A 57,671-nucleotide genomic window follows, 5' to 3' on the forward strand; every position below is an offset into this window, starting at 1 on the left:
CGCCGGTAGCCAGGACTACCGGAAGGCGCTGCCCGACGGTCCCTACAAGGGCGATCACCTGCCCGACTCGGTGTTGGAGACCCCGGACGACAAGACCATCGTCTTCCACTTCAAGGAACCGCAGAACGACCTGCCGTACGCACTGGCGATGGCGGGCTACAGCGTGGTCTCCGAGAAGGCCGACACCAAGGAGAAGTACGCCCAGAACCCGCTGACGACCGGACCGTACAAGATCCAGTCGTTCAAGAGCGGCAAGTCGATGACACTGGTGCGCAACACCGAGTGGGACCCGAAGACGGACGCCTCGCGCCACCAGTACCCGGACAAGTTCGAGATCACCTTCAACCACCAGTACGAGGACTCCAGCAAGCGGATCCTCTCCGACACCGGTGAGAACGCCCGGGCCGTCTCCTTCACCAACGGTGTGGACGCCGGCACGATGCCGCAGGTGCTCGGCGACTCGAAGGTCAAGGAGCGGGTTCGCACCGGCTACCAGATCTACGTCGCCCAGTACGCCATCAACATGGACCGGATCAAGGACAAGAAGGTCCGGGAGGCGATCGTCCACGCGATGCCGATCAAGTCGGTGCTGGCCCCGTACGGCGGTTCGGCCAGCGGCACCCTCGCCGCGGGCGTGCTGAGCCCGCTGCTCCCCGGCTTCGAGAAGGACTACGACCCGTTCGGCAAGCTGAAGAAGCCGCTGGGCGACCCGGAGAAGGCCCGGAAGCTGCTGAAGGAGGCCGGCAAGGAGGGCATGAAGCTCACCTACGCCTTCAACAACAGCAGTGAGGACCAGAAGGTCTCGGTCGCCGTGGCGGACGCCCTCAAGGCCGCCGGCTTCGACGTCCAGCGCAAGGAGCTGCCCGCCGACACCTACTACGACCTGGTCGGGAAGGTGGACAACGGCTTCGACATCTACCGCAACAACTGGGGCCACGACTGGGTCAGCGCCTCCACGGTGATCCCGCCGCTCTTCGACGGCCGGACGATCCAGGACGGCTCCTCCAACTACTCCCACACCAACGACGAGAAGGTGAACTCCGAGATCGACCGCATCAGCGCGATCGCCGACCCGGAGAAGGCCGCCAAGGAGTGGTGGAAGCTCCAGAAGTACATCATCGAGGACGTCACTTCGATCGTGCCCGCCTACTACTACAAGCAGGTCCAGATCCAGGGATCCAAGATCGGTGGCGCGGTCTACAACGACGACCTCAGCGGCGTCGACCCGACGAAGCTCTACGTCAAGCAGTAGCGGCCGACCAGGGCCGTGGGGGTGCCCGCTCCGCGCGGGCACCCCCACGGCGCACCCAGGCCACCGCCGTCCCGGCCGTTTTCCGGCCATCCCCGAAAGCTGCCACCGACATGCTGCGATTCCTGATCCGCCGGTCGCTGGGCGCCGTCGTCATCCTCCTGATCATCAGCGCCCTCACCTTCTTCCTCTTCTACAGCATCCCGCGGGACCCCGCCCTGCTGGCCTGCGGGAAGAACTGCACGCCTGACGCGCTCAAGGTCATCCGGGAGAACATGGGCATCGACAAGCCCGTGCCCGCCCAGTACTGGGAGTACATGATCGGGATCTTCACCGGTCGGGACTTCGCCGTCGGCCCCTGCCCGGCACCCTGCCTGGGCTACTCGTTCGTGGACGACTCGCCGGTGTGGGAGACCATCCTGGACCGCTTCCCGACCACCCTCTCGCTCGCCCTGGGCGGCTCCGTCGTCTTCCTCGTCGTCGGCCTGGGCAGCGGTATGCTCGCGGCCGCCAAGCGCGGCACCCTGGTGGACAAGGTCTTCAGCGCCGGGTCGCTGGTGCTCAGTTCGATGCAGATCTACTTCATCGGGCCGTTGGTGATCGCCCTCTTCGTCTACCAGTTGGAATGGCTCCAGCAACCCAGGTACGTGGAGTTCACCAGCGATCCGGTCGGCTGGTTCTCCGGGCTCTTCCTACCGTGGTGCGTGCTGTCGATCATCTTCACCGCCGAGTACACCCGGATGTCCCGGTCCACGATGATCGAACAGCTCCAGGAGGACCACGTCAGAACCGCCAGGGCCAAGGGGTTGTCGCGGCGGACGGTCTTCTTCCGGTACGCCTGGCGGGGCTCGCTGATCCCCATCGTCACCATCTTCGGGATCCACCTGGGCTCGCTGTTCGGCGGAGCGATGATCACCGAATTCACCTTCACCCTGCCGGGCCTCGGCCGCCTCGCCGTGCAGTCGGTGCTCAACACCGATCTCCCGATGCTGATGGGCGTGATGCTCTTCGCGGCCTCGGCGATCATCGTCTGCAACGTGGTCGTGGACGCCGTGTACGCGTTCATCGACCCGCGGGTGCGACTGTCCTAGGAGACCGCAAGTGACCACCAAGACCAAGCAGGCCTCCGGCCCGGAGGCCACCGGCTCCGAGGCCTTCCTCTCGGTACGCGACCTGTACGTGCGCTTCGCCACCGAGGACGGCACCGTCCAGGCGGTGGACGGCCTCTCCTTCGACCTCGAACGCGGCCGGACCCTGGGCATCGTCGGCGAGTCCGGTTCCGGGAAGTCCGTCACCAACCTCAGCATCCTCGGGCTCCACGACTCCCGGAGCACGACGATCTCCGGTGAGATCATGCTCGACGGCCAGGAGTTGACCGGCGCCCCCGAGCGGACGCTGGAGCGGTTGCGCGGCAACAAGATGGCCATGATCTTCCAGGATCCGCTCACCGCCCTCTCGCCGTACTACACCGTCGGCCGGCAGATCGCCGAGCCCTACCGCAAGCACACCGGCGCCTCCAAGCAGGAGGCCCGGCTGCGGGCCGTGGAGATGCTGGGCAAGGTCGGCATCCCCAACCCGAAGCTGCGGGTGGACGACTACCCGCACCAGTTCTCCGGCGGTATGCGGCAGCGCGCGATGATCGCCATGGCCCTGGCCTGCAACCCCGACCTGCTGATCGCGGACGAGCCGACCACCGCGCTGGACGTCACGGTCCAGGCTCAGATCCTGGACCTGCTCCGCGACCTCCAGCAGGAGTTCGGCTCCGCGATCATCCTGATCACCCATGACCTCGGCGTCGTCGCCCAGACCGCCGACGACATCCTGGTGATGTACGCCGGCCGCGCCGTCGAGCGGGGCAGCGTGGCGGAGGTGCTCAGCAACCCGCAACATCCGTACACCTGGGGCCTGCTGAGCTCGATGCCACGGCTGTCGGCCTCCGTGGACGAGGCCCTGACCCCGATCCCCGGCACCCCGCCGAGCCTGCTGGCACCGCCTTCGGGCTGCCCCTTCCACCCGCGCTGCGCCTACGTCGCCGAGGTCGGCGCCTCCCGGTGCACCGGCGAACGCCCCGCATTGCCGCCCGGCCGGAGCGCCGCCTGCCACCTCACCGCCGAACAGCGACAGACCATCCTCGCCGAGCAGATCAAGCCCCGGCTGGGCTGAGGGGAGAAGAACGTGACGGACGACCCCACCCTGCTCGCGCCGAGCGACCAGGCCCCGGCCACCGCGACGGCCACCGGCGAGCCCCTGCTCGTCGCCGAGCAGCTCACCAAGCACTTCCCGATCATGGGTGGCTTCCCGTTCAGACGGCAGGTCGGCGCCGTACAGGCGGTGGACGGCATCGACCTGACCGTCCATGCCGGCGAGAGCTTCGGCCTGGTCGGCGAATCGGGCTGCGGGAAGTCGACCACCGGACGGCTGCTGACCCGGCTGCTGGAGCCGACCGGCGGCACGATCTCCTACCGGGGTCGGGACATCACCCGCGCCGGCCGCAAGGAGCTCGCCCCGATCCGCTCCGAGATCCAGATGATCTTCCAGGACCCGTACTCCTCGCTGAACCCGCGGCAGACGGTCGGCACCATCATCGGCGGCCCGATGGAGATCAACAACGTCAACCCGCCGGGCGGACGCGAGAAGCGGGTACGGGAGCTGCTGGAGATCGTCGGTCTCAACCCCGAGCACTACAACCGCTTCCCACACGAGTTCTCCGGTGGCCAGCGGCAGCGGATCGGGGTGGCCCGCGCATTGGGGCTGGAGCCGAGGCTCATCGTCGCCGACGAACCGGTCTCCGCTCTCGACGTCTCCATCCAGGCGCAGGTGATCAATCTCCTCCAGGAGCTCCAACGCGAACTCGGTATCGCCTTCCTGTTCATCGCCCACGACCTCGCGGTGGTGCGGCACTTCTCGCAGCGGCTCGCGGTGATGTACCTCGGCAGGATCGTGGAGGTCGGTGACCGCCAGTCGATCTACCAGCGGCCCCGGCACCCCTACACCCACGCCCTGCTGTCGGCGGTGCCGGAGGCGGTGGTCCCGGAGGACAGCGAAGCGGAGAGCGGGCGGATCCGGCTCACCGGGGACGTGCCCTCGCCGATCGATCCGCCCTCCGGCTGCCGCTTCCGCACCCGCTGTTGGAAGGCGCAGGAGAAGTGCGCCGTGGAGCTGCCGCCACTGGTCCAGCTGCCCGGCAACGACTCGGGGCACCTGACCGCCTGTCACTTCCCGGAAGCCGCCCCAGCCGGGGAGACCGCCTCTCCCGCCGCCTCGGCCTGAGCGTCCCTCAGGGCCGCGCGGCGGGCACCGCCGTGCGGCCCGCCGGGCCCGTAGCACCGGGTCTGTGGCACCGGGTCTGTGGCACCGGCGTGGGCAGACCGCTCAGCGGCTACTCCGTGGCGACCCCGGAGGCCGGCCGTTCCGGGTGGTCCACCAGCGCGGACAGTTGTTCCGGGCGTTCTTCGACGACGAGGTGCCCGGTCCCGGGCACCACGCCGAGTTCGAGGCCCAGCCTGTCGCGCACCGCCGGGGCGAGCCGCCGTGGCGGTAGGAAGACGTCCTGTTCACCGGTGACGACCAGCCGGGGGACCGGCCGCGGAGGCAGGGTGGCGAGGCCGGGCACCCCGCTGGAGCGCGCGTGCCGGGCGACCAGGGTCATCCACTCCACCAGTTCCCCGCGGGGTTGCCGGCCGGGCGCGAGCATCGCCCGCAGCAGCCGGGCGCTGCGGCTCGGCGTGGGCAGCAGGAACCAGGCGGTCGAGGCGGCCACCACACCGGGGGACAACCGCAGCCGGCTCAGCCCGCCGGGGCACACCAGGACGAGCCGATCGATCCGGGGAGAGCCGCTGGACAGGGCGATGGCCGCTCCGAAGGAGTGGCCCATCACCACCACCGGCTCGGTCGAGGTCTTCTCGAGCACTTCGCTCAGCCAGGCCCCGTACCAGGGCAACCGGCCGCCGGAGGGGGCGCGCTCGCCCGAGCTGAGACCGGGCTGGCCCGGGACGTCCAGCAGCACGACCCGGTGGCCGGCGGCGACCAGCGCCGTGGCCAGCGGGAGGGAGGCGGCGGCGTTGAAGTTGGTGCCCGGCACGAACACGACCGTCGTCTCGCCGGACCCGGCCAGGACCACATGGGTCTCCGCGCCGTTGGCGGTCAGCGTCCTCCGCTCGTGCGGCACCGACCACGCGGCGAGTTGGTCGAGGCACCAGCTTCGGATGAGCTCCTGGCCCGCAGCGCTGCGGTAGATCGAGTCCACGGGTCGAGTGTGCTGCCTTCCGGCCGCCGCGGCAGGCGATCGACCGTACCGGTCCGGTGAGTTGCGCCACTCGGAAGCTGCTGTCCAACCCGGTTCGGATCAGGCCGAGGTGTCTGGGGCTGTCGAATCCAGGGCGGGGGAGGGAGTCGGCGCGGAGCGTCGGCGACCGACGACGACGCCGGAGGGGCGGGGCCAGACACCTCGGGCCCGGGCCGGGGTCGGACAGCAGCTTCTCAGCCGGCCGGGGGCACTGCGCGGCTCAGCCGCCGTCCACCGCGAGGAGCGGCCGCGGTTCCGGGAAGTGGCAGGCCGAGGCGTGAACCGCCGCCTCCGTCGGCCCGGCCGGGGCCAGCGCTCTCAGCGGTGGGGTCTCCTGGGCGCACTTCGGCTGGGCCTTCCAACAACGCGTACGGAACCGGCAACCCGACGGCGGATCCGCCGGCGAAGGCACATCCCCGGTCAGCAGGATCCGATCCCGACCCTCCCGCGCCTCCGGATCAGGCACCGGCACCGCGGACAACAACGCCTGCGTATACGGATGCGTCGGATGCTCGTACACCTGGGTGTCCGTACCGATCTCCGCCATCTTCCCCAGATACATCACCCCCACCCGATCCGAAATATGCCGCACCACCGAAAGATCATGCGCGATGAACAGATACGAGAGCCCGAACTCGTCCTGCAACCGCTCCATCAGGTTGATCACCTGAGCCTGCACCGACACATCCAACGCCGAAACCGGCTCATCACAGATGATGATCTCCGGATTCAACGCCAGCCCCCGAGCAATCCCGATCCGCTGCCGCTGACCACCCGAGAACTGATGCGGATAACGATGGATGTACTCCGGGTTCAACCCCACCACATCCAACAACTCCCGCACCCGCTGCTGCCGATCCCCCTTCGGCGCCACCTCCGGATGAATATCAAACGGCTCACCGATGATGTCACCCACCGTCATCCGCGGATTCAACGACGTGTACGGATCCTGGAACACCATCTGAATGTTCCGCCGCACCGCCTTCAAAGCCCGCCCCGACAACCGCGTGATGTCCTCACCCTTGTAGAACACCTGCCCGGAAGTGGGTCGTTCGAGATGGACGAGGGTCTTGGCGACCGTCGACTTACCGCAGCCGGACTCCCCCACGATCCCCAGCGTCTCCCCCGGATACAGCTCGAAGGAGATCCCGTCCACCGCCTTGACCGCACCGATCTGCCGCTTGAACAGGATCCCCCGCGTCAACGGGAAGTGCTTGACCAGGTCACGAACGACCAGGATCGGCTCAGGCATCGGTCAACTCGGCCTTCCAGTAGTGGCAGGCGCTGGCGCGCCCGGGCAGTTCACGGCCGTCGACGGCGCTGAGCTGGTGGAGCGGCGGCCGGTCGGTGCGGCACCGGCTCCGGACCCGAGGACAGCGCGGGTTGAACTCGCAACCGAGCGGTACCGCCCTGAGGTCGGGCGGCAGGCCCCGGATCGCTTCGAGTCGGCGGAGCCGGCGGTCGAGGCGGGGAATGGAGTCCAGCAGACCCCGGGTGTACGGATGCGCCGGCCGCCGGTACAGCTCCCCCACCGGAGCGGTCTCCACGATCCGCCCCGCGTACATCACCGCGATCTTGTCCGCCACATCCGCCACCACACCCAGATCGTGGGTGATCAGGATCAGCCCCATGTTGTACTCACGCTGAAGCTCCGCCAGCAGATCCATCACCTGGGCCTGCACCGTCACATCCAGCGCCGTCGTCGGCTCGTCCGCGATGATCAGATCCGGCTCCAACGCCAACGCCATCGCGATCATGATCCGCTGACGCATACCACCCGAGAACTGATGCGGATAATCCCCCACCCGCTGCCTCGCCGCCGGAATCCGCACCCGATCCATCAACTCCACCGCCTTCGCGGTGGCAGCCTTCTTCGACAGCCCCTGATGCACCCGGAACATCTCACCCAGCTGATAACCCACCGTCAGCACCGGGTTCAACGCCGACAACGCGTCCTGGAAGATCATCGCGATCTTCCGACCACGAATCCGACGCCGCTCCTCATTCGACAGCGTCAGCATGTCCCGCCCCCGGAAGAGGACCTGGCCTCCGGTGACGAAACCGGGTGGTGAGTCGAGGATGCCCATGATCGCCTGGGCCGTCACGGACTTCCCGCAGCCGGACTCACCGAGCACGGCGAGCGTCTCCCCGGCCGCCACCTCGTAGTTGACGCCGTTGACCGCGTTCACCACGCCGTCCCTGCTCCGGAACTCCACGTGCAGGTCCCGGACCTCCAGCAGCGGCTGCTCGTCGGTTGGCATGGCCCTCCCTCAACGGAGCTTCGGGTCCAGGGCGTCGCGTACCGCGTCGCCGAGCATGATGAACGCCAGCACCGTGAGGCTCAGCGCACCCGCCGGCCAGAGCAGCATGTGCGGGGCGTTCCGGATCTGGGCGGCGGCGTTGGAGATGTCGATGCCCCAGGAGACGGTGGGGGGCCGCAGCCCCACCCCGAGGAAGGAGAGGGTGGCCTCCAGGGAGATGTAGGTACCCAGGGCGATGGTGGCGACCACGATGACCGGGGCGAGGGCGTTCGGCGCCACATGCCTGAGCAGCGTCCGCCCGCTGCCGGCCCCGAGGGCGCGGGCGGCCTGCACGTAGTCGTGCTGCCTGGCGGTGAGCACCGCGCCGCGGGCGATCCGGAAGACCTGGGGCCAGCCGAGCAGCACGATGAACCCGACGACCGGCCAGACGGTGCTGCTGGAGACCACCGAGAGCAGTACCAGGCCGCCGAGGATGATCGGGATGCCGAAGAAGACGTCCGCCAGCCGGGAGAGCAGCGCGTCTGCCCAGCCCCCGAAGAATCCGGCCAGACCGCCGAGGAGGCTGCCGAGGAGGGCGGCTCCGAGGGTGGCACAGACCCCGACGGTCACCGACGCCCGGGTGCCGTGCACGGTCCGGCTGAACACGTCGCACCCCTGGCTGTCGAAGCCGAAGGGATGGCCGGCGGTCGGCCCGTCCTGGGAGCGGGAGAGGTCGCACTGGAGCGGGTCGGTGCCGGTCACCAGCTGGGGCCAGGCGGAGATCAGCAGCAGGAAGACGATCAGCAATCCGGAGACCAGGAAGACGGGGTTGCGGCACAGCTCGCGCCAGGCGTCGGACCACAGGCTGCGGGAGCGCCCGACGACAGCGCCGGCCGGGTCGTGTTCGGGCTCCCGGTCCAGGGTGCCGGCCCCACCGGGCACGATGTCCGCGCCGCCGCCGCTGCCGGCGGCGATCGGGTGCTGTTCTGGAGCCTCAGGCATAGCGGATCCTCGGGTCGAGCACCGCGTAGACCAGATCGACCAGGAGGCTGGCCAGCAGGAAGACGATGACCAGGGCGGTGACGAAGCCGACGACGGTGGGCGCGTTGTTGCGGAGCACCCCCTGGTAGAGCTGGAAGCCGACACCGTGGATGTTGAAGATCCGCTCGGTGACGATGGCTCCGCCCATCAGGGTGCCGATGTCCGTTCCGATGAAGGTGACCACCGGGATCAGCGAGTTCCGCAGCAGGTGGCGGGTGATGACCCGGCGGCGCGGGAGCCCCTTGGCGACGGCCGTGCGGACGTAGTCCCCGCGGACGTTCTCGGCGATCGAGGTCCGGGTCAACCGGGTGACGTAGGCGAGGGACACCAGGGCGAGCACGGTGCCCGGCAGCAGCAGTTCCCCGAGGCCGGCGCTGGGTGAGACCGACGGTCTGACGAGCCCCCAGCGGACTCCGAGGAGGAACTGGAGCAGGTAGCCGGTGACGAAGGTGGGCACCGAGACGACGACCAGGGTGAGGAGCAGGAGGCCGGTGTCGAGCGAGCGGCCACGGCGGAGTCCGCTGACGACGCCGAGGGCGACGCCGACGGCCACCTCGATGGCCACGGCGACCAGGGTCAGCCGGAGGGTGACCGGGAAGGCGGTGGCCATCAGCTCGGTGACCTTCTGGCCGTTGAAGGCGGTGCCGAAGTCGCCGCGGAAGATCTGCTCCATGTAGTGGAGGTACTGCCGCCACAACGGCTGGTCGAGGTAGAGCTCGGCCCGGATGCGGGCAGCGGTCGCCGGGTCCGGCGCCTTGTCGCCGAAGAGGGCCGCGACCGGGTCGCCGAGCGCGTACACCATGAGGAAGATCAGGAACATGGTGCCGAGGAACACCGGGATCATCTGGAGCAGTCGCCGGATCACGTAGCGTCCCATGGGGGCTCCGGGGTTGCAGGGGCGTGGCCGATCCGGTCAGCTGACCCGGATCTCGTCGTAGACCGGGACGCTGAACGGGTTGAGCCGCACGTGGGAGAGGCGTTCGGAGTAGCCGCCGTTGCCGTTCTGGTACCAGAGCGGAATGGCGGGCAACTGGTCGGCGAGGACCTGCTCGGCTTCCTGGAACCGGCCCACCGCCTGGGTCGCGCTGGGGGCGGCGTTCGCCTTGTCGACGAGCTCGTCGAACTTCTTGTCGCTCCACTTGCCGTCGTTGGAGGAGGCGTCGGTGTAGTAGAGCGGCTGGAGGAAGTTCTGGATCAGCGGGTAGTCCATCTGCCAGCCGGCGCGGAAGGGGCCGGGCATCTTCTCGTCCGCGAGCCTGTTCCGGTAGTCGGCGAAGGTGCCGATCGGGTTGACCACGCACGCCTTGCGCTTGCCGAGTGTGTTGTTGATGCTGTGGCAGACCGCGTCCAGCCACTCCCGGTGCGAACCGGTGTCGACGTTGGAGGTCAGCGTCACCTTCCCGCCGGGCAGTCCGCCGGCCTCCTTGATCAGTTTCTTCGCCTTCTTCGGGTCGTAGTGGCAGGCGTCGCCGCAGATGCCGGCCTTGTAGCCGCCCTTGGCGCCGAGCACCGGTGAGGTCCAGTCGCTGGCCGGGGTACGGGTCCTGTGGTAGATGCGCTCGGTGATCTGCTTCCGGTCGATCGCCATCGAGATCCCGCGCCGGAGCTTCTCCCTGCCCTTGCCCCAGTCCTTGTCGTAGAAGGGGAAGGCCAGCGTCTGGATGATGCCCGCCGGCTGGTTGATGTAGCGGCTGCCCAGGTCCTTCTTGGCGTTCTTCAGCTGGGTCGCCGGCACGTCGTCGAGCAGGTCGAGGTTGCCGGCCAGCAGGTCAGTGTAGGCGGCGTTGTTGTCGGTGTAGACCTTGAGGTCCACCCCGCCGTTCTTCGCCTTGTCCGGCCCTGGGTAACCGTCCCATCTGCGAAGTTTCATCTGCGAGCCCTTGGCGTAGGACTCCACGCGGTACGGGCCGTTGCCGATCGGCTTCTTGATCCAGGCCTCGTGGTCGGTGAAGAACGCCTTCGGCAGCGGGGCGTAGGCGGCGTACCCCAGGGTGTCCGGCCAGGTGGAGAACTTCTGGTTGAGCCTGACGGTGAAGGTGCGGTCGTTCTTGATCTTCAGACCGGAGAGGGTCTTGGCGCTGGGATCGCCGTGCTCCGGGTGCACCTTGTCGTAGCCGTCGATGTACTCGAAGAAGTAGGCGTTCTTCTGGCCGTTGTCGAGGAGCGCCCCGTAGTTCCAGGCGTCGACGAAGGATTTGGCGGTGACCTTCTCACCGTTGCTGAACTTCCACCCCTTCTTGACGGTGATGGTGAAGTTCCGGGAGTCGGAGGTGCTGATCTTCTCGGCGAGCATGTCCTTCGCCTCGCCGGTCTTCGGGTCGTACTTCTTGAGCCCGCGGGTGATCATGTCCAGCACCTTGCCGCCCTGCACCTCGTTGGTGTTGGCCGGCTCCAGCGGGTTCTGCGGGTCGCCCCAGGAGGAACTGAGCACACCGGAGGAGCCACCGGGGTCGCCGCCGGCACCGCAGGCCGTGGCCGAGACGGTGACCACCAGCGCGCACACGGCCGACTTCGCGTGCCTGGCTCCGCGCATGAGGCGCCTCCTCGCAGTCCGTCGAACCACCCCTGTCGGAATTTAGGATCTTCGGTAATACGGATTTATCTCCGCTGTACACGCCCCCTGGACGGAGAACCGCCCGGATGCCCGAAGGGACGTAGGGATGCGTCGCTTGGCGGAGGGTGTTGTGGTAAGGGCTGCGAAGGTCAGGGTTGCCCGGGGGAGCCGTCCGTGCGACCGGGCTCGGCCGCTGCGTCCCGGGCGTTGCCGACCCTTCCGTCCTGGGCGTTGGCCCCGGAGACGATCGGGGACTTCGCCAGCCACAGACTGCCGAAGGCGATCAGCAGCAGGGCCGCCACCTCGGGCAGCACCCGGTAGCCGAGCCTGATCCGCTCGTCGAAGAGCACGATCCCGAGCACCACGCTCAGCAGCGCGTCCCCGAGTGTCAGCGCCGGCTGGGAGGCCGCCAGCGGACCGGCCCGCAGGGCCTCCTGGAGCAGCAGGAAACCCACCAGTCCGGCGGCCGCCACACCATAGAGCTGCCAGGTCGCCAGTACGGCGTGGATCCCGTCCGGGAACCGGCTGACCGCGTCCTTCATCAGGGCCGCGGTGCAGGAGAAGCCGATGGCGGCGGCGGTCCCCAGAACGGCCGCCCTGGCCGAAGGACGGAGGTGCCGGGCCACCGCGACCAGCCCGCCGACCACGGCGAGCAGCGGAACGGCGGCCAGCACCCACCTGTCGTCGGGCACCGCGGACCGGCCCTTCGAGGGGCTGGCCACCGCCAGGAAGACCGCGAGCCCGACCGCCATCACGACGAACGCCCAGCAGGTGCGCCGGTCTGGCTTCCGGTGCAGCGCCAGGCTTCCGACCAGCAGGGTGAAGAGCAGTTCGGTGGTCATCACCGGCTGCACCACCGACATCGGCGCGGCGGAGAGCGCCGAGGCCTGGAACACTCCGGCGAGCACCAGGGCACCGATTCCGCAGAGCCACAGCGGCCGGCGTACCAGTTGACTCCACCAGGACAGCCGTCGCCCGGTGGGGGCGGTGCGCTGGGCGGAGGCCTCCCGGTACTGCAGCACCGAAGCGGTGGCGTTGCTCAGGCCGGCGCCGAGCGCCAGCAGCACAGCGATCACGACCACCAGCGGCACCTGTTCACCGTGATCGCTCCGATCCACCGCCCGACGCCGACACTCCCGGTCCACGGTCGGTCGCCGCCACCGGCCGCCGCGGGGTGCCACGCCGGAGCGGCGTCGGGAGCACCCGATCAGCGCACCGGCCGACCGCCCCCGCCACGCTCTCCTCGACCGGCGGAACGGCGAGGGGCGTGCCGCGGCACCAGCCGTGGCACGCCCCTCGTACGGGCCTCCGTCGCGCCTACGCGGCGCCGACCACGTCCTTCTCCTCCGCGAAGTGGCAGGCGGACTCGTGGGCGGCGCCCGAGTCACTGCCCACGAAACGCTCGGGGATGGCCAGGAGGGGGGTCTCCTGGGCGCACTTCGGCTGGGCCTTCCAACAACGCGTACGGAACCGGCAACCCGACGGCGGATCCGCCGGCGAAGGCACATCCCCGGTCAGCAGGATCCGATCCCGACCCTCCCGCGCCTCCGGATCAGGCACCGGCACCGCGGACAACAACGCCTGCGTATACGGATGCGTCGGATGCTCGTACACCTGGGTGTCCGTACCGATCTCCGCCATCTTCCCCAGATACATCACCCCCACCCGATCCGAAATATGCCGCACCACCGAAAGATCATGCGCGATGAACAGATACGAGAGCCCGAACTCGTCCTGCAACCGCTCCATCAGGTTGATCACCTGAGCCTGCACCGACACATCCAACGCCGAAACCGGCTCATCACAGATGATGATCTCCGGATTCAACGCCAGCCCCCGAGCAATCCCGATCCGCTGCCGCTGACCACCCGAGAACTGATGCGGATAACGATGGATGTACTCCGGGTTCAACCCCACCACATCCAACAACTCCCGCACCCGCTGCTGCCGATCCCCCTTCGGCGCCACCTCCGGATGAATATCAAACGGCTCACCGATGATGTCACCCACCGTCATCCGCGGATTCAACGACGTGTACGGATCCTGGAACACCATCTGAATGTTCCGCCGCACCGCCTTCAAAGCCCGCCCCGACAACCGCGTGATGTCCTCACCCTTGTAGAACACCTGGCCCGAGGTGACCGTCTCCAGGTTCATCAACAGCTTCGCCACCGTCGACTTACCGCAGCCGGACTCCCCCACGATCCCCAGCGTCTCCCCCGGATACAGCTCGAAGGAGATCCCGTCCACCGCCTTGACCGCACCGATCTGCCGCTTGAACAGGATCCCCTGCGTCAACGGGAAGTGCTTGACCAGGTCACGAACCACGAGAATCGGCTCACCCCGGTCGGACCCGGCCGGGCTGGTCTCCCCGGTCGGGGCGGCCTGCTTGGTCAGCTCAGCCATGGATCGTCTCCTTCCAGAAGTGGCAGGCGCTGGTGCGGCCCTCGAGCACGCCGCCGTCCGCCTCGGTGACCTGGTGCAGCTCGGGGAGGTCGGTGCGGCAGACGTCCTGCGCCTTGGGGCAGCGCGGGCTGAACGGGCAGCCGGCGGGGATGCGGGTCAGGTTGGGCGGCAGACCCTTGATCGCGTAGAGCTCCTGCCCCTTCTGGTCGAGGCGGGGGATGGAGTCCAGCAGACCCCGGGTGTACGGATGCGCCGGCCGCCGGTACAGCTCCCCCACCGGAGCGGTCTCCACGATCCGCCCCGCGTACATCACCGCGATCTTGTCCGCCACATCCGCCACCACACCCAGATCGTGGGTGATCAGGATCAGCCCCATGTTGTACTCACGCTGAAGCTCCGCCAGCAGATCCATCACCTGGGCCTGCACCGTCACATCCAGCGCCGTCGTCGGCTCGTCCGCGATGATCAGATCCGGCTCCAAAGCCAACGCCATCGCGATCATGATCCGCTGACGCATACCACCCGAGAACTGATGCGGATAATCCCCCACCCGCTGCCTCGCCGCCGGAATCCGCACCCGATCCATCAACTCCACCGCCTTCGCGGTGGCAGCCTTCTTCGACAGCCCCTGATGCACCCGGAACATCTCACCCAGCTGATAACCCACCGTCAGCACCGGGTTCAACGCCGACAACGCGTCCTGGAAGATCATCGCGATCTTCCGACCACGAATCCGACGCCGCTCCTCATTCGACAGCGTCAGCATGTCCCGCCCCCGGAAGAGGATCTCCCCCTTCGGGATCCTGCCCGGCGGCATGTCGAGGATGCCCATGATCGCCTGGGCCGTCACGGACTTGCCGGACCCCGACTCACCGAGCACGGCGAGGGTCTCCCCGGCCGCCACCTCGTAGTTGACGCCGTTGACCGCGTTCACCACGCCGTCCCTGGTCGCGAACTCCACGTGCAGGTCGCGGACCTGCAGCAGCGGCTGGCCGCTGTCGTCCCCGCCCCGCGCGACCGGGGCGTTCTCCGTCTTGTCGATGATGGTCACGTACGCCTCCCTCAGCGCAGCTTGGGGTCGAGGGCGTTGCGGACCGCATCGCCGAGCATGATGAAGGCAAGGATGGTGAAGCTCAGCATCAGCGAGGGGAACAACAGGACGTGCGGGGCGACGCGCAGCGCGTCCTTGCCCGAGGAGACGTCGATGCCCCAGGAGATGGTCGGGTCCGAAAGGCCGATTCCAAGGTACGACAGCGTGGCCTCGGCCGAGATGTAGCCACCGAGGTTGATCATCGCCACCACGATCACCGGGGCGATCGCGTTCGGCAGGATGTGCCGCGTCAGGATGCGCCGGGTACCGGCTCCCAGCGCCTTGGCGGCCGTCACGTAGTCGGACTGCTTCGTGGTGATCACCGAACCGCGCATCACCCGGGTGATGGACGTCCAGCCCAGGAAGGCGAGCGCCGCCACCACCACCCAGACCTGGCGCTTCTCGAAGGTGGTGAGCACCACCATCGCGCCGAGCAGGAAGGGGATGCCGAAGAAGATGTCGGTGACGCGGGAGATGAGGGTGTCGATCCAGCCGCCGAAGTATCCGGCGAGCAGGCCGAAGATCGTGCCGGTGACGAGCACGATGGCCGTCACCGTGACACCCACGATCACCGAGGCGCGGGTGCCGTAGATGATCCGGGTGTAGATGCTGCGGCCCTGGCCGTCGTAGCCCAGCCACTCGGGCGAGAACCAGTGGGAGAACTGCGGCCCCTGGAGGAAGTGGTTCTGCAGGTCGCCGTCGCGCGGGTTGACGCTGGTGAACATCCCCGGGAAGGCGACGATCACCAGCAGGAACAGGATCAGCGCGGCGGAGACCAGGAACATCGGGTTGCGCCGCAGGTCGTGCCAGGCGTCGCTCCACAGGCTGCGCGGTTTGCCGGGCGCCGGACCGGACTCCAGCTGCTTCTCCGGCGCGGGCGCCGGCCCCGTGCTGGCGGCCGGCTCGGTCGTCGCGAGGGCACCGCCGGAGGCGGCCGCGGTGCTACGCGGTTCGGAGAGCTCAGGCATAGCGAATCCTCGGGTCCAATACGGCGTACAGCAGGTCGACGATGAGGTTGACGACGAGGTAGATCAGGACGATCAGGGTGACGATGCCGACCACGGTCGACCCCTCACGTCGCTGGAGCGCCTCGAAGATCTCCCGGCCGATGCCCTGCACGTTGAAGATGCCCTCGGTGACGACGGCGCCGGCCATGAGGTTGCCGATGTCCACGCCGAGGAAGGTGACCACCGGGATCAGGGAGTTGCGCATCAGGTGCATCGAGATGATGCGGCGCCTCGGCAGACCCTTGGCCACGGCGGTGCGCATGTAGTCGGCCCGCATGTTCTCCGCGATCGAGGTCCGGGTGAGCCGGGCGACGTACGCCAGGGAGAGCGCGGCCAGCACGATGGCCGGCATCAGCAGCTGCCCGATGTTCATGGAGTCCTGGACGGTCGGGGTGATCCACCCCAACTGGTTCGCGAAGATCCACTGGAACAGGTAGCCGAGCACGAACGACGGCACCGAGATGAACAGCAGCGTCAGGAGGAGGACGACGGTGTCCGTCTTGCGGCCCGCCCGCAGGCCGGCGACGAGGCCGAGGCCGATGCCCATGACCACCGTGAAGCCGAACGCCAGCACGGTGAGCCGGATGGTCACCGGGAGGGCCTGCGAGATCACTTCCGCGACCGGCCGTTGGCTCGCGATCTGCTGGCCGAAGTCACCGTGCAGCAGACCCACGAGATAGTCGAAATACTGCACGAAAATGGGCTTGTCGAGCCCCAGTTCCCCTCTGATCTTGGCGATCTGGGCGGGGTCGATGGTCTGTTCCCCCCAGAGTGCGCGCACGGGGTCGCCGGGCAGCACGTACATCATGAGAAAGACCATCAGCGTGGTCCCGATGAACACCGGGATCATCTGGAGCAGTCGCCGAGCGACATATCGCCCCATCGTTCCTCCATGTCGGTCGCAGCCAGGGACCGACGGGCCGGCCCCCGGGTCCGGAGGTGGCCCGTCAGCCCCCACTGGCGCACGGGTGCGGACGGCCGATTCGGCTCAGCCGCACCCGTGCGCTGTCTGCTCGGTGATTACTTGGTGATCTCGATGTCCGTGTAGACCGGGTCGCCCTGGAAGTTGATCCCGAAGTTCTTCACGTTCTCGCCGATCCCGGAGTTCGTCTTGTAGTACCACAGCGGGATCGCGGGCATCTTCTCGACCATGGCCTTCTCCGCCTCCTGGTACGCCTTCACCGCGGCGTCCAGGTCCGTGGCGTTGTCGCCCTGCTTGAAGAGGTCGTCGATCTCCTTGTCGGCGAAGCCGCTGGTGTTGCCGGCGGCCTTGGAGCCGTACAGGTCACGCATGAAGTTGATGTTCAGCGGGTAGTCGGCGACCCAGCCACCGCGGTACATCGACTTGACCTTGTTGGCGTCGCGGGTGTCCAGGTCGGTCTGGAAGTCCGGCTTCGCGTCACCGACGCAGTCGACACCGGTGGCCTTGCGGATGCTGTTGCAGACCGCGTCGACCCACTCCTTGTGGCCGCCGTCGCTGTTGTACTGGATCATGATCTTGTTACCCGGGATGCCGCCACCCTCCTTGATGAGGGACTTGGCCTTCTTCGGGTCGTAGCTGAAGACGTCGCTGAGGTCCTTCTGCTCACCCTTGACGCCCTCGGCCACGAAGCCGGAGGCGGGGTCACGGGTCTCGTTCAGCACGGTCTTGGTGATCGTGTCGCGGTCGATCGCCATCGACAGGCCCTGGAGGACCTTGGGGTCGATGTCCTTGAACGTGTCGCTGTAGAAGGCCGGGACGATCGACTGCACCGCGGCGTAGGGCTGGTCGATGGAGCGGTCGCCCAGGTCGGCCTGGCGCTTGGGCAGGTCCTTCGGGCCGATCTGCCGGATGATGTCCAGGTTGCCGGAGAGCAGGTCCTGGTAGGCGGCCTCGACCGTGCCGTAGTTCTTGAAGACGACACCGCCGTTCTTCGGCTTGTCGTCACCCTTGTAGTCGTCGAAGGCGACGACCTCGATCTGCTTCTTGTGGGTCCACGACTTGAACTTGTACGGACCGTTGCCGACCGGCTTCTCACCGGCGGCCTTCGGGTCCTCGTAGAAGCTCTCGGGCAGCGGCGACCACACGTCGTAGCCCAGCTTGTAGTCGAAGTACGGGATCGAGTCGGAGAGCTCGATGGTGAAGGTCATGTCGTCGACGACCTTCAGGCCCTCCATGGCGTCCTTGGTGGGCTTGCCCTTCTCCGGGTGGACGTCGTCGAAGCCCTTGATGTCGGAGAACCAGTAGCTGTTCGTCTGGTTGTTGTCGATGTTGGCAGCCCAGTTCCACGCCTTGACGTAGGACTCGGCGGTCACCGGGGTGCCGTCGTGGAACTTCCAGCCGTCCTTGAGCTTGACCGTCCAGGTCTTGCTGTCGTCGCTGGTCACCGACTCGGCGTTGGCCATCACGACGTCGCCGTTGTCGTCGAAGCCGACGAGCGGGGTGAACAGCGCCTGTATGACCTGCGAGCCGTTGGACTCCTTGGCGTTGGCGGGCTGCAGCGGGTTCTGCGGCTCACCGACGTCCACGGACACCGACGCCTTGGGGTCGACCTTGCCGCTCGCACCGTCGCTCTTCTTGTCCCCGCCACCACCGCAGGCGGTCGCGGCCATGGCCACGACGATCGCGCTGACGACCCACTTCGCGCTTCTGGCACCGCGCATGAGTGTGCCTCCTCAGGAGTCCTTAGTCATTACCTGGAAGGGCGCCAGTTGCGCGCTGACACCCCTGACAGCAACGGCCGGCCCCCAGTGCTCGAGAGTCGGCGCCCCACAGCGCGTGACCCATAGACCGAGCTCAATGGACCCCACTATCGGTCAAGTTCGCCCAGTAAAACCACACGTAAGGGATCTCGGTTTGGTCACATCAACCGCGCCCCGCATGTCGAAATCTGGACATATCAAGCCCATACAGACAGGCGCGAAACGGACTGTTGTGACCACTTCCGGAGAAGAGGCACCGCTATCCGGACAGTCAACAGAGAAAACCGTTTGACCGCCGAAGCTCCCGCATGAGTCAGCACCGCACCCTCCGGCGACCCGACGGACAGCGGCCGCTCGCACACTGCTTCGCGAGTGGCCGTGACTGCCGCCGGACACCTCACCGGAGGTTCCGGTCCAGCTCCCGGTAACCGGCCGGGCCGTTCCCCGACGTCCCGGGCCGAGAAGGAGTCTACGCGCATTGCGCGAGGATCGGGAGGGCGGGCCCGGACAAGCCGGGGCCCGCCCTCCGGACTACTGCCGCTTGGCTCGGGAGGCCGCCCGGCCCCGCTCCTTCTGGTCCAGCACGACCTTGCGGATCCGCACCGTCTCCGGAGTCACCTCGACGCACTCGTCTTCCCGGCAGAACTCCAGCGCCTGCTCCAGGGAGAGCTTCCGCGGCGGCACCAGGTTCTCGGTGACGTCGGCGGCCGCCGCACGCATGTTGGTGAGCTTCTTCTCCTTGGTGATGTTGACGTCCATGTCGTCGCTGCGGGAGTTCTCGCCGATGATCATGCCCTCGTAGACCTCGGTCCCCGGCTCGACGAAGATCACACCGCGCTCCTGCAGGTTGATCATGGCGAACGGTGTCGCCACCCCGGCCCGGTCGGCCACCAGCGAGCCGTTGTTGCGGGTGCGCAGCTCACCGTGCCAGGGCTCGTGGCCCTCGGAGATGCTGTGCGCGATCCCGGTGCCCCGGGTGTCGGTGAGGAACTCGGTACGGAAACCGATCAGCCCGCGGGAGGGCACCAGGAACTCCATCCGCACCCAGCCAGAGCCGTGGTTGGTCATGGTCTCCATCCGCCCCTTGCGGGAGGCCAGCAGCTGGGTGATGGCGCCCAGGTGCTCCTCGGGGGCGTCGATGGTCATGCGCTCCACCGGCTCGTGGAGCTTGCCGTCGACCGTCCGGGTGACCACCTCCGGCTTGCCGACCGTCAGCTCGAAGCCCTCCCGGCGCATGGTCTCCACCAGGATCGCCAGCGCCAGCTCGCCCCGGCCCTGCACCTCCCAGGCGTCCGGCCGCTCGGTGGGGAGCACCCGGAGCGAGACGTTGCCGATCAGCTCCCGGTCGAGGCGCTCCTTGACCATCCGGGCGGTGACCTTGTGGCCCTTGCCGCCCTTCCCGACCAGCGGGGAGGTGTTGGTGCCGATCGTCATGGAGATGGCCGGCTCGTCGACGGTGATCAGCGGCAGCGCGATCGGGTTCTCCGGGTCGGCGAGCGTCTCGCCGATCATGATGTCCGGGATGCCGGCGACGGCGCAGATGTCACCCGGGCCGGCCACCTCGGCCGACTGCCGGGTGAGCGCCTCGGTCATCAGCAGCTCGGTGATCTTGACGGTCTGCTGGGAGCCGTCCCGCTTGATCCAGGCGACCTGCTGGCCCTTCCTCAGGTGGCCCTGCTGGACCCGGCAGAGCGCGATCCGGCCCAGGAAGTTGTCCGCGTCCAGGTTGGTGACGTGCGCCTGGAGGGGCGCCCGCTCGTCGTACTCCGGCGCAGGGACGGTCTCCAGCAGCGTGGTGAAGAGCGGTTCCAGGTTGGCGCTGTCCTCCGGGACGGTGCCGTCCGCCGGCTGGGTCAGCGAGGCCACCCCGACGCGCGCGCAGGTGTAGACGATCGGGAACTCGATCTGCTCCTCGGTCGCGTCCAGGTCCAGGAAGAGGTCGTAGGTCTCGTCGACCACCTCGGCGATCCGGGCGTCCGGCCGGTCGGTCTTGTTGACGCAGAGGACCACCGGCAGCTTCGCCTGGAGCGCCTTGCGCAGCACGAAACGGGTCTGCGGCAGCGGGCCCTCGGAGGCGTCCACCAGCAGCACCACGGCGTCGACCATCGACAGACCGCGCTCCACCTCGCCGCCGAAGTCGGCGTGGCCCGGGGTGTCGATGATGTTGATGGTGACCGGGTCGCCGCCGTCGGAGGGGTGGTAGGTGACCGCGGTGTTCTTCGCGAGAATGGTGATGCCCTTCTCGCGCTCGAGGTCGCCGGAGTCCATCATGCGCTCGTCGAGCTGCTGGTGGGCGGCGAACGAGCCGGCCTGCCGGAGCATGGCGTCGACGAGGGTCGTCTTGCCGTGGTCGACGTGGGCGACGATGGCTACGTTACGGATGTCATGGCGCGTGGACATACTGCGGGGCTACTCCCGATTCGTGAATGACGTCACGTACGGTCCGGCACGCGCGCCCGCCGGGCGGATCCGCCTCGGTCCTTCCCATCGTACGGCCGGGAGGGGCGGCCGGTTTCCGGCAGGGGAGGGGGCGCCCCGCTTCCGCGGGGCGCGGTTGCCGACGGCTGCGCGACGGCGAGCGGGCTCCTGGCGCCACCCGACCCCGCCTCGGGTTGTCACCGGCCGACGACGCACCGTGTCACCGCCCCTCCTGCGTCCTGGTCCCGAAGCCGCAGGAGGCCCCTCGCTGATCCCCTCGCCATGGCGCAGTCGTTACTTGCGGAAGCCGATGTCCTGGTAGCGGGGCGTGGCGTAGCCGAAGGCGCCGGCGTTCACCAGGCTCTTCCGCGCCACCACCAACTGCGGCCGCTGGTAGAGGGGGATCGAGCCGGCCACCGCCCAGATCCTGGCGTCCGCGCGTCTCATCAGGTCACCCGCCGCGCCCTCGTCCAACTGGCCGGCCGCCTCCTCGAAGAGCTGGTCGATCCGGTCGGTGCCGACCCGGGTGTAGTTCTGGCCGACCAGCAGCGAGCCGTCGGCGCCCGCCTCCGGCTTGCCGTAGATCGCGCGGGCGTCGGTGGCCGGGAAGGGCGTCGCCGGCCAGGAGTAGAGGGCGAGGTCGTAGTCGCCGCCGGCGATGCGGTCCCGGAGGTAGCTGCCGTCGTCCACCTGCTCCAGCTCGGTGCGGATACCGACGGCCGAGAGCATCTCGGAGATCTGCCGGGCCACCGAGCGCAGCGGCTCGGTGCCCGGACTCGACGGCAGCACGAACCGCAGGGCGAGCGGGTCGCCCGCCTTAGTCAGCGGCCTCCGGTCGTACTCGGACCTGCCCTGTGCGGTGTCGGCCCGCGCGGGGCCGGGCCGGCCACCGTCCGACCGCTCCGGATCGGTGCCCGAGCGGGAGTCCTCGCGGCCCTCGCCGTCCGCCTCGACCGTCCCCCTGCCCTGGTGCCAGCCGGCGTCGGAGAGCAGCGCCCGCGCCGCGTCGGTGTCGTGTCGGCCGAGCACACCGCTGTTGTCCTGGTAGCCCTGTTGTCCGACCACCCGCAGGTGGTTGCCGAGCGGTCTGGCCGGCAGGCCGTACGGCTTCAGCGCGGCGGAGGCGATCTGCCGCCGGTCGATCGCCCGCGCCACGGCGCGGCGGACCCGCTGGTCCGCCAGTGGGCCGTCGGCGCCGTTGAGCGCCAGCTGGGTGTAGCCGGGCGCCAGCGACTTGCGGAGCTGGTAGTCGCGCAGCTCGGACTTCCTCCCGGATGTCTGGGCGGCCGCCGCCCCGATCCGGCGCGCCGCCGGGCCCGCCACCTCGGCGAGGTCGATCCGCTGCGCTTTGAGCGCCTCCTCCCGGCGGCCGGCGGGCACCGCCTGGAGGACGAGTTCGTCCAGCTTGGCGCGCTCTCCCCACCAGTTCCGGTCCCGAGCGAGGGTGACGGTGCCGGCCCGCGGATCGCGCGCCTTGATGCGGAACGGCCCCGCGCTCGCCGCCAACCGGGTGCGGGAGCCGTCGTTGAACGCCTCCGGGCTGCTCATCACGGACTTCGGGTACAGGGGGGTGAACAACGCCCGCCAGTCGCCGTAGGTCTTCTTGAAGGTCACCCGCACCTCGTGGTCGCCTTCGCCCCGCTCGACCTTCTCGATCCGGTCGTAGCCGGCGTTGTGCGCGCTCCCGAAGGCCGGGTTCCGGCCGCTCAGCGCCTTCCACTGGGCGGTGAAGTCCGCGGCGCCGATCGCCCGGCCGTCGTTCCAGGTCGCCTTCGGGTTCAGCCGGTAGACCACCACCTGGCGCGGTTCCCGCCGGACGACGGTGGCCCCGGCGAGGTAGTCCTCGTTGCGTTCCGGCCGGCCGTGCCGGTCGAGGGTGAAGAGGGCGGGGAGGACGGCCTCGGCGATCCGGTCGCCGGCGGCGTCGCCGTCCGTCTGGAAGGTGTTGAAGGTGCCGGGCATGGCGTCGATCGCCCAGCGGGCGGTGCCACCGTCCCGGACCAGGCCGCGGGGGGTGGCGGCCAGATCCTGCGGAACCGCCGGAACGCCGGCCCCCGCACCGTCGGTCTCGCAGCCGACCAGCAGGGGGAGTGGCAGCAGCGCGCCCGCCGCCAGGAGGACCGGCCAGCGCCGCGGCCGGCGCTGGCCGGGCGGAGCGGTCCGCCGCCGGACGGAGTCGACGCTCATGGTGGTTACCTCCGGGCCATCGCAGCTTCAGCCGTCAAGGCTCGGCACACCCAGACCACGTACGATCGAACACGCGTGCCGAGCGCCCCTCGCGAGGACGTTCTGCCGCTCATCACATGTACGCCGGGCCTCTGAGGGCGATGGCTCCCCCGCCCCCCGGCGCGCCTCCCGCGGCCACTCGGTTTGCCACCCGGAGGGAGCAACGCGCGGAGCGGCCTCGCGGCCGGGTGAGCCGAGGCGGCACCGCCGCAGAGCGCCGCCGAACAGGGGTCGTGCGACCCCCGGAAGGGCGAGCCGGAGCCGGCGCACACCAGTTCACCCGGGCACATCTCGCATGGTCTCTTCACAAGCACATGTGGGACGCGTCACACTCACGGAGTGTCGCCAGCCGCCAGCACGACGGAGTCTGCCTTGGCATCCAGCACTGACACCCCCACCGGCACCGGCGCCTCAGGCGGTGCACGCCGCGGCGTGCACTCCCCCGACCGCGCCGCCGTCTCCGCAGCCCATCTCCGCACCGACCGCTGGTGGCTGGCGCCCGCCGCCACCAGCGCCGGACTGCTCGCCTTCGTCGTCTACTCCACCTGGCGGGCGCTGTCCAACGCCCACTACTACGCGGCGCCGTACGTCTCGCCGTTCTACTCGCCCTGCCTGGCGGAGAGCTGCCAGACGATGCGGTCCGGCCCGAACTGGCCGCTGTTCGGCGACTGGTGGATCGTCTCCCCCGCGCTGATCATCCTCGTCTTCCCGCTCGGCTTCCGGCTGACCTGCTACTACTACCGAAAGGCCTACTACCGGAGCTTCTGGGCCGCGCCTCCCAGCTGCGCGGTCGCCGAACCCCACGCCCGGTACACCGGTGAGACGCGCTTCCCGCTGCTGCTCCAGAACCTGCACCGCTACTTCTTCTACGCGGCGGTGCCGGTGGCCGGGGTCCTGACGTACGACACCGTGCTCGGCTTCCGCGACCATGACTACGAGTGGGGCCACATGGGGCTCGGCACCCTGGTGATGCTCGCCAACATCGGGCTGATCTGGGCGTACACCATCTCCTGCCACTCCTGCCGGCACATCATCGGCGGTCGGCTGCGGCACTTCTCGAAGCATCCGGTGCGCTACCGCCTCTGGAGCTGGGTGGGCAGGCTCAACACCCGCCACATGGAGTTGGCCTGGGCCTCGCTGATCAGCGTGGCGCTCGCCGACTTCTACGTCTACCTGCTCGCCGTCGGCGCCTTCGCCGACCCCAAGCTGTTCTGATCCCAGCCCGAGCCTGAGAGGGACACGAACACAATGACGCAACTCGAACGGCAGGAGTGGGACGTGGTCGTGGTCGGCGCCGGCGGCGCCGGGCTGCGAGCCGCCATCGAGGCCCGGGAACAGGGCGCCCGCGCCGCCGTCATCTGCAAGTCGCTGTTCGGCAAGGCCCATACGGTGATGGCCGAGGGCGGCATCGCGGCCAGCATGGGCAACGTGAACGCCGGGGATGACTGGCAGGTGCACTTCCGCGACACCATGCGCGGCGGGAAGTTCCTCAACGACTGGCGGATGGCCGAACTCCACGCCCGTGAGGCGCCGGACCGGGTGTGGGAGCTGGAGAGCTGGGGAGCCCTCTTCGACCGCACCCCGGACGGCAGGATCTCGCAGCGCAACTTCGGCGGCCACGAGTACCCTCGGCTGGCCCACGTCGGCGACCGCACCGGCCTGGAGCTGATCCGCACCCTCCAGCAGAAGGTCGTCTCACTCCAGCAGGAGGACTTCCGGGAGCACGGCGACCACGAGGCGCGGCTGAAGGTCTTCCAGGAGTGCACCGTCACCCGGATCCTCCAGGACCCCGACGGCCGGGCGGAGGCCGAGGCCGGCCGCGGGGCGGTCTCCGGCGTCTTCTGCTACGAGCGCGAGACCGGCCGCTTCTTCGTACTGGAGGCGCCCGCCGTGGTGCTGGCCACCGGCGGGATCGGCAAGTCCTTCAAGGTGACCTCCAACTCCTGGGAGTACACCGGCGACGGCCACGCGCTGGCGCTGCTCGCCGGCGCCCGGCTGACGAACATGGAGTTCGTGCAGTTCCACCCGACCGGCATGGTCTGGCCGCCCTCCGTCAAGGGGATCCTGGTCACCGAGTCGGTGCGCGGCGACGGCGGGGTGCTGCGCAACAGCGCGGGCGAACGGTTCATGTTCGACTACGTGCCGGAGGTCTTCCGGGAGAAGTACGCCCAGAGCGAGGAGGAGGGCGACCGCTGGTACGTGGACCCGGACAACAACCGGCGACCGCCCGAACTGCTCCCCCGGGACGAGGTGGCCCGCGCCATCAACTCCGAGGTCAAGGCCGGCCGCGGCTCTCCGCACGGCGGCGTCTTCCTCGACGTCTCCACCCGGATGCCCGCCGAGGAGGTCCGCCGCCGGCTGCCGTCGATGTACCACCAGTTCCGGGAGCTGGCCGACGTCGACATCACCGCCGAGCCGATGGAGGTCGGCCCCACCTGCCACTACGTGATGGGCGGGGTCTGGGTGGACCCGGACACCGCGGCGGCCCGCGGCGTGCCCGGACTGTACGCGGCCGGGGAGGTCGCCGGCGGCATGCACGGTTCCAACCGGCTGGGCGGCAACTCCCTCTCCGACCTGCTGGTCTTCGGCCGGCGCGCCGGACTCCACGCCGCCCGTGCCGCTCTCGACCGGACGACCGGGCGCCCGCGGGTACCCGGGACTGCGGTGGACGAGGCGGCCGCGGAGGCGCTCCGCCCGTTCAGCGCCGAGGCGCTGCCGCCCGGTGAACTGCACGACGCCGGCCCCGCGGAGAACCCCTACGCCCTGCACCGGGAACTCCAGCAGACGATGAACGACCTGGTGGGCATCATCCGGCGGGCCGGTGAGATGGAGCGGGCGCTGGACCAGTTGGCGGTGCTTCGGACCCGGGCCCGCCGCGCGGGCGTGGAGGGCCACCGCCAGTACAACCCCGGCTGGCACCTCGCCCTGGACCTGCGGAACATGCTGCTGGTCAGCGAGTGCGTGGCCCGGGCCGCCCTGATGCGCACCGAGAGCCGAGGGGGGCACACCCGCGAGGACCACCCGGAGATGGACCGCGCCTGGCGGAACAGGAACCTGCTGTGCGCGCTCGCCGCTCCGCGGGACGGTTCCGGGGCGGCCGCCGCCGACACGGCGGCGATCGAGATCGTCCCGACCACGGTGCCGCCGATCCGCCGGGATCTGTTGGATCTCTTCGAACGCGATGAACTGACCAAGTACCTGGCCGACGAGGAGCTCTCTTGACGCAGAATGCGCACTTCAAGGTGTGGCGGGGCGATGCGGACGGTGGCGCGCTGGCCGATTACGACGTCGAGTTCGAGGACGGGGAGGTGGTCCTGGACGTCATCCACCGCCTGCAGGCCACCCAGGCCCCGGATCTCGCCGTCCGCTGGAACTGCAAGGCGGGCAAGTGCGGATCCTGCAGCGCGGAGATCAACGGCAGGCCCCGGCTGCTCTGCATGACCCGGATGTCGGTCTTCGAAGCGGGCGAGACGGTCACGATCACCCCGATGCGCACCTTCCCGGTGATCCGGGACCTGGTCACCGACGTCTCCTTCAACTACGAGAAGGCGCGGCAGATCCCGTCCTTCGTGCCACCTCCGGGGCTGGAACCGGGCGAGTACCGGATGCGGCAGGAGGATGTCGGCCGCTCGCAGGAGTTCCGCAAGTGCATCGAGTGCTTCCTGTGCCAGGACGTCTGCCATGTGATCCGCGACCACGAGGAGAACAAGCCCGCCTTCGCCGGCCCGCGCTTCCTGATGCGCATCGCCGAGTTGGACATGCATCCGCTGGACGCGGCGGAGGAGACGGGCACGGACCGCAAGCGCACCGCCCAGGAGGAGCACGGCCTGGGCTACTGCAACATCACCAAGTGCTGCACGGAGGTCTGCCCCGAGAACATCAAGATCACCGACAACGCGCTGATCCCGCTGAAGGAGCGGGCCGTCGACCGGAAGTACGACCCGCTGGTCTGGCTGGGCAGCAGGATCCGCCGCCGGAAGGGCTGAGCGCCCCGCGGAACCGGTGGAGCGGGCTGCCCGGCGCCCTCCGATGGCCGCGGTTGCCCGATGGTGATCGGCCGACCTAGCATGAATGCGCTTTCAGGCCTCCCCGTCGGGCGCGGGCGAGTGCAGCCACCGAACAGGAGCGGACGGTCGGTCGGGTGAGTGCCCCCACGGTGTACGACGTCGCGGAGCAGGCCGGTGTCTCGATCGCGACGGTTTCACGGGTCTACCGGAACCCGGATTCCGTGCGCCCCGGCACCCGCGACCGGGTACTCCAGGCGGCCCGCGGACTCGGCTACGTGCCGAGCGGCAACGCCCGGGGCTTGGCCAGCCGGAGTACCGGGGTGCTGGGGCTCTGCTTCCCCGACTACGCCGATCCGGACGCCGAAGCATCCGCGGAGTCCGACGAGACAGACGCCGCCGAGATGATGCTCTACTCCGACGAGATCATCCGCGGCATGGAGCGGGCTGCCCGACGCCACGGCTACGCCCTGTTGATCGCGGCCTCGCTGGCCGGGGGGCCGGAGAGTCTGGTCGCCAAGGTCGCGGGCCGGGTGGACGGCTTCGCGGTGCTCGCCCGCACCGTCCCGACCGAGGACCTCGAAGTGATATCTCGCCGGCTCCCGGTCGTGATGCTCGCCGGCCCGCGCGAGATCGACCACCTCGACCACATCGAGGTCGACAACGCCGCCGGTCAGCGGGAGCTGACCCGCCACCTCATCGCGGACCACGGCTACCGTCGGCTCGCCTTCGTCGGCGGTGAACCGGACTCACCGGACGCGGAGGCGCGCTTCCGCGGCTACCAGGCCGCCTGCCGCGAGAGCGGACTGCCGGTGCCGGACCAGCCGGACCTGCGGGCGGAGATGACCCAGGCGGAGGGGCGCCGCACCGCGGCCGCACTGCTGGCGCGCGGCGGCGAACCACCGGAGGCCGTCCTCTTCGCCAACGACCAGATGGCGGTGGGCGCGCTCCAGGCCCTGGAGCGGCGGGGGGTACGCGTGCCCGGCGACATCGCGGTGACCGGGTTCGACGGCATCCCGCTCAGCCGGCTGGTGCGCCCGGCGCTGACCACCGTGCGGCAGCCGACGCGCCACCTCGGCGAACAGGCCGTCGAACTGCTGGTACGGCGGCTCGCCGACCGGGAGCGGGAACCGGTCTCCCTGATGCTGCCGGTGACCGTGACCCGCCGCGCCAGTTGCGGCTGCCCCGGCCAGGACTGAGAGCGGAGCCCTCTGGGGCGCCGGAGCTCCTCCCGTCACCGCCTCGCACGAATCCCCGGCCCGCACCGCGCTGAGCCGGCGCCACATCCTGGCCGAGGCAGGGTCCCCCCCCCGCTCCTCCCCGGCGGACGCTTCCTGCTCACCGCCCGAAGGCGACTGCGGGCGGCCCTCGGGGGTGCACAGGAAGCGCCGGAGCGCAGGGTTACGCCGGACCCGTTACCCAAGCGTGATCTGAATGACTCTTGCGCCTTCCGAACGCCTGCAACAGAGTGATGTATGCGCTTACAAGAGCCCGCCAGGCTCAAGCATCCGCCGGACACCGCAGCCGAACGCACCGGCCTCCCGGAGCTCGAGGAGGAGCCCCCCATGCACCGCACCCCCCGACTCACCGCAGCCGTCGCCGCCACCGCGGCGACCCTCGGCCTCTGCTCGTGCGGGGCTTCGAAGGGCGAAGAGGTCGCCGCCGACGCCAAGCAGACGCTCACCGTCTGGGCGATGGGCACCGAGGGGCAGAAGCTCCAGGCGGTCGCCGAGGCCTACGAGAAGAAACACCCCAACATCACGGTGAAGGTCACCCCGATCGGCTGGGACACCGCCCACCAGAAGCTGGTCTCCTCCGCCGCCGCCGGCACCCTCCCGGACGTGGCCCAGATGGGCTCGACCTACATGGGCGAGTTCGCCGACCTGGGTGTCCTCGAACCCGTCGACACCAAGGCGTTCCAGGCCGCCGACTTCTTCCCCGCCTCCTGGGAGAACAACGTCATCGACGACACCGCCTACGGGGTCCCCTGGTACGTCGACACCCGGGCGCTGTTCTACCGCACCGACCTGGCCGAGAAGGCCGGTGTGACCAAGGCCCCGACCGACTGGCGGGAGCTGTCCGCTCTCGCCACCGCCTACCAGGAGAAGGCCGGCACCAAGTGGGGGATATCCCTCCAACCCCGCGGTCTGGACACCTGGCAGAGCTGGCTGCCCTTCCTCTACTCCACCGGCGGCGAGCTGGTGAAGGACGGTGAACCCGCGCTCGACAGCCCGGCCACGGTCCGGTCCCTCACCGAGTACGGCTCGTACTTCGACAAGGGCCTGGCCAAGAAGAGCGTCTCCCCCGGCTACGACGTGCTGAAGGACTTCAACACCGGCGCGGTGCCGATGTTCCTCTCCGGCCCCTGGCACGTCACCGCCCTGAAAGAGCAGTACCCGCAACTGGACGGCGAGTGGGCGGTAGCCGAGGTGCCGGGCGACACCTCCGGCACCTCCTTCTCCGCCGGCTCCAGCCTGGTCACCTTCCGGGACAGCGCGCACAAGGCGGCGGCCGAGGAGTTCATCTCCTACCTGACCTCCACCGAGCAGCAGACCGATTGGTACCGGCGGACCGGTGACCTCCCCGCCCGGCAGGCCGCCTGGGAGCAGGGCGCACTCGCCGACGACCAGGACCTCAAGGTCTTCGGCGCCCAGATGAAGACGGCCAAGGCAGTGCCCGCCCTGGCCAAGTGGGCCGAGTTCAGCGCCGAGCTGGACACCGCGATCGAGAAGGTCAGCCAAGGCGCGGCCACCCCCGAGAAGGCCGCCGCCCAGGCCCAGTCGGCGGCCTCCGGTCTCGCGGAGTAGGCAGCGGTGAGCTCCGTCGCCCGAATAGCCAGGCGGGGCGGCCGCGGTACGCGCCACCTCGCCGGCTGGCTGTTCTCCACGCCCTTCCTGCTGTTCTTCACCGCCTTCATGGCGCTGCCCATCGTCGCCACCCTGGTGATGAGCTTCACCGACTTCGGGTTGCGCAACGTCACCGACCCGTTCTCCGCCGAGTTCATCGGCCTGGCCAACTACACCCGGCTCTTCTCGGACGAGAAGTTCCTCCGGGCGCTCGGCAACACGGTCTACTTCGTGGCCGTGGGGGTACCGCTGACCGTCCTGCTCGGCATGGGCGTCGCCACCCTGCTCAACTCGGGGGTCGACCGGATGCGCACCGTCTTCCGGATGGGCTTCTACGCCCCGGTGGTCACCAGCATCGTCGCGGTCGCCGTGGTCTGGCGGTTCGTCCTCGACCCCGCCGACGGGCTGATCGCCGGCCTCGCCGCCGAACTGGGCCTGACCGCCCCCGACTTCCTCGGCTCCTCGACTCTCGCGATGCCCTCGCTGATCGCGATGGCCGTCTGGCGGAACCTCGGCACCGTGATGGTGCTCTTCCTCGCCGGGCTCCAGGCGATCCCCGGCGAGGTCCGGGAGGCCGCCCGACTGGACGGGGCCGGCCCCTGGCTGGAGTTCCGCCGCATCACCGTCCCCCTGCTCCGCCCCACCACGCTCTACGCCACCGTCATCACCACGATCGGCTATCTCAACGTCTTCGAGGAGCCGTTCGTCATGACCCAGGGCGGCCCCTCCGACAGCACGCTGACCGTCTCGCTGGCGATGTACCGGGAGGGCTTCGACTTCTTCCACATGGGCTACGCCAGCGCCATGGCCTACGTGCTCTTCGTGATCATCATGGCCGTCACGGTGCTCCAGCTCCGACTGCTCCGGGACAAGACCTCATGAGGGCCCGTGACACGCTGCGCCACGCCGTCGGCTGCGCCGGCCTGCTCGTCATGGCCGCCCCGTTCCTCTGGATGGCCCTCTCTGCCTTCAAGACCGCCCCGGACCTGGCCGCGAGCCCCCCGGTGTGGCTTCCGACGGAGTGGACGCTGGAGAACTTCCGGGAACTGCTGGACCGTCTCGACCTGCCGCTGTACTTCCTCAACTCCACGCTGGTCGCCACCGCGGTGACCCTCTCGAACCTGCTGTTCTGCTCGATGCTGGGCTACGCCCTGGCCAAGCTGGACTTCACCGGCCGCCGCCAACTCTTCGCGCTGGTGCTCGGGGCGCTGATGGTGCCCGGGAACCTGATGCTGCTCCCGCTGTTCGTGCTGATGAGCAAGGCGCGGCTGCTGGACTCCTACGCCGGGCTGGTGCTGCCGTTCGCGGCGGGGGCGTTCGGGGTCTTCCTGATGCGGCAGTTCATGTCGACCATCCCGGACGAGCTGCTGGAGGCGGCCAGGATCGACGGCGCCGGCGAGTGGTTCATCTTCTGGCGGATCGTGCTGCCGCTGGTCAGGCCGGCTCTGGCGACGCTCGCCATCCTCACCTTCCTCCAGTCCTGGAACAACTTCGTCTGGCCGCTGATCGCCACCAACGATCCGGACAAGTACACCCTCCCGGTCGCTCTGGCGACCTTCGCCACCGACCCCCACCGCGCGCACGGCTCCAACGGCGTGCTGATGGCCGGCTCCTTCCTCGTGGTCCTCCCGGTGCTGCTCGTCTTCGCCGTGCTCCAGCGCCACTTCACCCAGAACATCGCGACCGCCGGCCTCAAGTAACCGCCCTTCCACCCGCACGCCCCGAAGAACAGGTCTGCCACACCATGAGTGAGAAGTCCGAAGCCCGGGTCGACTGGGAGCAGCGCATCGGCGCGCCCAGCGACACCCGTCTCACCACCACCGGGGAGCTTCCCCCGCCCCGCGGGCTGGTCGCCCGTGAGGGCACCGGCCATGTGTCGCTCGACTGGTCCGCCGTCCCCGGCGCGCTGGGCTACCTGGTGCACCGGGCCGACTCCGCGGACGGCCCCTTCACCCCGCTGGACCACTTGGGCGGCGACGTCCTGGCCGTACCGCACCCGCCGTACGCGGACACCCTCGCCGAGACCGGCCGACGCTACTGGTACACCGTCGCCAGTTGGTCGGACTCCGGCCCCGGCCCGCAGTCCGCCCCGGTCAGCTGCGCCACCCGGCCGGCGGGCCCCGCACCCGCCGGGGTCGAGGTCGCCGTCGACGCGGGCGCGGAGCCGACCGAGCTGCCCGGCGTCTGGCGGCGGATGATCGGCGCCGAGCACCTCTCGCTGCTCGTCTGGGACGGTCCCGGTCCCGGCGGCTCCGACGTGGCCCGCGAGTACGCCGAGGCGCTGGGCATCGTCCGCGACGAGATCGGGGTGGCATCGGTCCGGGCCCACGGCACCTTCCTGCCGGAGACCGTCACCGTCCGGCCGGACGGCTCCTTCGACTTCTCCGGCCTCGACGCGGTGTACGACCGGTTCCTGGCCACCGGCCTCAAGCCGGTGGTGGAGCTCTCCTTCATGCCCAGGGAGCTGGCCGCCGATCCCGAGTACACCGTCTTCGACTACCGGGCGCTGGTCTCCACCCCCGCCGACTGGGAGCGCTGGGGCGACCTCTGCCGCGAGCTCACCAGCCACCTCTGCGAGCGGTACGGCGCCGACACCGTCGCCGAGTGGGAGTTCGAGGTCTGGAACGAGGCCAACCTGGAGGTCTTCTGGAACGGCACCCAGGCCGACTACCACCGCCTCTACGAGGTGGCCGTCCGGGCGGTGAAGTCGGTGGAGCCCCGCATCCGGGTCGGCGGCCCCTCCTCGGCGGCGGCCGGCTGGGTCGGCGCCCTGCTGGAACACTGCGCCGGCACCGACACCCCGATCGACTTCGTCTCCACCCACACTTACGGAAACGCGCCGCTCGACTTCCGTCCGCTGACCCGGGCCTTCGCGGCCGCGACGGGCCGCGCCGAGCCCGAGATCCTGTGGACCGAGTGGGGGGTGACCCCCACCCATTTCAACCCGATCAGCGACGCGGTCTTCGCCGCCCCCTTCGTACTGCGCGGGATGAAGAGCGCGCTGAGCTCCACCGACTGCCTGGCCTACTGGGTGGCCTCCGACCAGTTCGAGGAGCTCGGCTGGCCGCCGCGGCTCTTCCACGGCGGATTCGGTCTGCTGACCGTCGGCAATCTCCGCAAACCCCGTTTCTGGGCGCTGTACCTGCTCTCCCAGTTGGCCGGTGGCCGGATTCCCGCCCGGGTCACCGGGGACGGTGCCGAGGCGCTGGTGGAGGCGTTGGCCACCCGTGCCGAAGGGACCGTCGACGTACTGCTGTGGAACGGCACCCTCGACCAGTCCAAGCTGGACGGCTCGGCGGTGCTGGACCGGTCCGTCACACTGCGGCTGACGAACCTGGAGCCCGGCACCACCTACTCCGTGCGCTCGCACCGGGTCGACCAGGAGCACGCCAACATCCAGGCGGTCTGGGAGAGGTTGGGGGGCGGTGCCTGGCCGGACACCGACCAGTGGGAACAGCTGCGCGCCGCCGACCAGTTGCCCGCCGAGGAGCTGCCGACGGCCACCGCCGCCCCGGACGGCACCGCAGAGCTCACGATCACGCTGCCCAACCCGGGCATCCGTTTCCTCCGCCTGTCCAGCTGAGAGCGGGTGCCGTCCGGTCCGCACCCGGGCGGCACCCGCCCCTCCCCCGGAGCGGCGAGCACGTCCTCCGGAAGCCCGGCCTCCAGCCGACCGTCCTCTCACCCTCAAGGAGTTCGGACCCATGCACCGACGGACTTTCCTCTCGGCCGGTACCGCCGCCGCCGCGACCGCCGCGCTGAGCGCCGCCGCCCCCGCCTCCGCGACCACCCGGGCACCCCGCCCGGGCGCCGCCGACCAGCGCCTCCTGATGGGCTGGTTCCGTGACACCTACCGCTCCATCGAAGCCATGACCACCGGCCTCGGGCTGCCCGCCGACACCATCGAACTCGACCCGGCCGGCCGCCGACCGCCCCGCCCGTCCGAGAACACCTCCCCCACCAACATCGGCTGCGGCCTGTGGAGCGCGGTCGCCGCGCACGGCCTCGGCCTGCTCAGCGCCGGGCAACTGCACGCCCGGCTCGACCGCACCGTCGGCGCCGTCGAGGGGCTCCACCGCGAGCACGGCTTCTGGCTGAACTGGTACGACCCGCACACCGGGGAGGTGCTCACCGAGTGGCCCGGCACCGGCGAACCGGTGCGCCCGTTCCTCTCCTCGGTGGACAACGCCTGGCTGGTGGCCGGGCTGCGGATCGCGGCCCACACCGACCCCCTGCTCCGGCCGCGCGTCGAACGGCTGCTCGCCGACGCCGACTGGTCGTACTTCTACACCCCCTACCGCGCCGACGACCCGGTCGGCCACCCGGGCCAGCTGCGCGGCGGTGTCTGGACGGACACCGAGGAGCCGACCGCCCACCACTACGGCGCTCTCAACACCGAACCGCGGATGGCCAGCTACCTCGGCATCGCCGACGGCAGCCTCCCCGGTGAGCACTACTGGCACCTCTTCCGCACCCTGGAGCCCGGCAACGGCCAGGAGCAGACCCCGCTCGGCTCCTGGGCGACGGTGGACGGCTTCCCGGTCTGGCGGGGGCACTACGAGCACCGCGGCCGCAAGCTGGTCCCCACCTGGGGCGGTTCGATGTTCGAGGCGCTGATGGTGCCGCTCTTCGTCCCCGAGCCGCAGTGGTCCCCGGACTCCTGGGGGCTGAGCCACCTGCACACCGTGCGGTCCCACATCGACCACGGGCTGAAGGAGGCGCGCTACGGCTACTGGGGCTTCTCCCCCTGCAACGTGCCGGAGGGCGGCTACCAGGAGTACGGCGTCGACGCGATCGGTATGAACCTCGACGGCTACGCCTCCAACACCGACCGCACCTTCACCGAGGAGGGCGCGCCGCCGCCCCCCGCCTCGGCCTACACCAACGGCGTGGTCACGCCGCACGCCTCCTTCCTGGCGCTGCCGTACGCGCCGTCCCGGGTTCTGGACAACCTCCGGGGGCTGGCCCGGGACTTCGGCGCCTACCGGGACGGGCTCGGCTTCCGGGACTCGGTCAACGTCCGCACCGGCCGGGTCAGCGACTTCATGCTCGCCCTCGACCAGGGCATGATCATCGCAGCGCTGGCCCAGCAGCTCCGCCCCGGCCTACTGCAGGGCCCGTTCCGCAGTGGTGGATTCGCCACCCGGGTGAAGCCCCTGCTGCGCCGGGAGCGGTTCGGCATCTGACGCTTCGGACGGGGGGCCGCGGTAGGCGCCGCCCCCCGTCCGCGTCGGCGGCGACCGGGCGACTCGGTGTCCGGCACCCGCACCCTCGTCTTGTGACAGCTGGCCATGGGCCCCGCGTCGAGCCCTGAGGGGCCCTTACAGCACGGCCTTCAGGAACTCCGTCGGATCGGACGTCTCCGCCTGCCCGTCGGGCAGGTCCAACTCGAACCAGACCGTCTTGCCGCGCGGTGTGCGCCGGCTCCCCCATCCGTTGCTCAGCAGATCGACGAGTTGCAGCCCACGGCCCCCCTCGTCGGTGTCGCGGGCCCGGCGACGGCGCGGCTGGACCAGCCCCCCGTCCCATACCTCGCAGACCAGGGTGCGGTCCAACAGGAAGCGGAGCCTGATCTCCCCCTCGCCGTACCGCAGGGCGTTGGTCACCAACTCGCTGACGAGCAGTTCGGTGGTGTCGGCCAGCGGGCCGAGGCCCCAGGAGGCCAGCTGCCCCCGGGCCAGCTCCCGGGCCTGGGCGACGGACTGCGGGTCCCGCGGCAGCCGCCAGTCGCCGACCGCCTCGGCCGGCAGCCCCTGGACCCTGGCCAGCAGCAGCGCGATGTCGTCCTCGCCGTGGCGGGTGTCGAGCCGGCCCAGCACCTGGTCGCAGACGTCCTCCAGCGGCCGCCCCGAGTTGGTCAGCGCGCTCCGGAAGGCCACCAGTCCCTCGTCCAGGGTCTGGTCCCGGGACTCCACCAGGCCGTCGGTGTAGAGGGCGAGGAGCGCACCGTCCGGAAGCTCGACCTCCACCTCCTCGAAGGGCTCACCGCCCACCCCGAGCGGGATTCCGGCCGGCACCTCGAGCATCAACGCCTGCTCACCGCTGCCCGGGTCGACCACCGCCGGCGGCAGATGGCCCGCGTTGGCGAACGTACAGCGCCGGGTCACCGGGTCGTAGACGGCGTAGACGCAGGTGGCCAGGTAGACCTCCGAGAGATCCGAGCCGCCGCCGGCGCCGCCCCGACCGCTCCTGCCACCGCGCTTCCCGGACCGTCCGCCGCCGGCGCCGGCGGGGGCCCCCAGTCCGCGGGCGATCTCGTCCAGCGCCGAGAGCACCTCGGCAGGCTCCAGGTCGAGCAGCGCCAGCGTACGGACCGCGGTACGCAGCTCCCCCATCGCGACGGCCGCCCGCAGTCCCCGGCCCATCACGTCGCCGACCACCAGCGCGGTGCGGTGGCCCGGCAGCTCGATGACGTCGAACCAGTCGCCGCCCACCTCCGTCGCGGTGGTTCCGGGAAGGTACCGGCAGGCGATGTCGAGTCCGGCCGCCTCCGGGTCGCCGGGCGGCAGCAGGCTGCGCTGGAGGATCAGCGCCCGTTCGTGTTCCAACCGGTAGAGCCGGGCGTTGTCGATGCAGACCGCGGCCCGCGCCGCGAGTTCACCGGCCAGCGCGATGTCCCGCTCCCCGAAGGGTTCGCTGCCCTTGGTGCGGGCGAACTGGGCCAGACCCACCACCGTGTCGTGCGCCGTGATCGGGACCGCCAGGGTGGACTGGACCACCACGCCGAGCTCCGGTCCGTCGTCACTGTCCTGACCGGGGATGACTTTCGGCTGTCCGGTGCGCAGGGCCTCGGCGCACGGCGAGTGGAAGGGGTAGCGGTGCACGGCTCCGACGGTCACCGGGCCGGAGGTCGCCGGACACCGGCCGTGCTCACCGCTTGCCCCGGCACTGTCTCCGGCCGTCCGCGGGTCGGCCCCGGCCCTGGGGTGGACCACTCCGTTCCGCCGCTCCGCCGCCGCTCCGCCGCGTTGGGCGCCGCAGGCGCCGTCGCGGTCGGTGCTCCACGGCATGGGAGCGTCGGAGACGGCGCTGGCGAAGGCGACCCGGCGCAGTTCGGCGCTGCCCTCCTCCAGACCGATCCGGCCCACCCCCGCGGCCAGCGCTGTGTCGTCGCTGGTCAGCAGCGCCTGGTACAGATCGACGGAGGCGAGGTCGCAGAACTGCGGTACGGCGACGTCCAGCAGTTCACGCGCGGTGGTCTCGAGGTCGAGGGAGTTGCCGATCCGCGCCCCCGCGGCGTTGAGCAGCGCCAGGTTGCGGCGGGCGCTGGCCGCCTCCCGCTCGGCGTTCCGCCGCTGGGTGATGTCGTTGCCGAGACAGGCGACGCCGATCGGCCGCCCGGAGGTTCCGTGCAGCCGGTAGAGACTGAGCGACCAGCGGCGCCGCTCCGAGCTGCCCGGAGGGGTTCCCACGAGCTGGAGGTCGATGACCGGTTTTCCGCTCTCCAGCACCTGGCGGAGCGCGGCGGAGAGCCGTTCCGCCTCACCGCGCTGGAGGAAGTCGGCCGGTCCCCGGCCCCGGTGGGACTGCGGGGTGCCGCCGAAGACGGTGGCGAAGCGTTCGTTGACCCGCATGAGCCTCAGCGCGGTGTCGAAGAGCATGAAGCCCATCGGAGACTGTCCGAAAACGGCCTGCGAGGCCGCCAGGTCCGTCTCGATCTGCCGCAGCGCCCGTACGTCCACCACGATGCAGAGCGCACCCCGCTCGCCCCGCGCGGTCCGGGAGGGCATCAGGTAGATCTCGGCGAACCCCCGCTGGCCCGGCTCCCTCGGGAGTTGGAAGGGCACGTGCCCGATCCACTCCCGGCCGTCCATGATCTGGTCGAGCGTGTTCCGTCCGGCCGGCCGCAGCTCCTCCGGCAGGAAGGCCTCGACGGGGTCCCTGCCGACCACCTCCTGCGCGCGGATGCCCAGCAACTGCGCGGCCCGCTCGCTCCACTGCTCCACCCGCCCGTCGGGGCCGAGGGAGAAGGAGGCCACCTGGATGTGGTCGTACATCGACCCGGGCGGACTGTTCCGCCACACCGGCGCGGCGCCCGTCGCCCCGGGCACCTGCGGCACCGCTGGTATCTCACCCACGCGCCCGTCCCCTCCAGCTCACCTCGCTCGGACCGGCTCTGCGCCGAGTATCCAGCACTCGGGCCGTCCCGACCACGGCCTGCACGATCACAGCACGATTTCACCTGCCGAGTCGAGCAGTGACCGGTAGTACCTCTGACCTCTTGTCTTCTAACCGGACAAGGCCAGCTCGAACCACACCGTCTTACCTGCTGCGGCGCGCCGGGTACCCCAGCGACGGGAAGCGAAGGCAACAAGCTGCAGCCCGCGGCCGCCTTCGTCCTCCGGAGCAGCGACCCGGGTCAGCGGTGGGTCGGGGAGCGGATCGGACACCTCGACCAGCAGTGTTCCGCCCGGAGTGCGCTCCATACGGAGCCCGATGGGGCCGCTGGCGTAGCGCTGGGAGTTGGTCACCAGTTCGCTCACCAACAGCACCGCCATATCGCCGACGGCACTGACCTGCCATTCCTGGAGGGTGGCGCGGACGGCGGCCCGGGCGCTGCGCACCGCGTCCGGAACCCCGGGGAAACTCCACTCCACGCTGCGGCCGAGGGGGTCCTGGTAGTCATCGCGGACAGGCGTCGGCATCATCGGGTATTCCGGGGCCCCTGCGGTTTCGCTCACGCCGACCACTTCCAGACCACTGACGACTAACAGATCCCACTGTCCGCTTTATGTGGATTCGCGGGACGATTAGTCATCACATACCCGATAGCGGCCTGGGCTACCGCAAGGTGTGGAGCGCAGTGGCACCAATGGCGCAGCGATGGGACCAGCCGGGCTAACGGCCGGCGGGCAGGCGGAAGGACGAGGGCCCGGGATTCACCAGCGATCGGGGCGGACCGAGGAGCCGTCCCGACCGCCATCCGCCGACACCCGCGGGGGGAGTCGCGCGAGCGGCTCAGGAAACGCGCCCCGCGACCCGCTCGACCGTGTAGAGCCGCTCCCCGCCCTGGCCGTCCAGCCGCTCGGCGACCTTCTCCGCCTCCGACCGGCTGGCGTAACTGCCGACCCGGTAGCGATTTCCGTTCCCGTCGTGGCGTATGACGACCCACGGCAGGGCGGGGTCGCCGCCGGCCGTCACGCGGCCTCCGTCGCGACTCCGCGCACGGTGGCGCGCCGGGCCTCGAAATCGTGGAAACCTGCACTCCGCATATGCCGGAGCCTACGCCCGAGTTTCACTCGGCGGACACGAATTCACACCACAAGCAACTCGAAGCAAACACATCCGGCCAGACATTCGAGTTTGGACTTTCCCCTCCACCGCCCCGCCAACCAGGCTCCCGCGGTCTCCGGCGGAGTCCGCCCGGTCGGACGGCAGGCACCCCCGGAGACCGCGGCGGACCGTCATCTGACCGGCAGGTGGTACGAGATCCGGAACCGGTCGGCAGGCACCACCACATCGGCGGTCTCCACCGGGCGACCAGAGGCGTAGAAGGTGCGGAAGACGACGATCACCGCGTGGCCGGGCACTCCGCCCAGCGCCAGCAGTTCCTCCGCCAGCCCCGGCCTGGCCCCGACCTCCTCCACGACGTTGTCCACGACCACATCGATGGCGGCCATCCGGTCCACCACCCCGCGACCGGCCAACGGCCCCTCCTCCGGCAGCATCACGGGCGTCCGGCCGGTGAGCGCCAACGGCTCCCAGGAGGTGACGAGCATGATCGGCTCGCCCTCGCAGCGGTAGAGGTAGCGGGTGCGCATCACCCTCCCCCCGGACTCGATCCCCAGCCGTTCCGCCACCGCGGGCGCGGCCGTCTCCTGTTCGCTGCCGGACTCCCAGGCGCCCTTCATCTGGTCGTCGGCCTGTTCCTGGCGGAAGGGCGTCCGGTCACCCGCCGGCCGGAAGCCCGTCCGGGCGATCCGTCTGGGCACCGGACGATCACGCACGTAGGTCCCGGATCCGGAGCGCCCCTCCACCAACCCCTCGGCCATCAGCACCTTGCGCGCCTCGAGCGCCACGGTGTCGGAGACCCCGTACTCGGACCGGATACGCGCCTGGGAAGGCAGCCGGGTGTGCGGCGGCAACGACCCGTCAACGATCTTCCGCCGCAGGTCCCCGGCGACCCTGAGATAGGCCGGCTGCTCACCAAAAGACATGTGCCCCTCCCACAGCTGGCAGTAGAAGCTTCCGAACCAACGACGCACCGCTCCACAGTTATTGGACAGCCTGTTGACAACGAGCATCAGACTGACGACTCTCGGTGTTCACCGCAAGCAAAGGCCAGGACATCACTTGATGTGATGATGTTTCCGTCTTGCCGCTATGAACAGGCCTATCACCGGGGATGCGCCGACTTGCGAGCGGCGGCCGAGAGGCCCGGAGCCCTTCGGGATCTTCACGGTCCGGAAACAGACGTCGTTGCCGAGAGCCCGGTGTGGGACCAGGAGCACCGCGCCGCCCCCGGGCGCGGACGCCGATGAAGGCGTCCCCCGGGGGCGGCGATGGAAGGCCGGCGGTCCGTGCCGACCGGTCCCTGCTTCTTGCGGTGCGGCCCCTGTCGCCGAGGCCTCGCCGCTACTTCTTGAGGGCCTCGCTGAACATGGGGACCACCTTCTCCAGCGCGTAGGAGACGGCGAGCGGGGAGTCGGTGGCGAAGGCCAGGCTCAGCTCCGACTCGGGCTGGAAGACGACGACGTTGCCCTTCTTCACCGCCGGGATCTCCTGGAAGATCGGGTCCTTGGTCGCCTTGGACGACGGAACACCGATGGGGCCCAGGACCAGCAGGTCGGCGTCGAACATGCCGATGTTCTCGTGGGAGACGGTGGTGAAGAAGTTGGTTCCCGGGTTCTTCTCGACCTCGGGGTTGTTCTCGAAGCCCAGCCGTTCCAGGAAGTCCACCCGGCCACTGCCGCGGACGTAGGCTCCGTACCCCTCACTGGTGAGCGAGGCCGAGGTGACGGTCTTGCCCTTGAACTCCGGGTGGGCCTTGACGGCGGCCTTGAACTCGCCCTTCGTCTTCTTGATCAGCTCCTGACCCTCCTCGTGCAGGCCCAGGGCGTCGGCGACCATCGCGGCCTGCTGCTCCCAGTTGGTGCGGTAGGAGTCGCGGCCCTTCGGCACACCGACCGTCGGCGCGATCTTGCTGAGGTTGTCGTACCGCTTCTGGTCCCCACTGGAGCGGGTGTCGAGGATGAGGTCCGGCTGGAGAGCCGCGATCTTCTCGAACTCGGGCTCCAGGGTGCCGATCTTCTGCGGGGCCTTGTCGTACATGCCCTCGGCCCAGGGCCCGACCCCCTCACCGCCGAACTCCAGCCAGTCGCTCGCGCCCACCGGCTGGACCCCCAGCGCGAGCGCGGTCTCCGCGTCACCCCAACCCAGCGCCACGACACGCTTCGGCTGCTCCTTGATCACGACCTCGCCGAACTTCGTGGCGACCTTGGCCGGGAAGGTTCCCTTCGAGTCGACCTTGCCGGCGTCCTCGCCGCCGGTGTCCGGCGAGGAGGAGCAGCCCGTCAGTACGGCCAGCGCTCCCACGAGGACCGCGGCCGTCGCGCGGGGAGCGCGCAGAGGACGAGGGGCGGCGGAGCGGCGGGCTCGGGAGATGGCGAGAATCGAACGCATGCCGCTCAGGTTAGCCTCACCTCATCAGCGCCTCGGTGGCAGCGTCCCCAACAGCGGGGGCGGCAGAAAGCACGGAGACGTACGGGAGACACGGGCACAGCACTCGGCCGGGCTGCGTCCGCGGAGGGTTGACAACGCTTCGGCACTGTTAGGAGAGGCTTACCTCATGGCTGCTAGGGTGGCGGGCGCTCGTCATTCCGGGCCCCCGTCTGCGAGCGGTCCACGGTCCGCAGGCACGAGAAGCGACATGGTTGCGAACACCGACGACGCCCCTGCAAGTTCCGGACCACGTGTCCACCGAGTGGCCGCCCACCACGCCACCGACGAGGGGGCGGCACGCCGATGACCACCTCCCCTCCGGTCCCGGAGAGCGACGTCCACGAGTCACCTGGTTCCGGCGTCGCCCGGAACGGCGCCTTCCGCAGTGTCGGCTTCCTCCTCGCAGTAGCCCTGCTGGTCCTCGTCGCCCTGGTCAGCATCGCTGTCGGCTCCAAGAACATCGGCCTCCCGGCCGTGTGGGACGCGCTGTTCAGCCCGGCTCACGGGGAGAACAGCCGGATCGTCCGCGACCTGCGCGTGCCCAGGACGGTGGTCGGCCTCGTGGTCGGGGCCGCGTTGGGTGTGGCGGGCGGCCTGATCCAGGCTCTGACCCGCAACCCGCTGGCCGACCCGGGGATCCTCGGCGTCAACGCCGGCGCGGCGTTCTCCGTCGCCCTGGCGGTCGGCATGTTCGGGATCGCCTCGGTCTCGGTCTACATCTGGTTCGCGTTCGCCGGTGCCCTGCTCGTCACGGCCGCGATCTATCTGATCGGATCAGCCGGTCGGGGCCCCGCGGACCCGGTCAGGCTCGTGCTGGCGGGGGTCGCGCTCAGCGCGGTGCTGAGCGGGATCACCGTCACCATGACCCTGGTCGACCGGAAGACCTTCGAGCAGATGCGCAACTGGAACGCCGGGTCGTTCGTCGGTCGCGGCCTCGACGTGGTGGTGCCGGTACTGCCCTTCCTGGGGGTGGGGCTGCTCCTTGCGCTGCTGTCGGCGCGACGGTTGAACGCCATCGCGCTCGGCGACGACATCGCCACCGCACTGGGTGTCCCGGTGGTCGGCACCCGGATCATCGTGCTCGTCGCGGTGACCTTGCTGGCCGGCGGGGCCACCGCCATCGCCGGCCCGGTAGGGTTCCTCGGTCTCATGACCCCGCACATCGCCCGGTGGATCACCGGCCCCGACCAGCGCTGGATCCTGGCCTACACGGCGGTGCTCGCCCCCGTCGTGCTGCTGGTGGCGGACATCGCCGGCCGCCTGGTGATGCGGCCGGGCGAACTCCCGGTGGGGATCGTGACCGCCTTCGTCGGCGCCCCGGTGCTGATCGTGCTGATGCGACGGAGAAAGGTCAGCGGACTGTGATCACCCCCGAGCAGCAGGAGCGGCCCGCGAGCGGGACCGGGCCGAAGCGGGAGGGCGTCGGGCGCCGGACCGTGGTGCTGCGGCGCGGCGGCCTCTCCCTCCGCTTCGACGTCCGCACCCTCGCGGTGTGCGCGGTCCTCGCCGCCGCCTGCCTCCTGGTCGCGCTCGTCTCCCTGGCCAGCGGTGACTTCACCCTCAGCCTGCCGCAGGTCGTCACCGCCATCTTCGACGGCGGGGACTTCGCGCACACGGTCGTCGTCGAGTGGCGCATGCCCCGCATCCTGGCGGCCCTCGTCTTCGGCGCCGCGCTCGCGGTCAGCGGCGCGATCTTCCAGTCCCTGACCCGCAACTTCCTGGCCAGCCCGGACATCATCGGCTTCTCGACCGGTTCCTACACCGGCGCACTCGTCGTGATCATCGTCATCGGCGGCTCGTACCTGGAGGTCGCCGCCGGCGCGCTGGTGGGCGGCATGGCCACCGCGGCGGTCGTCTTCCTCCTCACCGCCCGGCGCAGCCTCCAGGGCTTCCGTCTGATCGTCGTCGGTATCGCGGTGTCCGCCATGCTCGCCTCACTGAACACCTGGATGATGCTGAGGGCCGAACTCGACGTGGCGATGACGGCCGCGGTCTGGGGTGCCGGCACGCTCAACGGCATCGGCTGGCAGCAGACCGGTACCGCATGCCTCGCCGTGGCCGTTCTCCTGGTACTCCTGGGGCAGCTGGTCCGACCGCTCCGGCAACTCGAGATGGGGGACGACGCCGCCCGGTCCCTCGGCGTCCCGGCGGAACCGGTCCGGCTCGGTCTGGTGCTGATCGGCGTCGCGCTGGTCGCGACGGTCTCCGCGGCGGCGGGCCCGATCACCTTCGTGGCACTGGCCGCTCCGCAGATCGCCCGGCGTCTGACGAAGACTTCCGGCCTCTCCCTGGCGCCCGCGGCGCTGCTGGGCGCCCTGCTGCTCAGCGCCTCGGACTACGCCGCCCAGCACGCGCTGTCCACGGCCCTGCCGGTGGGCGTGGTGACCGTCGTCATCGGCGGCTGCTACCTGGCGTGGATGCTCGTCCACGAGGCACGCAAGCGCCTGTGAGCGCGGTAGGGAGCGCTCCGCAGATGCTCACCTTCCACGGCAGAAAAGCTCCCTCCGATGACCAGGGACCCATCGCCACCCGCGGGCCCGCGGGCTGGTCCTGACCTGCGGTTTCATCGCTGGTCGCGTTGGCTGGCATGGTCGTGTGGTCCGCCCGGACGTCACCAGCATCTGGTGTGACAACGAATCCCCGATCCGCCCCCCATGTGGGACCGCGCCAACCCGGATCGCCTCTGGGAGTCCGCCTCAACAAGCCCTGGACGTTCCGCGACTCAACACGAAGAACAGTGAACCTCTTTCATCCTGTGCTGGCGGGTGAAATGGGCTGGTCAGCGGGTGTGGTGACGAGGCAGGGCCCCTCGTCGTTGGCGTGGTGATTCCACTCAGCACACCGGCGACCGAAGGGGCCCTGTTGGTTCCGTATCCTGCCACGCTCGACGTCCCGCATGAGCTCGTCGAGCATGTTGCCTGGCTGCTGTACGAGCACCGCCGCGCACGCGACACCCGCTGGCGGAAGCTCGGCTGTTTCGACCAGGCACTGCTCACGCTGGTCCGCCTGCGCAAGAACGAGACGTTCGCCCAGCTCGGCGCCGGGTTCGCGATATCGCAGGCCACCGCCTGGCGCTACGTGGACGAGGCCCTGGAGGTGCTGGCTTCCTGGGCCCCAGCTCTCCACGAAGCCCTCACCGGCCTCGATGAGGGCGACCACGTCATCGTCGACGGCACACTGCTCCCCACCGACCGCGTCCGCACCGATCAGCCGTACTACTCGCAGAAACACAAGAAGCACGGCATGAACGTGCAGGTCATCGCCCGCCCGGACGGCACACCCCTGTGGTTCTCCCGCGCGACACCCGGCCGCACACATGACCTGACCTCGGCCCGCGCCCACGGCATCGTCCAGGCCTGCCCGACCCGGCAGATCCTTGTGCTGGCAGACCACGCCTACCAGGGCGCCGGCGCCACCTTCCGCACCCCCACCACCACAGCGAACAGCCCGAGCACTACCAGCAGTTCAACCGCGACCACGCTCGACTCCGAGCCCCCGGCGAACGTGCCTTCGCCCGACTCAAGTCCTGGCGCATCATGCGCAGAGCACGCTCCTCCACACGTCATGTCAGCCGCACCGTCCAAGCCAACCACGTACTACTGACCTGCGACTATTCAGGATGAAAGAGGTTCACTGATCTCGCTCCTCGGTGAGGCGTGGCATACGCACACTCCATGATCAACCCTCAAGGTATCTTGTGACCGCGGAGTGCGGTTACGGCCACAATGCCCCTACTTCCGGGGCGGAGCAGACCGGGGTTACTGGCCTTACACACGGCGAAAAAAGGGAGATCACACCGCCACGAGCCGGACGCGATCACCGCACAGCTTGACCATGTCATCGGTATCGGAGGTCAACATGACCACAGGGCGATACTGCCGGTATCTGGCCTCGGCAACCACCGCATCGATCGCATACTTGTGCCGGTTCGAACCGGCATCCATCAGCAGCTTCGAGGTAGTTCTCGCTTCCTCACCGCACACCGGCGCTACGCGCAGCCCGGAGAGCACTCAGTTCAGGCGGGGACTTGTTCGTACGGGGGGTGGACTACCTCGATGGCGGCGAGCGCACTGATCACCCCTCGATGCCTCGCGAGCGCGCCTCAGTAATCAGAGCCACCCCCCGCGGGACTGCAGCATGGATAGGTGACACTTGACCTGGCTTGCTGAGAGGCGGCCTGGAAGCATGTTGTAGTGCCCGAGCCGTATCCGAAGGAGTTCCGCGAGGACGTCGTGCGGGTCGCGCGCAACCGCGAGCCCGGCGTCACACTGGAACCGGTTGCCGCCGACTTCGGCGTCCACCCGATCACGCTGTCGAAGTGGCTGCGCCGCGCCGACGCCGAGGAGGGCGCCGGGCCCGCACCGGTGTCGGGTGAGTCGGCCGAGCTGCGCGAGAGGCCCGCAAGCGCATCCGGCTCCTGGAGCAGGAGAACGAGGTGCTGCGCAGGGCTGCGGCGTATTTGTCGCAGGCAAACCTGCCGTCAAAATGATGTACCCGCTCGTCCGCGAGCTGGCCGCCGCCGATGCCCCTTGCCGGGTGCCGGTGGCGGTGACGTGCCGGGTACTCAATCTGGCCCGCCAGCCCTACTACCGGTGGCTGGCCTGCCTGGTCACCGATGCCGAGCTGGCCGAGGCGTATCGGGCCAACGCCCTGTTCGACGCGCACCGCGACGACCCGGAGTTCGGCCACCGTTTCCTGGCCGACGAGGCCCATGCGGCCGGTGAGCCGATGGCCGAGCGGACCGCCTGGAAGATCTGCCGTGACAACCGCTGGTGGAGCGTGTTCGGCAAGCGCAGAGGCCGGGGCAAGAATGCCAAGGCCGGCCCTCCGGTCCACGACGACCGGGTGAGGCGCGACTTCACCGCCGACGGTCCGAATCGGCTGTGGCTCACGGACATCACCGAGCACGCCACCGGCGAGGGCAAGCTGTATCTGTGCGCGGTCAAGGACGTGTACTCGGGCCGCATCGTGAGCTACTCCATCGACGCCCGGATGAAGTCCGGTCTCGCCGTGAGGGCCCTGGAATCCGCCGTCACCCGTCGCGGTCAGGTCGCCGGATGCATCGTGCATTCCGACCGTGGGTCGCAAGGTGGATTCAACCGGTCGTCGCAACACCTCGATCTCGGAGGTGTGCGACGTGGCCACGGCGGACTGGAGTTTGAAGACCAGCGATGTTCCGGAGGGGCGGCGTCGGCAGTGGCGCGCCGATCGTGCGCTTCGGCCAGCGATGCGTTCGCCGGGGCGGCCTGATCCGTCTCGGGTCGTACAGCGCCAGTTCTGGCAGCTGATCGCCACGGGGGTTACCACGGCGGAGGCGTCGCTGGCGGTCGGCGTGTCATGGCCGGTGGGCACGAGGTGGTTTCGTCACGCTGGCGGCATGCCTCCGATCTCGCTGGCCGAGCCCTCGGGCCGATACCTCACGTTCGAGGAGCGCGAGGAGATCGCCCTGCTCAGAACCCAGGACAAGGGCGTGCGTGAGATCGCCCGCACGCTCGGGCGCGACCCGTCAACGATCTCGCGTGAGCTGCGTCGCAACGCCGCGACCAGGGGCGGCAAGCCGGTCTACCGTGCCGTGGTGGCTCAGTGGAAGGCACAGCAGGCTGCGAAGCGCCCGAAGACGGCCAAGCTGGTGGACAACGACTGGTTGCGTGAGTACGTGCAGGACCGGCTCGCCGGTGACGTGCGCCGACCCAACGGCACGGTCGTTCCCGGTCCCGCGACACCGCCGTGGAAGGGCCTGAACAAGCCCCGTCGCCAGGACAGGCGGTGGGCAACGGCGTGGAGTCCGGAGCAGATCGCCTCACGGTTGCGGGTCGACTTCCCAGATCATGAGTCCATGCGCATCAGTCATGAGGCGATCTACCAGGCGCTGTTCATCGAGGGGCGAGGCGCCCTCAAGCGCGAGCTGGTCACGTGTCTGCGCACGGGCCGTGCACTGCGGGAGCCAAGGGCGCGGTCCCAGAACACGCCGCAGGGCCACGTCACCACTGACGTCGTGCTCAGCGAGCGACCGGCCGAGGCCGGCGACCGTGCTGTCCCCGGCCATTGGGAGGGCGACTTGATCATCGGGACAGGCAGGTCGGCGATCGGCACGCTCGTCGAGCGCAGCAGCCGCTCCACGCTCCTGGTCCATCTGCCGCGGCTGGAGGGCTGGGGCGACAAGCCGTACGTCAAGAACGGGCCAGCGCTCGGCGGATACGGGGCCACGGCGATGAACGCGGCCCTGACGGAGGCGATGACCAAGCTGCCCGGGCAACTACGCAGGACCCTCACCTGGGACCGCGGGAAGGAGCTCTCCGGCCATGCCCAGTTCGCCTTGGAGAGCGGGACCAGGGTGTTCTTCGCCGACCCGCACTCGCCCTGGCAGCGACCAACGAACGAGAACACCAACGGGCTGCTACGACAGTACTTCACAAAAGGCACAGACCTGTCCCGGTGGTCCGCCGAGGACCTCGAAGCCATCGCATACGCACTCAACAACCGGCCCCGCAAGGTCCTCGGCTGGAAGACTCCCGCCGAAGTCTTCGAAGAGCAGCTACGCTCACTTCAACAACCCGGTGTTGCATCGACCGGTTGAACTCACCCAATTCCGCTCACGGAAATTCGTCGTCGTTCTCGCACGTCACAGCATGATCGGATCGATGGGGAGAGTCGGTGCCGCCGGCGACAACGCGGCCATGGACAGCTTCTTCGCGCTACTGCAGAACAACGTCCTCGACCGCCGCCCCTGGGCCACCCGCCAGGAGTTGCGGATCGCGATCGTGACCTGGATCGAGCGCACCTACCACCGACGCCGGCGCCAGAAACGCCTGGCCCGATTGACCCCCCTCGAGTACGAGACCATCAAGACCCCAGCCGCAGCCCTGGCTGCATAAACCCCGCTGTCACCCGATCATGCAGCAGTCCCGATGATCAACCGGACAGATCGACTACACGCATTGACCCTGCGTTCCGGGGCCAAATCCTGATACGACAGCTCGATGGCGGCAGCCACCGCCCGCTCCCCGGCCCACAGCTCGGCCAACCGGTCCCGGGCAGCGACCGGGCCCCCGTAAATCTTCAGAGTCCACGACGAGCGGTGCCTCAACCGGGCCGACAACAGGGAGATCAGCAGGGGCAGGAAGCCACACAGCTCGACAAGCTCCTGGACCACGCCGCGGTGGAAGGACTCCGCCGGCCGTCCGCTGAGCCGCACGAACAACTCGGCCGCATGATCAGGCGGCTGCGCCGCCACCGGCATCACGACCTCCTCACTCGCCGCAAGCCGCTTCCGATCCGTCACCAGCACCATGCTTTTCGGACCACCCGGCAGGAGCGGCTCCAACTGCCGTTGACTGGCCGCGTTGTCGAGGATGAGCAACGCCCGCCTCCCGGACAACCGTGTCCGCCACATCGCCCCCGCGCCTCGGTGACCGCACCGACATCACCTCCGGTCGGAATCTGCCCGACTGGCACCCCGGCCGCCGCGAGCAGCGAGGCGAGCGTCTCACCGGCCTGGACCGGACTCCGGCCGGTGGTGTGACCGTTGAGGTTGACGAGTTAGCCGTCGGGGAACCGGCCCACCATGAGGTGGGCAGCGTCCGCGGCGAAGGCGGACTTTCCGACGCCGGCCATGCCGTTCGATGACGTAGACGGGGAGGGGGTGGTTCTGCTCCTCCGCCTCCCTGACGGAGCTGCCCAGCGCCTCGAGTTTCGCGGTGCGGTCGGTGAAGGCCGCAGCGTCGCGGGGAAGGGGGCGGAGGACCTGGGCGGCACCGAGGGGTTCGGCGCCGGGTGAAGTACCGGACTGGGGTCGGCCCGCCCCGCTGAAGGCGCAGGTTCGTGGCGCTCGGAGAGTGCGGCCACAGTGACGGACCTGGCCACCAGTAGCCCTTCCAGCAACACGAAGGACAGCCTTGCATTCTGCTGGAACCATCCGAGCCAACGGGAGTCCGCGGACACGGCGTTGATGACGCGCCCAACGAGGAGTGTGGTGACGGCTCCGGCGGCGGACACCAAGACGATAGTGAAACCGCGCCGCGAGATCACGGGAGGGCCGCCTGACACGAGGTAGGACTGGAGGAACGAGCCCCCGGTAGGCCAAGCCAAGAACAACGCCCGTCACGAAGCCCCCTGATATCGACACCACGCACAAGAGTCCAATTGGAGGGACCTCGGTCACGAGCAGTAGAAGGTGTCCACTCGGGCGGCGCTGAGCGCGAGACTGAGCCCGCAACCCCGACATCGTTCCAACGGAACGTGTATGCCATCAGTTCAACGTAGCTAACGTCGTCCCTCAGATCATCGAGGACAGCTTCGATTCCGTCCGGGGCTGCGTTCTGCACGGCACGATCGATCAGGACGGCTTCTTCCTCCAGGCATTCTTCGGCATCACGCCAGCTGGGCAGTCCGAGGCACTGGTATTCGTCATGGTCGGTGAAGCCTCGGGCCACGACTTCCGTGCTCAGGTCGGTGAGAAGCGCGGCCCGGTCGTAGTGAGTGCTGACGTCCACATCGAACTCCGGGATCATGTCTCATGATGGCGAGCACACATCAGCAAATCGTCTGGTCATCAGTGAGTTCTGCTGACATCCGACACCCTGCCCTCACTGGAGTCGTCGCTGATCTGCGCACATGACCGGGGCAGGAGCTGCCAGCGAGGAGGAAACAGCTCAACGAAGGTGAGAGCGTGATGGTCGCCGTACTGGCGGGGCATCGGCCATGGCGTAACATCGCTCTCTACTTGGGGTCCAAGAGCGAGCCGACGGTTGGGGACCGCAGGCGGCAAACCGCTGACCGCGATTGTGTCCAACGGCCGTTGCGTTCCTTGTACGTCGTTCCAGGACCAGGAAAAGGGCCGGTGCCGGGGGGCAACATGAGGTACGACATCGCGGCCCCCGAGCCTGCTGGCATGGTGGCCTCGCTGAGCTCGCTGGGCTACTCCCTGCCTGCCGCCATCGCCGACCTCGTGGACAACAGCATCTCAGCGAAAGCCCGCAACGTCGACGTGGAGTTCGCCTGGAGGGGCAGGGATTCCTGGATCGCCGTGGTCGACGACGGGCGGGCCATGGACCAGGACGAGCTGGTCACGGCCATGACCGTGGCCGCGCGGGGGGCACACACGCCACGGTCGGCATCCGATCTCGGGCGGTTCGGCGTCGGTCTGAAGTCGGCGTCCTTCTCGCAGGCGCGCCAGTTGACCGTGTTGTCCAGAAAGGGCGGCCAAGAGCACGTCAGGGTGTGGGACCTCGACGCCGTCGAGCGCCATGGCGAGTGGCGTCTGCTGAGGGAGACCGACAACGAGACGGAGAGCGTGCTCCGGAGAATCCGTCCGAAGGGCGACAGCGGCACCGTCGTGCTGTGGCAACGTCTCAACGGGTACCACGCTGACGACGTCGTGGCCGACGACGAGGCGACGCAGAGGCAGTTCTACGCCGAGGCCAGCAGCACCGAGGCGCACCTGGCCATGGTGTTCGCGCGCTTCCTGACCGGCCGGGGCCGACGGAACCTCAGGGTGTCGGGAACTCCAGTAGAACCGTGGGACCCGTTCATGAGCGCGCACCCCTCGGTTCAGCCCCTGTCCGCCGAGGAACTCTCTGCGGGCATCGGGGGACTCGTGCGGGTGGAGGGCTTCGTGCTGCCCGGAGCACATCGTCTCTCGGCCGAGGAGTACGACCGGGCCGCAGGGCCTCAGGGCTGGTTGGACCAGCAGGGTTTCTACGTGTACCGGCGCAACCGGCTGATCCTCGCGGGCGACTGGCTCGGCCTCCCCAGGATGCGCCGGGAGGAGAAGTACAACCTCGCCCGCATCGCGGTGGACATTCCTGCCGAGTCTGATGCCGAGTGGGGTGTCGACGTCCGCAAGGCAAACGTGGTGCCACCGGTGTCCCTGCGACCGCACCTGCACCGGATCGCCCGTAACGCGCGCGGTAGGGCCGCGGACGTGCTGAGGTACCGGGGCAAGGTGGCCGCACGTACACACGGTGACCCCATGGTCCATGTGTGGTCCGTCCGCCGCCCCGACGGCCGACTGGTCTGCAGGATCAACCGCTCGCACCCGCTGGTCCAGGCGGTTCTTCGGCCAGGCGGTGCCCGTACCGAGGACGTGCACGCTCTGGTTCGCCTTCTCGAGGAGACGGTTCCGGTTACCACCCTGCGCGTGATGCACGAGACCGACGCCTGTGACGACCCTGAGCCATTCGGTGGTGCCGGCCCTGCCGACGATCAGGCGGTCGAGGTCGCGCAGCGAATCTACGAGTCGCTGGTGTCGGGCGGCCGTTCACCGTCCGCGGCCCGCGAACGGCTGAGGACCATAGCACCGTTTGACCAGTTGCAGGGGTTCTGGAGCAACTGACCCATCATGTCCTGTAGAAAGCGTGCCTCGGTTGTGCACGGAGCGCGCGTGCCGGCCTTCCCGTCCTCACTCTCCGACCAGTTGGAGGTCCGTCCGTGACTTCAACCACCGACGATGTCCCGGCGAAGGCCAAGCGCCTCGTACGCAGCTACCTGCCGGGCAACCGGCAGCCCAGTCCTGAGGAACTGCAGGAGGCCGTCGACGTCGCGTACGGCATGCTCACCATGCGCGGGGAGGACCTCGACCGGGAGCGGTTGCACCAAGAGATGAAGGCGATGTTCGCCGTCTTCCAGGCAGGGGCTCTGGGACTTGTGAACAATGAGGGCCACATTCCCTGGCTTCCGGAGGCGAAGAACGACCGGGACTGGGACTTCTGGGAGCGCTACCGCTGGTACATGGAGGACGTCCTCGAGCTGCCCTCCTCGGTGGTCCGTCGCTTGGACCAGACAACGGACGAGGTGCTGGGACAGCTCGAGGATCCACGTCGCCAGGGGCCCTGGCTTCGGAAGGGTCTGGTCGTCGGCCAGGTCCAGTCCGGAAAGACCGGCCAGTACATCGGCCTCGGAGCCAAGGCGGTCGACGCTGGCTACAGGCTCATAGTCGTACTCGCCGGTGTGCACAATGACCTGCGGAGCCAGACGCAGCTGCGCATAGACGAGGGCCTCCTGGGCTTCGACACGCAGCACCAGATGCGGTCCAACGTGGCAGGCAACTTCCGTGCCATGGGCGCCGGCCTGATGCCGTTGGGCAGGAAGCTCGACATTGCCTCGCCCACGAACAGCTCCGAGAAGGGCGACTTCGGCAAGGCGGCGAGCAGTACCATCAACTTCCCCCTCGGCAGTTTCCCGGTCGTGCTGGTCGTCAAGAAACACTGGCGGATCCTGGACTACCTGCGCAGGTGGGTCGTCGACGTCCAGGGCAGGGAGGAGGATAACGGCCGTCGGAAGGTCTACGACGTGCCCCTGCTCGTCATTGACGACGAGGCTGACAACGCGTCGATCAACACGAAGAAGGAACCGGACGCGGACCCTACGAAGACCAACAAGGCCATCCGGGACCTGCTCGTCAGCTTCGACAGGGCGGCGTACGTGGGCTACACGGCGACCCCCTTCGCGAACATCTACATCGACCCCGACGCGAAGCGCGACGACATCGGCGACGACCTGTTCCCCGAGAGCTTCATCCGGACTCTGCGGGCACCCACCAACTATCTGGGCCCGGAGAGGGTGTTCGGCCTCAACTCCGACGACGAGTACGAGGACGACGTCGAGCCACTGCCGTTGGTCCGCCCCGTCCTTGACGCGGAGCCGTGGCTGCGTATCCGCCACAGGGGCAGCGAACGCCCCAAGGGGGACATCCCCCAGTCTCTCCGCACTGCCATCGCGTCCTTCCTTCTCGCCTGTGCTGCCCGCAGGGCGAGGGGGCAGGAGAAGGTCCACAACTCGATGCTGGTTCACGTGACCCGGTTCACGGCCGTCCAGAACCACGTCCGAGAGCAGGTCGAGGACCACCTGCACCTCCTCGTCGACTCACTGCGTGACCGGCACGGCCAGGGCCCGAAGGTCATGGCCGATCTGCAGGCACTCTGGGAGAGCGACTTCGCCGTCACCACCAAGCACTTCGCAGAGGACGAAGCGAAGCGACTGACCTGGGAGGAAGTGTCGGCCGAGCTGCTCGACGCCGCCCGGAAGATCCAGGTAAAGGTGGTCAACGGCTCCTCTCAGGACGCCCTTGAATACTTCGACCACCGTGACACCGGGCTGTCCGTCATCGCGGTCGGCGGGCAGAAGCTGTCCCGTGGTCTCACCCTCGAGGGGCTCACGGTCAGTTACTACCTGCGCTGGGCCAACACGTACGACTCCCTGCTCCAGATGGGCCGGTGGTTCGGTTATCGCCCCGGCTATGAGGACCTGTGCCGCCTCTACACCACGCCCGAGGTCGAGGAGGCGTACGCGGAGGTCACCGAGGTGCTCGACGAACTCCGGCGCGAGATGGAGGAGATGGCGACCCGGGGCATGACGCCGCGCGAGTTCGGGCTCAAGGTCAGGACCTCGTCCCTGGGCCTGCTGGTCACCGCGCGGAACAAGATGCACAACGGCAAGAAGGTGCTGATCAGTTACTCCGGGGAGGGCCCGGAGACCACGATCTTCAACCTCTCGCGGGGAACCGTCAGCGGTAACCTGAAGGCACTCGAGTCGCTTGTACGGCATCTCGACGAGACCATGGACAGCAAGCCGTCGGAGGACGGCGGCAGCGTTGTCTGGGAGGGAGCTCCCCCGGAGGCCGTCTCCGAGTTCCTGTACGCCTACGAAACGGACCGCAAGGCGTTCCGGGTCCGTCCCAACCTCATCGCCAAGTACATCGACCAGTGTGCCAGAGGAGGCGAACTCGCCAACTGGTCGGTGAAACTGGTGGGTAAGGCGAGCGAGGACCCGGTCAAGATCGCGGGCCGCCGCGTCGGCCCCGTGACCCGGTCGCCGCACCCGACGGCGTCCTCCGGCGAGGGCCGGTACACGATCCGCCGCGTCCTCAGCCCGAAGGACGAAAAGCTCGGACTCACCGATGCGCAGTGGACGGCTGCCCTGGAGGACACGAAGGAGCGGGCGGCGGAGCAGGACAGGAAGGCCCCGGAGGTGCCCGCAGGAGCGGACATCCGAGCCCACCGCTCGCCGACCCAGGGTGCGCTGCTGATCTACCCGATCAAGGTCAAGGGCCAGAGCCTGCCACTGATCGGCTTCCAGGTCAGTCTGCCGAAGTCACTCCGCAACGCGAAGATCGAGTACGTGGCCAACAGCGTCTTCCTCGAAGAAGCCGCCCTCTTCACCGATGAGGAGGAGGAAGAGGAGGAGAGCGGGGTATGACGGTCACCGAGAACGACTGGCAGGAGCTGGAGAGCCCCCATTCCACCCCGGGCCGCTCCAGCCGCCTCCTGTACCCCGACGCTCCCCTCGAGGTCCTCCTGGCCGTGTCCTATCCCTCCCGGGAACGCATGCTTGTTCTCAGGGCTGGCACCGACGCCGTCGACCACGTGGTGCGCGCGGTGGGGCGGCTGAGGAGAACGGCCGGCATCGAACTTCAGCTGAGCGCCCTGTCCCGCCTGGAGTACGAACTCCAGGTTGTACTCACCGCCGGAGATCTCCGGGAGGTGTTCAACCCGCTCGTCACGGACGTGGCCGAGACGGCCAGGGCGGCCGGGACGCCGAAGGAAGCGCTCACGGCCACGGTGGACCGATTCGAGCGGTGGCAGGAACTCCTGCGTACCGTCGGCCGGGACGGCCTACGGGCCGAGGCCCGACGGGGCCTCTACGGCGAGCTGGTCGTGCTGGAGCGCGTCCTGGACGCACTTCCCGAGGTGACCGCGGTGGAGTCGTGGACCGGGCCGACAGGCACGAACCAGGACTTCCAACTGCCGTGGCTGGCGATAGAGGTGAAGAGCAGCGCGGCCAAACAGCCGCGGTCAATCCGAGTGGCGAGCGAGAGGCAGCTGGACGACACCGGTGTGCCGCGGCTTCTACTCTGCCTGGCCGTCCTCGACGAACGACGGGGTGGCTCCGGTGAGAGTCTCAACGCTCGGGTGCGGAGCCTGCGAGAACGGCTCACCCAGGCACCGGCCAGGGCGAGCCTGGACCGGTTGCTGATACAGGCGGGCTATCTGCCCACCCATCAGGGGCTGTACAACGAACCCCGGTACGTACCGCGGGAGACCTGCTTCTGGCAGGTCCGGGAGGGGTTTCCACGGCTTGCCGACTCGGACCTGCCAGAAGGGGTGAGCGACTGCACGTACCAGGTGTCGCTCACCGGACTGGACGCCTATCGCGTCCCGGACGAAGAGGTGAAAAGACTTATGGGCGAGAGCGATGAGTGACCAGGACCTTGCCGAGTACTCCCGCGCTTTGCTCGCTGACGTCTACGCGTCGGCGGATGCCGAGTCCGGCAACGCTCCGGACACGTTCACCGACAGGGTGCTGTTCGACCTCGAGGTGGCGGGGGTGCTGAGCAACACGTTCGCCGCCCACCACGGGGCGCGTGGCCACGAGATCCACGGCTACGCTCTGGGCGACTCGCATGACTGTCTTGACCTCTTCGTCACGGACTTCAAGGCCGAGCCGCTGGAGACCAAGCTCACCAGGTCCCAGGTGGAAGCGGCCTTCCGGCGTCTGTTGACCTTCGCCCGCAGATGCCGGGACGGACTTGCACTGCACGTGGACGAGTCCCACGACGCCCATGACATGTGTGTCGCGGTGGAGAAGGCCCTCACCGAGGTCCGAGGGATCAGGCTCTTCCTGTTCAGCAACAGGGTCGCCACCGCCACGGAGTTTCCGCCCGCCGAGTTCCAGGGGACCCCGGTCACCCACGAGGTGTGGGACCTGGCCCGACTGTACCGGCACGAGACGTCCGGCGCCGTCGCCGATCCCATCGTTGTGTCCTTCACGCCGCCGCTGCCCTGTGTCTCGGCACCCAGTTCGGAGGCGGACCACTCGGTTGTGCTCGCCGTTATACCGGGCGAGATCCTCGCCGCGCTCTACGCCGAGCACGGCACCCGTCTGCTGGAGCTGAACGTCCGTTCCTTCCTGCAGGCCCGGGGCGCTGTGAACCGCGGTATCCGGGAGACCATCCTGCACGCGCCCGGACGCTTCCTGGCGTACAACAACGGGATCACCGCGACGGCCTCCCAGGTGGAGTTCGTCACAGGTTCGGACGGCCTGCCCACCCACATCGCCCGGGTGCACGGCCTGCAGATCGTCAACGGTGGACAGACGACGGCCTCCCTGCACTACGCCAGGAGGCGGGATCACGCGGACCTGTCCGAAATCCGCGTCCAGATGAAGCTGACCCAGGTCGCACCGGAGCGTCTCACCGAAATCGTCCCGATGATCTCCGAGTACTCCAACACCCAGAACCGCGTCACTCAGGTGGACTTCAGCTCCAACCACGAGTACCACGTTGCCGTCCAGCGGATCACCCGCTCGCTCTGGGCCCCAGCCACGGACGGCAGCGGACAGGAGACCCACTGGTTCTATGAGCGGGCCCGCGGCCAGTACACCGACGCAATGGCTGAGGCCCGGACAGTGCCGAGGCAGAAGGCGTTCAAGAAGCTCAACCCGACCCGGCAGAAGTTCACCAAGGCGGACCTGGCCAAGTTCGTGCACTCCTGGTGCCAGCTGCCGTACCTGGTGAGCCGCGGTGCACAGAAGAACTTCGTCGAGCTGATGCTGCGGATCGACGAGGCTCCTCCCCGGGTGGACGTGCAGTACTGCCAGCGCGTGATCGCCATGGCGATCCTCTTCAAGGCCGTCGACAGGGTGGCCGCCGGCCACGGGGCGGCCAGTAACAAGAGCCTCGTCACCACGTACACCGTCGCGCGCCTCTCACTGGCCACCGGGCAGCGCCTCGACCTGGATCGCATCTGGCGGGAGCAGGACGTCTCGGACGTGCTCAGGGACGCCGTCGACAGCCTCGTGCCCCGGGTGATGGCGGCTGTCATGCATCCGCTGGTTGGCAACCACGTCGGGGAGTGGGCCAAGAAGGCCGCCTGTTGGGACGCCGTGTCCCGGGTGGGCTGGACTGTGCCCACCGCCCTGGAAGAGGAGCTGCGTGACACTCCGCTTGACGAGACCGCCCTGGCGGG

General features: G+C 69.1%; 41 protein-coding genes and 4 pseudogenes (2 of these 45 only partly in view). 24 read left to right on the forward strand and 21 right to left on the reverse strand.

Translation table 11 applies throughout. The features are described 5' to 3' along the window. The 4 genes from BGP73_RS16950 to BGP73_RS16965 all read left to right on the forward strand — a co-directional run. Positions 1-1,252 carry the 3' portion of an ABC transporter substrate-binding protein gene (locus tag BGP73_RS16950; RefSeq protein ID WP_170837859.1) on the forward strand. 539 nt of this gene lie to the left of the window's left edge, so the window shows 1,252 of its 1,791 coding nt (coding positions 540-1,791); its start codon lies beyond the left edge, outside the window; it ends in the stop codon at positions 1,250-1,252. Between the two features lie 110 nt (positions 1,253-1,362). Next, positions 1,363-2,340: an ABC transporter permease gene (locus BGP73_RS16955; protein ID WP_069815736.1), complete on the forward strand. Its 978-nt coding sequence runs from the start codon at positions 1,363-1,365 to the stop codon at positions 2,338-2,340. A 10-nt stretch (positions 2,341-2,350) separates the two neighbouring features. Then, on the forward strand, positions 2,351-3,412 hold the full coding sequence (locus tag BGP73_RS16960; protein ID WP_069815737.1) for an ABC transporter ATP-binding protein: 1,062 nt from the start codon (positions 2,351-2,353) through the stop codon (positions 3,410-3,412). Between the two features lie 12 nt (positions 3,413-3,424). After that, positions 3,425-4,519, forward strand: a complete 1,095-nt coding sequence (locus BGP73_RS16965; RefSeq protein ID WP_079127604.1) for an ABC transporter ATP-binding protein — start codon at positions 3,425-3,427, stop codon at positions 4,517-4,519. A gap of 109 nt (positions 4,520-4,628) precedes the next feature. Here BGP73_RS16965 and BGP73_RS16970 read toward each other — a convergent pair whose 3' ends face one another. The 14 genes from BGP73_RS16970 to BGP73_RS17035 all read right to left on the reverse strand — a co-directional run bounded on the left by BGP73_RS16970 (position 4,629) and on the right by BGP73_RS17035 (position 23,159). Continuing rightward, entirely contained in the window at positions 4,629-5,495 is an 867-nt protein-coding gene (locus BGP73_RS16970) for an alpha/beta fold hydrolase (RefSeq protein ID WP_069815740.1), read from the reverse strand. A 259-nt stretch (positions 5,496-5,754) separates the two neighbouring features. Next, the gene (locus BGP73_RS16975) at positions 5,755-6,786 is read right to left on the reverse strand and encodes an ABC transporter ATP-binding protein (RefSeq protein ID WP_069815742.1); all 1,032 of its coding nucleotides are present in this window, start codon (positions 6,784-6,786) and stop codon (positions 5,755-5,757) included. Continuing rightward, the gene (locus BGP73_RS16980) at positions 6,779-7,795 is read right to left on the reverse strand and encodes an ABC transporter ATP-binding protein (RefSeq protein ID WP_069815744.1); all 1,017 of its coding nucleotides are present in this window, start codon (positions 7,793-7,795) and stop codon (positions 6,779-6,781) included. The genes BGP73_RS16975 and BGP73_RS16980 overlap by 8 nt, the downstream gene beginning before the upstream one ends. Before the next feature lie 9 nt (positions 7,796-7,804). Further along, positions 7,805-8,776 (reverse strand): ABC transporter permease, encoded by a 972-nt coding sequence (locus tag BGP73_RS16985; RefSeq protein ID WP_069815746.1) that lies wholly within the window; start codon positions 8,774-8,776, stop codon positions 7,805-7,807. Next, positions 8,769-9,692: an ABC transporter permease gene (locus BGP73_RS16990; RefSeq protein WP_069815748.1), complete on the reverse strand. Its 924-nt coding sequence runs from the start codon at positions 9,690-9,692 to the stop codon at positions 8,769-8,771. The genes BGP73_RS16985 and BGP73_RS16990 overlap by 8 nt, the downstream gene beginning before the upstream one ends. A gap of 36 nt (positions 9,693-9,728) precedes the next feature. Next, positions 9,729-11,348 carry a peptide ABC transporter substrate-binding protein gene (locus BGP73_RS16995; RefSeq protein WP_069815750.1) on the reverse strand — a complete coding sequence of 540 codons (1,620 nt, stop codon included), beginning with the start codon at positions 11,346-11,348 and terminating at the stop codon, positions 9,729-9,731. Positions 11,349-11,518: 170 nt separating this feature from the next. Continuing rightward, the gene (locus BGP73_RS17000) at positions 11,519-12,451 is read right to left on the reverse strand and encodes a DMT family transporter (protein ID WP_170837867.1); all 933 of its coding nucleotides are present in this window, start codon (positions 12,449-12,451) and stop codon (positions 11,519-11,521) included. Positions 12,452-12,686: 235 nt separating this feature from the next. Beyond that, positions 12,687-13,775, reverse strand: a complete 1,089-nt coding sequence (locus BGP73_RS17005; RefSeq protein WP_069815754.1) for an ABC transporter ATP-binding protein — start codon at positions 13,773-13,775, stop codon at positions 12,687-12,689. Continuing rightward, positions 13,768-14,826 (reverse strand): ABC transporter ATP-binding protein, encoded by a 1,059-nt coding sequence (locus BGP73_RS17010; RefSeq protein WP_069815756.1) that lies wholly within the window; start codon positions 14,824-14,826, stop codon positions 13,768-13,770. Before BGP73_RS17010 ends, BGP73_RS17005 begins: the two co-directional genes overlap by 8 nt. 11 nt (positions 14,827-14,837) lie before the next feature. Then, positions 14,838-15,833 (reverse strand): ABC transporter permease, encoded by a 996-nt coding sequence (locus tag BGP73_RS17015; protein ID WP_079127605.1) that lies wholly within the window; start codon positions 15,831-15,833, stop codon positions 14,838-14,840. Continuing rightward, positions 15,826-16,755: an ABC transporter permease gene (locus tag BGP73_RS17020; protein ID WP_069815763.1), complete on the reverse strand. Its 930-nt coding sequence runs from the start codon at positions 16,753-16,755 to the stop codon at positions 15,826-15,828. The genes BGP73_RS17015 and BGP73_RS17020 overlap by 8 nt, the downstream gene beginning before the upstream one ends. Positions 16,756-16,892: 137 nt before the next feature. Beyond that, on the reverse strand, positions 16,893-18,515 hold the full coding sequence (locus BGP73_RS17025; protein WP_069815764.1) for a peptide ABC transporter substrate-binding protein: 1,623 nt from the start codon (positions 18,513-18,515) through the stop codon (positions 16,893-16,895). 570 nt (positions 18,516-19,085) lie between these two features. Continuing rightward, a complete protein-coding gene (gene typA, locus BGP73_RS17030; protein ID WP_069815766.1) occupies positions 19,086-20,954 on the reverse strand; it encodes a translational GTPase TypA in 1,869 nt (622 codons plus the stop codon). A 312-nt stretch (positions 20,955-21,266) separates the two neighbouring features. Continuing rightward, a complete protein-coding gene (locus BGP73_RS17035) occupies positions 21,267-23,159 on the reverse strand; it encodes an ABC transporter family substrate-binding protein (RefSeq protein WP_079127606.1) in 1,893 nt (630 codons plus the stop codon). A gap of 411 nt (positions 23,160-23,570) precedes the next feature. On the opposite strand from BGP73_RS17035, the gene BGP73_RS17040 reads away from it, so the two are divergent. The 9 genes from BGP73_RS17040 (at position 23,571) to BGP73_RS17080 (ending at position 35,234) form a co-directional block, all read left to right on the forward strand. Beyond that, positions 23,571-24,413 carry a hypothetical protein gene (locus tag BGP73_RS17040; RefSeq protein ID WP_069815768.1) on the forward strand — a complete coding sequence of 281 codons (843 nt, stop codon included), beginning with the start codon at positions 23,571-23,573 and terminating at the stop codon, positions 24,411-24,413. A 33-nt stretch (positions 24,414-24,446) separates the two neighbouring features. After that, positions 24,447-26,420: a fumarate reductase/succinate dehydrogenase flavoprotein subunit gene (locus BGP73_RS17045; RefSeq protein ID WP_069815770.1), complete on the forward strand. Its 1,974-nt coding sequence runs from the start codon at positions 24,447-24,449 to the stop codon at positions 26,418-26,420. Continuing rightward, entirely contained in the window at positions 26,417-27,184 is a 768-nt protein-coding gene (locus tag BGP73_RS17050) for a succinate dehydrogenase/fumarate reductase iron-sulfur subunit (protein ID WP_069815772.1), read from the forward strand. The genes BGP73_RS17045 and BGP73_RS17050 overlap by 4 nt, the downstream gene beginning before the upstream one ends. A 155-nt stretch (positions 27,185-27,339) precedes the next feature. Then, positions 27,340-28,401, forward strand: a complete 1,062-nt coding sequence (locus BGP73_RS17055) for a LacI family DNA-binding transcriptional regulator (RefSeq protein ID WP_069815774.1) — start codon at positions 27,340-27,342, stop codon at positions 28,399-28,401. A 366-nt stretch (positions 28,402-28,767) separates the two neighbouring features. Next, on the forward strand, positions 28,768-30,009 hold the full coding sequence (locus BGP73_RS17060; protein ID WP_069815775.1) for a sugar ABC transporter substrate-binding protein: 1,242 nt from the start codon (positions 28,768-28,770) through the stop codon (positions 30,007-30,009). A 6-nt stretch (positions 30,010-30,015) separates the two neighbouring features. Then, positions 30,016-30,930: a carbohydrate ABC transporter permease gene (locus BGP73_RS17065; RefSeq protein ID WP_069815777.1), complete on the forward strand. Its 915-nt coding sequence runs from the start codon at positions 30,016-30,018 to the stop codon at positions 30,928-30,930. After that, positions 30,927-31,748, forward strand: a complete 822-nt coding sequence (locus tag BGP73_RS17070; protein WP_069815779.1) for a carbohydrate ABC transporter permease — start codon at positions 30,927-30,929, stop codon at positions 31,746-31,748. Before BGP73_RS17065 ends, BGP73_RS17070 begins: the two co-directional genes overlap by 4 nt. A 44-nt stretch (positions 31,749-31,792) precedes the next feature. After that, a complete protein-coding gene (locus BGP73_RS17075) occupies positions 31,793-33,631 on the forward strand; it encodes a GH39 family glycosyl hydrolase (protein ID WP_069815781.1) in 1,839 nt (612 codons plus the stop codon). A 121-nt stretch (positions 33,632-33,752) separates the two neighbouring features. Next, the gene (locus BGP73_RS17080) at positions 33,753-35,234 is read left to right on the forward strand and encodes a glucoamylase family protein (RefSeq protein ID WP_069815783.1); all 1,482 of its coding nucleotides are present in this window, start codon (positions 33,753-33,755) and stop codon (positions 35,232-35,234) included. Positions 35,235-35,369: 135 nt separating this feature from the next. On the opposite strand, the gene BGP73_RS17085 is transcribed toward BGP73_RS17080, so the two are convergent. The 5 genes from BGP73_RS17085 to BGP73_RS17105 all read right to left on the reverse strand — a co-directional run bounded on the left by BGP73_RS17085 (position 35,370) and on the right by BGP73_RS17105 (position 41,670). Further along, the gene (locus tag BGP73_RS17085) at positions 35,370-38,045 is read right to left on the reverse strand and encodes a SpoIIE family protein phosphatase (RefSeq protein WP_244501246.1); all 2,676 of its coding nucleotides are present in this window, start codon (positions 38,043-38,045) and stop codon (positions 35,370-35,372) included. A 231-nt stretch (positions 38,046-38,276) separates the two neighbouring features. After that, positions 38,277-38,696, reverse strand: coding sequence for an ATP-binding protein (locus tag BGP73_RS17090; RefSeq protein ID WP_107474065.1), 420 nt, complete (start codon positions 38,694-38,696; stop codon positions 38,277-38,279). 310 nt (positions 38,697-39,006) lie between these two features. Beyond that, complete coding sequence (locus BGP73_RS17095) at positions 39,007-39,189, reverse strand: SPOR domain-containing protein (protein WP_069815785.1); 183 nt, start codon at positions 39,187-39,189, stop codon at positions 39,007-39,009. Between the two features lie 263 nt (positions 39,190-39,452). Continuing rightward, entirely contained in the window at positions 39,453-40,205 is a 753-nt protein-coding gene (locus BGP73_RS17100; protein ID WP_069815787.1) for a GntR family transcriptional regulator, read from the reverse strand. A 418-nt stretch (positions 40,206-40,623) separates the two neighbouring features. Next, positions 40,624-41,670, reverse strand: a complete 1,047-nt coding sequence (locus tag BGP73_RS17105; protein WP_069815789.1) for an iron-siderophore ABC transporter substrate-binding protein — start codon at positions 41,668-41,670, stop codon at positions 40,624-40,626. 342 nt (positions 41,671-42,012) lie between these two features. On the opposite strand from BGP73_RS17105, the gene BGP73_RS17110 reads away from it, so the two are divergent. The 3 genes and pseudogenes from BGP73_RS17110 to BGP73_RS17120 all read left to right on the forward strand — a co-directional run bounded on the left by BGP73_RS17110 (position 42,013) and on the right by BGP73_RS17120 (position 45,332). Continuing rightward, the gene (locus BGP73_RS17110; RefSeq protein WP_079127607.1) at positions 42,013-43,074 is read left to right on the forward strand and encodes a FecCD family ABC transporter permease; all 1,062 of its coding nucleotides are present in this window, start codon (positions 42,013-42,015) and stop codon (positions 43,072-43,074) included. Then, complete coding sequence (locus BGP73_RS17115) at positions 43,074-44,159, forward strand: FecCD family ABC transporter permease (protein WP_069815925.1); 1,086 nt, start codon at positions 43,074-43,076, stop codon at positions 44,157-44,159. The genes BGP73_RS17110 and BGP73_RS17115 overlap by 1 nt, the downstream gene beginning before the upstream one ends. A 370-nt stretch (positions 44,160-44,529) precedes the next feature. Further along, positions 44,530-45,332 (forward strand): annotated as a pseudogene (locus tag BGP73_RS17120) (transposase family protein). 168 nt (positions 45,333-45,500) lie between these two features. Here BGP73_RS17120 and BGP73_RS17125 read toward each other — a convergent pair. Then, a pseudogene (locus BGP73_RS17125) lies at positions 45,501-45,861 on the reverse strand (DNA-binding protein). A 41-nt stretch (positions 45,862-45,902) separates the two neighbouring features. Between BGP73_RS17125 and BGP73_RS23780 the strand changes: the two are divergent. The 4 genes and pseudogenes from BGP73_RS23780 to BGP73_RS17140 all read left to right on the forward strand — a co-directional run. Continuing rightward, positions 45,903-46,091: pseudogene (locus BGP73_RS23780) on the forward strand (transposase); the annotation flags it as partial. 103 nt (positions 46,092-46,194) lie between these two features. Continuing rightward, positions 46,195-46,959 (forward strand): DDE-type integrase/transposase/recombinase, encoded by a 765-nt coding sequence (locus tag BGP73_RS17130; RefSeq protein ID WP_107474066.1) that lies wholly within the window; start codon positions 46,195-46,197, stop codon positions 46,957-46,959. Then, positions 46,868-48,286 carry an IS30 family transposase gene (locus BGP73_RS17135; protein ID WP_079127609.1) on the forward strand — a complete coding sequence of 473 codons (1,419 nt, stop codon included), beginning with the start codon at positions 46,868-46,870 and terminating at the stop codon, positions 48,284-48,286. The genes BGP73_RS17130 and BGP73_RS17135 overlap by 92 nt, the downstream gene beginning before the upstream one ends. 4 nt (positions 48,287-48,290) lie before the next feature. After that, positions 48,291-48,584 (forward strand): annotated as a pseudogene (locus BGP73_RS17140) (IS3 family transposase); the annotation flags it as partial. A 17-nt stretch (positions 48,585-48,601) separates the two neighbouring features. On the opposite strand, the gene BGP73_RS17145 reads toward BGP73_RS17140, so the two are convergent. After that, positions 48,602-49,069 (reverse strand): hypothetical protein, encoded by a 468-nt coding sequence (locus tag BGP73_RS17145; RefSeq protein WP_139134579.1) that lies wholly within the window; start codon positions 49,067-49,069, stop codon positions 48,602-48,604. A 1,479-nt stretch (positions 49,070-50,548) separates the two neighbouring features. On the opposite strand from BGP73_RS17145, the gene BGP73_RS17155 reads away from it, so the two are divergent. The 4 genes from BGP73_RS17155 to BGP73_RS17170 form a co-directional block, all read left to right on the forward strand. Then, the gene (locus BGP73_RS17155) at positions 50,549-52,042 is read left to right on the forward strand and encodes an ATP-binding protein (RefSeq protein ID WP_244501239.1); all 1,494 of its coding nucleotides are present in this window, start codon (positions 50,549-50,551) and stop codon (positions 52,040-52,042) included. 95 nt (positions 52,043-52,137) lie between these two features. Continuing rightward, positions 52,138-54,903 carry a Z1 domain-containing protein gene (locus BGP73_RS17160; RefSeq protein WP_069815797.1) on the forward strand — a complete coding sequence of 922 codons (2,766 nt, stop codon included), beginning with the start codon at positions 52,138-52,140 and terminating at the stop codon, positions 54,901-54,903. Further along, positions 54,900-55,907, forward strand: a complete 1,008-nt coding sequence (locus BGP73_RS17165; RefSeq protein ID WP_069815798.1) for a PD-(D/E)XK motif protein — start codon at positions 54,900-54,902, stop codon at positions 55,905-55,907. Before BGP73_RS17160 ends, BGP73_RS17165 begins: the two co-directional genes overlap by 4 nt. Beyond that, positions 55,900-57,671 carry the 5' portion of an AIPR family protein gene (locus tag BGP73_RS17170; protein WP_069815800.1) on the forward strand. It continues 295 nt past the right edge of the window, so 1,772 of the gene's 2,067 nt are visible here — the first part of the coding sequence; the start codon lies at positions 55,900-55,902; the stop codon falls past the right edge of the window. Before BGP73_RS17165 ends, BGP73_RS17170 begins: the two co-directional genes overlap by 8 nt.

The sequence above is a fragment of the Streptomyces sp. TP-A0874 genome (assembly GCF_001748085.1).
GTDB lineage: Bacteria > Actinomycetota > Actinomycetes > Streptomycetales > Streptomycetaceae > Streptomyces.

Bases quoted from the DNA above. Each gene is read 5' to 3' on its own strand.
- BGP73_RS17165 (WP_069815798.1), top strand. From the start codon at position 54,900: ATGACGGTCACCGAGAACGACTGGCAGGAGCTGGAGAGCCCCCATTCC.
- typA (WP_069815766.1), bottom strand. From the start codon at position 20,954: ATGTCCACGCGCCATGACATCCGTAACGTAGCCATCGTCGCCCACGTC.
- BGP73_RS16985 (WP_069815746.1), bottom strand. From the start codon at position 8,776: ATGCCTGAGGCTCCAGAACAGCACCCGATCGCCGCCGGCAGCGGCGGC.
- BGP73_RS17005 (WP_069815754.1), bottom strand. From the start codon at position 13,775: ATGGCTGAGCTGACCAAGCAGGCCGCCCCGACCGGGGAGACCAGCCCG.
- BGP73_RS16955 (WP_069815736.1), top strand. From the start codon at position 1,363: ATGCTGCGATTCCTGATCCGCCGGTCGCTGGGCGCCGTCGTCATCCTC.
- BGP73_RS17080 (WP_069815783.1), top strand. From the start codon at position 33,753: ATGCACCGACGGACTTTCCTCTCGGCCGGTACCGCCGCCGCCGCGACC.
- BGP73_RS17110 (WP_079127607.1), top strand. From the start codon at position 42,013: ATGACCACCTCCCCTCCGGTCCCGGAGAGCGACGTCCACGAGTCACCT.
- BGP73_RS17035 (WP_079127606.1), bottom strand. From the start codon at position 23,159: ATGAGCGTCGACTCCGTCCGGCGGCGGACCGCTCCGCCCGGCCAGCGC.
- BGP73_RS17070 (WP_069815779.1), top strand. From the start codon at position 30,927: ATGAGGGCCCGTGACACGCTGCGCCACGCCGTCGGCTGCGCCGGCCTG.
- BGP73_RS17045 (WP_069815770.1), top strand. From the start codon at position 24,447: ATGACGCAACTCGAACGGCAGGAGTGGGACGTGGTCGTGGTCGGCGCC.
- BGP73_RS17015 (WP_079127605.1), bottom strand. From the start codon at position 15,833: ATGCCTGAGCTCTCCGAACCGCGTAGCACCGCGGCCGCCTCCGGCGGT.
- BGP73_RS17020 (WP_069815763.1), bottom strand. From the start codon at position 16,755: ATGGGGCGATATGTCGCTCGGCGACTGCTCCAGATGATCCCGGTGTTC.
- BGP73_RS17100 (WP_069815787.1), bottom strand. From the start codon at position 40,205: ATGTCTTTTGGTGAGCAGCCGGCCTATCTCAGGGTCGCCGGGGACCTG.
- BGP73_RS17105 (WP_069815789.1), bottom strand. From the start codon at position 41,670: ATGCGTTCGATTCTCGCCATCTCCCGAGCCCGCCGCTCCGCCGCCCCT.
- BGP73_RS17090 (WP_107474065.1), bottom strand. From the start codon at position 38,696: ATGATGCCGACGCCTGTCCGCGATGACTACCAGGACCCCCTCGGCCGC.
- BGP73_RS16980 (WP_069815744.1), bottom strand. From the start codon at position 7,795: ATGCCAACCGACGAGCAGCCGCTGCTGGAGGTCCGGGACCTGCACGTG.
- BGP73_RS16995 (WP_069815750.1), bottom strand. From the start codon at position 11,348: ATGCGCGGAGCCAGGCACGCGAAGTCGGCCGTGTGCGCGCTGGTGGTC.
- BGP73_RS17025 (WP_069815764.1), bottom strand. From the start codon at position 18,515: ATGCGCGGTGCCAGAAGCGCGAAGTGGGTCGTCAGCGCGATCGTCGTG.
- BGP73_RS17085 (WP_244501246.1), bottom strand. From the start codon at position 38,045: ATGTACGACCACATCCAGGTGGCCTCCTTCTCCCTCGGCCCCGACGGG.
- BGP73_RS16990 (WP_069815748.1), bottom strand. From the start codon at position 9,692: ATGGGACGCTACGTGATCCGGCGACTGCTCCAGATGATCCCGGTGTTC.
- BGP73_RS16975 (WP_069815742.1), bottom strand. From the start codon at position 6,786: ATGCCTGAGCCGATCCTGGTCGTTCGTGACCTGGTCAAGCACTTCCCG.
- BGP73_RS17130 (WP_107474066.1), top strand. From the start codon at position 46,195: ATGATGTACCCGCTCGTCCGCGAGCTGGCCGCCGCCGATGCCCCTTGC.
- BGP73_RS17075 (WP_069815781.1), top strand. From the start codon at position 31,793: ATGAGTGAGAAGTCCGAAGCCCGGGTCGACTGGGAGCAGCGCATCGGC.
- BGP73_RS17060 (WP_069815775.1), top strand. From the start codon at position 28,768: ATGCACCGCACCCCCCGACTCACCGCAGCCGTCGCCGCCACCGCGGCG.